Source organism: Nocardiopsis sediminis (assembly GCF_042650565.1).
Taxonomy (GTDB): Bacteria; Actinomycetota; Actinomycetes; order Streptosporangiales; family Streptosporangiaceae; genus Nocardiopsis_B; species Nocardiopsis_B sediminis.
Genome location: NZ_JBHSBH010000005.1, coordinates 95,239 through 152,639 on the forward strand (window position 1 = coordinate 95,239; position 57,401 = coordinate 152,639).

Here is a 57,401-nt window from a genome sequence, read left to right on the forward strand (position 1 = left end):
TGGATCACGCTGCCGGCGGCGGTCAGCCAACTGTTCCCCATGAGGCCGGTCCCCGGGCGGACGCCGTCGGCGTCGGGGCCCTGGCGGCGGAAGGAAGCGTGATCCGCGTACTCGTCGAGCAGCCCCAGCCAGTGCAGGGTCTCGTGGACGCGCGACTCCACCGGGTACCCGCCGTCGTACCACAGCTCGGCGTTCATCGACTGGTCGGTGTACGGCTTCGACCAGTCCCAGGGGTGGATCGCGATGTCCGCGTGGACCTGGTCGGCCGGGGTGTCGTCGTCTGCGAATTCGAGGCGGATGTGGAGCTGGTCTCCGGTCCCGGCCCGCGGATCGGCGGTGGTCCCGCTCACCGGCTTGTCCCCGGGGTCCGGCCGGCTTCCTTCGCCGAAGAGCTTGGTGATCAGGTCGGCGCCGGGCCCCTGCACGCGCACCGTCGTGCCGTCGTCCAGGACCCGGTCGACGCCCCCGTCGCCGCGGACCCGGAACTTGCCGTTGACCATCGTGTCCAGCGTGTCGGCGTAGTCCTGGAGGTACTTGGCGTAGGCCGCGTCGTTCATGCCCGCGTAGGGGGAGATCCGCGGGCGGAAGGTGATCTCCCGGACGTGGGTCGGACCGCCGGGCTTGGGGTTGGCGAGCGGGATCCGCCGCCATTCGAACCTGCGCCAGTTGATGTACTGGGAGTTCATGTCGGCACGGACGAACTTCTGCGGCCCTGCCGGGTCTGCGCCGGGGATGTCGGCGACGACCGAGGGGTCCTTCGGCGCGCCGTTGGCATCGAGGTCGTCGGGGCCCAGAGGCCGGGCCGCCCAGACATCGGTCAGGACATCGGCGTAGTCGGCCTCCAGGTGCGGTCCGCCCACGACGTGGAGGGGGGCGTCGTTGCGGGCGTTCTCCCACTCCGAGGGGGCGGCCAGGCCGGTGTGCTCCTGCGCGGGCAGATCGCGCGCGGGGTCGGACCACCGGCGAGGCGGCCGCGGCCGGACCATGACGTCGATGCGGTCCAGCGTGCGCCGCGCCACATAGGGCTCGGTGGAGGACGTGTCGCCGGAACGGACGGGATCGCCGTCCAGGAGCCCGAGCCGGCGCAGGAACTCGCCGAGCGCCTTGGGATGCGCGTCAGGTGCGGGGGTGCTCGCCGGCGGTTGCGCGGCCGGGGGCGCCGGGCGCCAGGTGACGGTGGCGTGGACGTCCTCCGGCGGGGTGAGGAGGTCGGCTTGGACGACGCGCACGTGCAACTGCTCGCCGCTGCGCGGGAGCAGGTACTGGTCGTTGAACAGCGCCTCGACCTGCCGGGTGAAGTCCGCGCGGGCGTCGCGTGAGGTCGTGGGGAAGACCCCGGGAGCGCGGTCGAATCGCACCCGCAGCGTGACCTCGCGGACGGTGGACGGGCCGTCGGGACCGTCGCCGGTGATCGTCTTCGACTCGAAGAACCGGTTGTGGATCCGCACGTCGCCGTGCATCCGGCCGTTACCGGTATCGACTCCGACGGTCAGCGGCAGGGCATCGGCCGGGAGCGCGTCGAGAGTGGACGCGTACAGGCGGGAGAACGACCGGCGCTCGGTCGGGGACGGGGTGCCCTGCGCGTGCGGTCCGGGCAGCCCCGTATGGCGCGGCGCGGGGTCGCCGGGCCGGTCGTCGACGTGCAGCCCGGCCACGTCCTCGGCGAGGGATTCCGGGGACGTCGTGTGCGTGGCGTCGGCCGGCGGGGTGCCGCCGGAGGGCGGACCGGAGGAGGGCGGCGCGGGGTTCCGGGCCGGGCCGGCACCCGTGGTCTGCGGGGTGGTGGCACGGGGTGCGCCGCCCTGGGATTCCAGTCCATCGGCCGGTTTCAGCGCGGCGGCCCGGACGCCCCGCGGAGCGGCGGTGAGAGGGCTGTCCCCGAGCGGATCGGGCACAACGGAACGCGGGGGGCGCGGCGGAAGGGCGCCGAACCCGAGGGCCTTCAGCGCCTCGGAGGCCGTGCGCCACGCGGTGTCGGGGTCCATGCGGGCCGTGCGCCCGGCGGGCACGGGTCCGGGGGTGGACGTGGGACGGCCCGGGTCGCGCTGCGCGCCGGGCCTCTTGTCCGGGCCGGAGGGTGCATCGGGGGTGGCGGTCACCGGACGGGGATCCGGGGAACCCTCGGGGCGGCTCGGCGGGACGTCCGCCAGGTCGCCGTCAGGTCGGCCGCCGCCCTGGAGCGCGTCGGTGAACGTCCTGATGACCGAGGGGGCCTTCCCCTGGTCGGCCCGCACCTGCGCGGGATCCTGCTCTGGTTGCGGGGCCGGCGCCGGGTCGGAGCGGTCCTGGGTATGCGCACGGTCGGTGCGCTCGCCCCCGGCCTCCATGCCGTTGGTGCGGGCCCGCGCGTCGTCGCGCCCGCGGGAGGCGTCGGACGCATCGGACTCCCGGCCGGTGCGGGAGCCGTTGCGGGCCGGGGGTGCTCCGGTTTCGGGCGGCGGCGTGGCGGCGGCGACCGGAGGCGGCGGGGCCGCACCGCGGCTCTCCATCGCCGAGGGCCGGGGGGCATCGGACCGTTCCGGCGTTTCGGTGTCCCGGTGGGACGCCCCGGTCTCCTGCCCCTGATCGGCACCGGTGATGTCGGCTGACGCCTGAGACTCGTCGCGCGGGCCGGAGGCCGGCGCCTCGACCGCGGTCTCGCTGGGCGGTGCGGGGACATCGGACGGGCGGGCAGGCGCCTCCACGGCGCCGTCACCGCTCTCCGTCACCGGGGGGTTCGGCTGCGGCTGCGGTGTGGCGACGGGTCCGTCCGCCTGCTCCGCGGCACCCGGTTCGGGAACGAACGCCCGCTCCGGCTCGGGCGCCTCGTCCGGCCGGTTCTCTGCGGAGGCATCGGGGTCGTCCTGTGCACCGGACGCGTCGCGCTGCCCGGACGGTGTCCGGGAGGCGTCGGAGGGCCCGGCCCCGTCGCCGCGCGGGGCGGCGGCACCCGGCCGGGGCGCTCCCTGGGCATCGCCGCCCTGCCCGGCCGGGGACGCCCCCGTCGCCGCCGGCGGAGCTCCCGTGAACCCGCCCCCGGCGATCGGAGCGCCGGACGGGTGGTCCCGCACCGCGTCGGGGCCGTTCACGTCCTGCGGTGTCTCGGCGCGGGCAGACGCGTCGACGTCCGCAGGCGTGTCGATGGGCGCGTCATCGCCGAGCGGTGTGTCCGCACGGTCGTCCCGCCGGGACACGGACGGGTCGTCCACGCCGGGGGGCGGGGCGCCGGTGTCGGACGTGTCCGGCAGGTCCCGGCCGTTCCCGGACGGCACGGGCTCGGGCCCGCGGTCGGGCGACACCGGGCCGCGGTCCGTCCCCATGTCCGCCGGGGTCTCGGCCCGCGGCGGCGGAGCGGGGGCGTCGACGGACGTCCGGGGCGGGGTGGCGGCGGCGTCCGCGTCGCGGGGGCCCTCGCCGCCCTGGGCCGCGGCGGGAACCTCGGGGCTCGAAGGCACATTGGCCGGGGGCGCCGGGCGCGCGGGGGCCTCGGTGTCGGGCAGGTCCTTGTTCCCGGGGGAGTCGTCGGTGTCCGGGAGGTCGACGCGCTCGGGGGTTTCCGGGCTTCCGGTGGCGCCCGACGGATCGCCGTCCTCAGACCCTCCGATACGCCCGGGGCCGCCCGAGCCTCCCCCGCCACCGGTGCCGCCGGTCCCACCGGTGCCGCCCGCGTTCCCGCTGCCGACCGGCGCCTTGGAATCGTTGGTGGCGGCCATGGGGTCGGATTCCATGACCGGTGGGGGCGGGACCGCCCCCATGTTGGACTTGAACAGGTTCTCCAGGGCGTCGAGCCCCTTGATGCCGCCCAGGACACCGCCGGTGGTGATCGCGGCGTTCGACGCACCCGCGACGGCCGACATGCCGTTCGCCTTGAACTCGCCTTCGAGGATCAGGTTGCTGAAGCCCTCGCCGAGGACGTTCGACGCAGCCCCCTCGCCCATGTTGGTGCCGAAGTGCACGGCGGTGCGCCGCCAGTCGTTGGCGAACTGCGCCAGGCTGTCGACGGTCGCGTCGGGCAGGTTCCGGGAGAGGAAGTCGGTGGTCTCCGACGGCAGCCGGCCCGCGGGGCCGCTGGGTGCGTTGTCGAACACCCGGGCCAGGGAGTCGCCGATGTTGCGCGTGCCCCAGTTGGCGGCGAAGGTGTCGGCGTAGTCGCGCCCCAGGTTGCGGGCAGCGTCGCGGCCGATCTGGTCACCGAAGTTGTCCGCGAACACCTTGCCCACGTCGTCGCGGAACCGCCCCATGGTGGCGACGTTGTCCCAGGCGGGACGCGGATTGCGCTGGAAGGGCTGGATCAGCTCCTTGACGTTGCGCGAGAGCACGCCGGCCATGTCGTCGGCGACGCGCGGCGGTGGCGGCGATCCCGCGCCGGGAGGGGCCGTCTCCGGGAGGTCGCGCGCGCCGGAGGGGGCCGGCGGCGGGACGGGGGTCTCGGAGCCGCGGCCGGGCGGCGGAACGGGGGTGTCGGCGCCACGGCCGGGCGGCGGAACGGGGGTGTCGGGGCCGGGGGTTCCGTCGCCGTTGCGCCCCGCGCCGGAGGACGGCCCGGTGGTGAGGTCGGGGCCGCCCTCTTTGGGAGCCGGCGTGCCGTCGGGCACGTTGTTGTAGCCGTTGCGCGGGGGCGGCGTCGTGTCCCCGACGACCTCGTCGAGGTTCTTGCTCCCGACGGGCGGAGTCGGGATCTCCGGCCCCCCGTTGCGCATGTTGATCTTGATGAGGTCGTCGAAGTTGTTGGTGACCCAGTCGGCGAACTTGTTGCCGAACGCGCTCAGCCCGGCCGAGAAGACGCCGTCGATGACGCCGCCGACACCCGCCGCCTTGCTGAGATCGTTGTCGTTGCCCTTGCGGTTGCCCTGGGCGATCTGGAGCCGCTGGATGAGCTGGTCCATGATCATCGCGAAGGCGACGCTGACCACCAGGTGCGTCACCAACGTGTTGAAGAGGAAGTTCAGCAGCCGCTGGATGGCCAGGCTGGCGATCCGCTTGAAGATGGGGATCATGGTCAGGCTGGCACCGAACGTCCACTTGGACATGGCAATGGCCCAGGCGATCTCCATGGCGAGCTGGATCAGCTGCCCGATGATCATCCCCTTCGTGTACTCGACCTGGTTGGCCGCTTCCCGCACGAAGTCGGCGAGCTGGTGGGAGGCGTCGGCGGAGGCCTTGACGTAGTTGGTGTTCCCGGACGTGAACCTGTCGATGGACGAGTCGAAGTAGTCGGCGGCCTTGCTCTCGAAGGCGGAGCGCACCCGTCGCTTGGTGGAGGTGATGAGCGGGGGCAGCTCGGATTCGAGCCGCATTCCCGTCCGGTCGAGGACGTCGGCCAGGGCACGCAGCATCGTTTCGTCCGCGGTGAACCACTTCGTGCCCGTAAGCCCGTAGAAGAGGTTGCGCAGACCCTCCGGCAGCTGCATGCCCATGACCGGTACCCGCCGTCTCTTACCGTCGGCCCGAGCCGCCGGGCAGGCCGCCCGAACCGCCGGGCAGGCCGCCGGGGCCGCCGGGCAGGTCCTTGAAGAGGTCCTTTGAGGTATCGATGCCGAACGCCTCGCTCCTGCGGTACTCCTCTACGGTGTCCAAGAAGTTGACGGTGGTCTCCCGGAGCACCTCCGAGAGCACCTCAAGGTAGTCCTGAAGCTGCTGCTCGCCGGGGACGTACTTGTCCTCGAAGAGGTCGGCGATCTCGTCGCCGTGGCCCCAGGGCTTGCCGAAGGCCGAGGTGCCCGAGCGGTGCTCCTTGAGGATCTCGTCGGTCAGGTCCGCCGTCTCGTTCAGCATGGCGCCGTACTTCGTCATGAGGTCGGGGCCGATGAACATGGAATCGTCGGACATGGTGCGGCTCCCTTCGGTGTCGAGAATTCCGGGTGGTCGGTGTCGGCGGCGAGGCCGTGTGGGTCAGCGGCCGGGGCGGCCCTGGTCGGGGAAGTCGAGCTTGTCGAGGCCGAGGTCGGCCAGCATCTGCGCGGGGTCGAACCCGCCCGACCTCGCGGCCTCCATGTCGATCCCTTCAGGGGCGAAGGGGGCATACGCCTTCAGCACCCGGTCCTGCATCCGGTCTCGGGCGCTCTTGATCACGTCCGTGATCGCCGCGGACAGCTCGGCGGGCGCCATGGACTTGTAGGCGTTGGTGCGGAACTTCAGCTCGACCAGGTCCCCCTCAGCGTTGATCTTCGCGCTGATCGCCCGATCCTTGGAGACGGCCTCTTCGGTTGCCGATGCCAGGCTTGCGCTTGCCTGGGCGACCTTCTCCTGGTCCTCCCGTAGACGTGCGAGCGCCTGCTCCATTTGCTCCGGGTACGTACTCATTGGGGCTTCCCTTCGTGGTGTCGCCCGGGCCGTGGCGGCCCAGGACCGAGAGCCGGTCGCCCGCGCTGGTCCCCCAGACGCGTTCGTCCTCCGACAGCCAGGTGGAACGGGTGCGCGTCTGGTCGCCCTGCCCGCCGCCTCCGCCCATGCCACCCATGCCGCCCATGGGAGGCATCATCGGCGGCATACCGCCGGCTCCGCCCATGCCCGCGCCGGCACCGCCGCCCACGCCGCTGAAGTTGCCGCCCCCCTGGCCTTGGCCGTTGCCGCCGACCGCGCCGGAGAAGGGGTCGGCCTCCTCGGCGGGCGGGTTGCTGCGCAGGTCACCGCCGCCGCCCGTGACGCCGTTGGCATCGGGCCGCTCGGCCGAGGCGTTGGGCGCGACGAGGTCCCCGGAGGAGGAACCGGGGTTCTCCCACCCGTTGCCGATGGAGTACGACGGAGGCGGAGCCGTCTCGTTCTCGCCATCGCCGTTGCCGCGGCCCAGCGAGTCGCCCAGACCGCCGCCCCCGGCATCGGGGCCGGCGTTCATCTGCTCTTCGAGCTCGGCCGCCTGCTGGTCGTAGTACTCGTTCAGCCGGTCCTGGTAGTCGTCGGCCGACGAGCCGTCCCCGCCCGTGGCGGGACCGTCGTCGCCCAGACCACCGCCGCTGCCGTCCGGCCCCGACTGCATCTGCTCTTCGAGCTCCGCGGTCTGCTGGTCGTAGTACTCGTTCAGCCGGTCCTGGTACTCATCGGCCGACGAACCGTCCCCCCCGGAACCGTTCCCGTCGCCGAGGTTCCCGCCGCCGGAACCCGGACCGTTCTCGACGAGGTCGTCCAGCTCCTGGCTGCGCTGGTCGTAGTAGTCGCTCAGCTGCTGCCGCTGCTCCTCCAGCTCCGGCGCGGGGTTGCCGTTCTCGTCGGTGATGCCGTTGACATCCTCCCGCAGCCGGTCGAGGTTGCCCCTCTCCTCGTCGGCGTACTCCTGGATGCGCTGCTGGTACTCCTCGGGCGACGACTGGCCGGAACCGTCGCCGTCGCCCAGACCGCCGCCGCTCCCCTCGGGACCCGAGACGAGCTGCTGAAGGTCCTCGTTCTGGCTCTGGTAGTAGTCGTCGAGCGCCTGCTGGTACTCCTGCTGCGCCGGGGTGAGCGCCTCGCCGTCGCCGGTGCGGCCGTCGCCGTCGGGGTCGGGCGACTCGGACATGAGCCGGTCGAGGTCACCGGTCTGCTCGTCGTAGTACTCCTGGAGGCGCTGCTCGTACTCCTCGGCCGAGGGCTGTCCGGTACCGTCGCCGTCGCCCAGGCCCCCGCCGCTGCCGTCCGGGCCGGCGTTCATCTCCCGGTCGAGGTCGCTGGTCGCCTGGTCGTAGTAGTCGTCCAGCTGCTGGTTGTAGCGCTCTTCCGACGGCCGCCGGTTGGGGGTGTTGTTCCCGCCTCCGCCGCCGCCCACCTGCCCGCCGCCGCCGATGGGGCCGGTGTTGCCTTCCGATTCGAGGTCGTTGGCCGCCTGGTTGTAGTAGTCGTCCAGCGCCTCGTTGTACCGGTTCTCCGACGCCGGACCCTGGTTCTCCCCCGAACCGTCCCCGTCGCCCAGGCCGCCGCCACTGCCGTCGGGACCATTGTTCAGCTCATCGGTCGCGTTCCGGTAGTACTCGTCCAGCGCATTGTTGTACTCCTCCTCCGACGCCGGACCCTGGTTCTCCCCGTCGCCGTCGCCGTTGAGATCGCCGCCGCTGCCCTCGGGACCGTTCTTCAGCTCATCGGTCGCGTTCCGGTAGTACTCCTCGAGGGCGTTGTTGTACTCCTCCTCGGCGTCGGACGGGCCGTTCTCCCCGTTGCCCTCGCCCTCACCCCCACCGCCGGGCGGGTTGTTCTCCAGGTACTCGATCTGCTTCCTGTACCATTCTTCGAGCGCGTCGTTGTACTCCTCCTCGTTCGCCGGGCCCTCGTTCTCGCCACCGCCGCCGCCCGGGCCGGGGCCACCAGGGCCACCGCCGCCGCCCACACCGGACCAGTCGAGCGTCAGCGCCTTGGGCGGCTTGATCTCCGCCAAGTCGGACTGGTTGGTGCTGTAGGCCGTGCCGAGGGTCTTCATCGCCTCGGCAGCGTCCGTGATGAAGGTGTTGAGGTTGTTGCGCCAGGACGTCTTGATCCGCTCCTGGATCTCTTTCCAGGTATTGGGGTCGTTGGCCTTGCCGATGTCCCCGATCTGGGAGGTATCGTCGCCCTTGCCGAGAGTGGCGATGGACTTGTTGTCCTCGAACCACTTGTCGATGACCTTGAGCGGGTCCCACAGGCCGGATTCGAGCCACTTGTCATAGGCCCTGCGGATGGTCTCGCCCGCCCCGGTGACCACCGCGTTCCTCGTGTCCCGGAGGGCCTCGGGGTAGCCTCCGGCCTGCTCGCCGAGGGCGTTGAAGCGCAGCTGGAGGTTGCCCAGGTGCTGCACGAAGACGTCGGCCGTCGCGCCCTTCAAATTCTCATCCGCGGTGGTGCGCCACGTGTTCAGCTTCTCAGTGGCGCCGTTCACCATGGTCACCAGGTCGTCGAGGTCCCCTGCCAGGTCGACCATGGTCTTCGGGGTGAACGTCGTGCTGTTCTCCCCCAGCCACGGCCCGTTGATGGCGAGCCACAGGTGGTGGAAGAACGTCCGGCCGTCGGTTTCGTGCATGAAGTTGTTGTTGTAGGCGATCCCGGAGTAGTAGATCTTCTCCTCGCTGGTCGGGGTCGCGCCCAGGCTCGACGCCCGTGGCGTCGGGTAGTTGACCTGTGTGTAGCTCGACATCAGGTAGTGGGTCAGGCCGGCCGGGCTCTTCTGGTCGGACTTGAAGCTGAGGAACCAGTCCGCCTTCTTGACATCATCGGGCGACATCATCGGCGGGTAGGCGGCGTCCATCGCCGTGTCGGTGTAGGTGTTGATGATGTATTCGAGGTCCGTGGGGACCAGTTCGGTCGCGTCGGGGTCAGGGGGCGCTTCTTCTCCCAGCCCCTCGTTCTGCCCAAGAGGGATGTCCTCTTCTTTCCCGTCGGGCATGCCGCCTCCTCACTCGCTCCCCGCCCCGCCACCCCGGCCGGGCCCCGGACGATCGGTCGTCGCGGTTGCTGTCGCCTACTCTTCGGACCCGGACCCGGACCCCGCCGCCGACGCGTTGTCGGGGTCGATGAGGACCGCGAGCTCGTAGGCGGTCAGCACGGAGTCGTCCTCGGTGTCCTTGAACCGGATCTCGGCCTCCTCCAACCTGGTGTCCAGCCCTTCGAAATGGTCGATCAGGATGTTGATCTCGTCGCGCATCTTCGCCACGGAGCCGTTAACGGACTTGGCGAACTTGCCCGCAGCAGGGAAGATGGCCGGGTTCCCGGCGCGGATGCCGTAGATCGTGGTCTCGCTCTCCCCGTCGTCGATGTAGGCCTCCAGGGTGGTCTTCTGCTTCTGGAGGTCCTCCAGCATCGGGAGGACGTTGGTCTTCCGGAACTCGCGCAGGTAGCCGAAGGTGATCTCGGTGCTCTCCGCCATGCTCGCTCTCCTCACTCTCCGGTGCCGGGGTCCGGTTCCGGGGCCGACGGCGGTCGGCCCCGGACCGGTGGTGTGCGCGCCCGCCTTCGGCGGGCGGCGGCTACATGTTCTGCGAGACCCATTCCATCGACAGCTTGTTGTCGGTGTTCTTGTAGTTCTCGCGGATGAAGTTCAGCGCCTGCTCGGCCTGGGTGAGCAGGAACTCCATGTCCTGCACGTTGAGCTGCCACTGCGCCATCTTGGCGTCGTAGTTGTCGGCCGTGGAACCGTCGAGCTCGCTGCGGACCGTGTTCATCTGCGTTTGCAGGTCTTGGAGGGAGTTGCGGATGTCCTGGGTACGTTGGCGCAGGTCCATGGCGGACTCGTCCATGCCCGCATAAATGACGGAGAAATCGCTCATCGTCGGCTGCCTCGTTTCGATTCCGGGGCCGCCCCGACGGGCGGCCGGGTTCAGGAGGAGGGGGTCCGGCCGGTCAGGCGGACTGGTTGGGGTTGAGCTGGTTCATCCAGGAGTTGGAGGTGACGAGGTTCTCGTCCTCCAGGTTCAACATGCCGCGCGTGGTGCCGCCGAAGACGCCGATCATTTCGTTCATGCCGTTGACGATGAGCCGCAGCTCCTCCAGCCACTTGACCAGCGCGGTCTCATAGCCCTGCTCCGCACCGCCCTTCCAGGACGACTTCAGGGTGTCGCGCAGGTGGTCGACCTTGGTGTAGACGGCGTTGCACTCGCTGTACGCCTCCTCCATGGCCAACCGGCCCGTGGTCATCCCGCGTTCGGTACTGGTGGTCAAACTCATGTCCACCGCTCCTTTCTGTTCATGGGGTGCACGACCCCTATCGCTGTGGTGGTGTGGTCAGGTTCCCTCCTGCTCGCCGCATCCGCCCGCGGCGGGCGGAGCGGCCGTCGCCGGGACCGGCTGGGCGGCGGCCTCGGCCGACAGCACCGGCCCGGTGGGCAGCAGGCGCAGCAGGGAGGTGGGCACGGGGGAAGCGTCGCCGACCTGGTAGCCCAGCTGTTCGGCCGCCTCGACCGACGGCACCGGGTACTTCGCGGCGGCGTCGGTCACCAGGTAGTAGGTGCCTTCGGCGGCCGTCCCCCCGGCCGGCTGGGCGCGGGTGAGCGCGCCGGTTCCGGCGGGGATGCCGATGAGGTCGGCGGTGGGGCAGCCGTGGGCGATGTCGGCCCGGTCCTGGACCGGCCAGGCGTTCACGGCCTCCAGCGGTTGCAGGATGAGCTGGGCTCCGCCGTCGCCGGAGACGCGCATGCACGGGGCCTGGCCGCGGGTCGAGACCAGATCGGGCGGGGCCGCGGGCAGCCCTTCGTCGGTCGCCGTGGCGTTCTCGGCCAGGTTGCCCTGGACCTGCCCGGCGCTCAGCTCGGCGGGTTCGGGGTCGGCGTCGCCGTAGGCGTCGTCGGTGATGCGGGCGTCGGCGAGGGCCAGCCGGGCCTGGGTCGCGCTGACCGGGACCAGGCCGCCGCCGCCCAGCAGGTAGTACTGGTCGCCCTCGCCGTCGCCGCGCACCACGAACACCTGGCCGGTGGTGCTCCGCTGACCGCCGATGGCGGGGCCCTGCTCGCCCGCGCCGCCGGGGACCTCGGGGGCGGTGAGGTCGGGGCCGGCGGGGACGGAGTCGAGGAAGGCACGGGTGACGTCCAGCGCGGGGCTGGTGCCGTAGCCGAGCGCCTGGAGGGCGCCGTTCTCCTCGTCGAAGCGCAGCCGGGTGCCGTTCCAGAGCAGGTAGTGGTCGTCGTCGGGGCCTGCGGCCAGCACCGCGGCCTCGGGGGGCAGGGCGCCGGCGTCGGGGGCGGTGTCGACGGACAGGGCGGTGCGCGGCCCGCCGTCCTCCTCGGCCGGAGGTACCGCGCACACCCTCCAGAAGACGGAGGCCATGCCCTCGGGGTCGGGCAGGGAGTCGGGTGCGCCGGGGATGCCCACGGGGCCGCCCTTGGGGACCCCGGCCAGCGATTCGGCGCTGACGGAGCGCACCTGGATCTGGCTGCCCTGGACCAGCCGCGCCGAGGCGTAGTTGGCGACGGGGCGCAGCACACCGCCGGAGTAGAGGTAGGTGGCGCCGCTGTCCTTGTCGAGCACGAGCGTGCCCTCGTTGCGCCAGGAGGTGTTGCCGCCGGGGAAGATCAGCCCCCACACCAGGAACCCCACGCACAGCAGCGCGCCGATGGCCAGCCCGATGAAGGCTCCGCGGCGGGTGCGCTGCATGGGGGCGTCGATGGCGTCGGGGTCCGCCTCCAGCATGGCGGTGCCCAGGCGGCCCACCATGAAGTTGTGGGCGACGACCTGGTCGCGTCGGGTCTGCATCGCTCAGCCCCCGATCCCGCGGAGCAGGCCGAACACGCCGAGGTTGCCGAGGACCAGGCACACCATGGCGATGGCGGCGAGGAGCTGGATGATCTCGGCGGCGCGGCCCCAGTGGGGCAGGAGGCGCTTGCCGGGGACGTTCCACGCCAGCACGGTGAGGGCCGCGGCGACGGAGAGGACGCCGAGCAGGGCCAGCAGCCGCCACAGGGTGCCGGTGTCGGCGACGGCGGCGATGACGATGAGGGCGAGGCCGGCGCAGGCGGGCGCGACGAGGTAGAGCTTCTGCCAGGCGCTGGTGAGTCCGCGGCTCTGGAGCAGCAGGACCAGGGCGACCACCACGCCGAGGGTGGCCGGCAGCCAGCCGGGGCCCAGGGCGAGGATGAGCAGGGCCACCGCCTGGACCGCGCCGGTGGCGGCGAGCACCGCCCCCTGGTAGCTGTCGGCCAGCGCGGTGCGGTCGAGGACGTCGCGGGCGGGGTGGGGATCGATGCCCTCTTGGAGCTGCTGGGGGTTGTTCGGCAGCGGGGGCAGCTTCAGCCCGGAAATGCGGAAGCCGATGGCGGGGGCGAAGGTGCCCAGCAGGATCGCGAGGGCGGAGGCGGCCCCGGCGATGCCGGTCATGGTCAGGCCCGGCGCGAACATCAGCGTCGCCGCCGAGACCACCCCGAAGACCTCGAAGACGATGAGGCCGGCGAAGAACGGGACAGAGCCGGCGACGGCCGCCAGCCCGAGGACGGTCGCCCCGGCGCCTGCCATGCAGGCCGCCAGCGCGCGGGCGCCCAGGAGGGGGATCCCGGGGTCGCCCGAGGGGATGGCGGCCCCGGCCAGGCCCATGTAGAGGACGCCGGCGGCGGCCAGGCCGGTCGCGGCGGTGAGGTCGCCCATGGCGCGGGAGGCGGCCGCGGCGCCCAGGAGCAGGACGACCGCGGCGCCGGCGGCGATCAGGGCGGTGAGCCCGTTCATGCCGCTCATCGCGAGGATGGTGAACCCGGCGAAAAGGGTGAACAGGCCCAGCCCGTGCAGCAGCCGGCGGGTGTAGGTGGGCCGCCAGGCGTCGCTGCGCTCGGCCATGCCCGTGGCCACGCCGTCGATGAGATCGTCGAAGTGGATGGGCGGGAGCTGGTCGCGGCGCGGGCGCAGGTAGAGGGTCTCGCCGTCGAAGAGGCCGAGGGTCTGGACGGTGCCGTCCTCCTCCAGCGCGGGCGAGCCGAGCTGCTGGAGGACCCAGCCGTCGTGTTCGAGTCCGCCTTCGTCTAGGTCTTCGCCGCTGTCGCCCTCGGCGTAGAGGACGATCGTGGGCAGGAGTTCGGCCAGGGGCACGTCGCTGGGGACCGCGATCTCGAAAGTGCGGTCCGGGGCGCGGACGACCAGCCGGCACAGGTCGGGGGCAGTGGAGTCGCTCATCTGGTTCTTACTACTCGGGGAGGAGGCGGAATCACCCGATGGTGCTTGCGCTTGCTACTCGGGGAGGAGGCGGGGGCCTGCCGAGTCGCAATACACTCGGTGACTGGTAGGAAACCTCATGATTCGACGACCAGCGCAACGGTAACACCGGTCGAAGCGAAATTGGTATCACGTGGCAATGAATTTTTGTTCGATTGGCTTTGCGCCCGGTTCAGGGGCATAATCCGGATCCCGCCGGGTACAGCGCCCGCGCGTGGACCCCCTTCTCGCCTGGCCACCCGCACGGCCGGGCCCACCCCCTGCAACCGCCAGGAGGCGATCGCCGCCGTGAGCACCATCCTCGTCCGCCGGCCGCCCCGCCGCCCCGGGCCGGATATGCCCGACGGAGAGCTCCAGCTCCAGGAGCCGCCCGAGATCCCCGAAGAGCAGTCGACCATGTCGGCGGTGTTCAACTACCTGCCGATGGCCATGACCTCGATGGCGATGGTGCTGCTGTTCATCCGGCCCGGAGCCCAGGGCAGCGCGGTCAACACCTTCATGCCCTACGTCGCCGGCGGCATGATGCTGCTCGGCGCCGTCGCCATGCTGGTGGGCCAGTACTGGCGCGCCCGCAGCGAGCGCAAGCGCCAGCTCAACGGCGACCGGCGCGACTACCTGCGCTACCTCACCCAGAGCCGCACCAAGGCGCGCGAGGTCGTCACGGCCCAGCGCGACGCCATGCTGTGGCGGGCTCCCGTCCCCGACGCCCTGTGGTCGCTGGTGCGCACCTCACGGCTGTGGGAGCGCCGCTCCACCCACGACGACTTCGCCGAGGTCCGGCTCGCGGTGGGCGAGCAGTCGATGCGCATGCGCATCGCACCACTGTCCACCAAGCCGGTCGAGGACCTCGAACCGCTCAGCGCACACGCCCTGCGCCGCTTCATCCGCGCCTACGCCACCGTCGAGGACCAGCCCGTCGCCGTCTACCTGCGCGGATACGCCCGCATCTCCCTTGAGGGCGACGCGGAGGCATCCCGCGCCATGGTGCGCGCCATGATCGGCCAGCTCGCCGTCTTCCACGCACACGACGAGCTCCGCATCGCCGTGTGCGTCGCCGACGACCGGCGCGCCGACTGGGACTGGATCAAGTGGCTGCCCCACGCCATGCACCCCACCGAGCGCGACGGCGCCGGCCCGGTCCGGCTCATCGGCGGCGACCCCGAGGAGCTGGAGCGCATCATCGGCCCCGACCTCGCCGACCGGACCCGCTTCGAGCCCGGATCCGCCCCCACGCGCGAAGAGCCCTACACGGTCATCGTCATCGACAGCGGTCAGGGGCAGCAGTCCACCAGGTTCGACTCCGGCGGCTACCGCAACGCCGTCATCGTGCACATCGACGACCCGCTGCCGTGGGACGGCGCGCCCTTCACCCTCGGGCTGAAGGTGGAACCCGACGCCCTGGAGGTCGTCGGCCAGGACCACAGCGGGCGCCGCACCCTCACCCCGCTGGGCCGCCCCGACGCCCTCAGCCCCTCGCGCGCCCAGGCGCTGGCCCGGATGCTGGCCCCCTACCGGATGAGCATGGCCACCGAGGTGGTCGAGCCGCTGGTCACCGACTTCGAGCTGACGGCGCTGCTGGGCATCTCCAACATGCACACCCACGACACCGAGCGGATGTGGGGCGAGCTGCGCCCCGGGTCGAAGCTGAGCGTGCCCATCGGCATCGAGGAGAACGGCGCCCCGCTCGAACTCGACCTCAAGGAATCCGCGCTGGGCGGGATGGGCCCGCACGGCATGCTCATCGGCGCCACCGGGTCGGGCAAGAGCGAGCTGCTGCGCACCCTCGTGCTGTCGCTGGCGCTCACCCACTCCCCCGAGACGCTCAACTTCGTCCTGGTCGACTTCAAGGGCGGCGCGACCTTCATCGGCCTGGACAAGCTGCGCCACACCTCGGCGCTGATCACCAACCTCGCCGACGAGGTCACGCTGGTCGAGCGCATGCAGGACGCCCTGCACGGCGAGCTGATCCGCCGCCAGGAGCAGCTGCGCGCCGCCGGCAACTTCAGCTCCATCCACGAGTACGAGAAGGCCCGCCAGGCCAACCCGGCGATGGAGCCCATGCCCACGCTGTTCGTCGTGGTCGACGAGTTCAGCGAGCTGCTGGCCGCCCACCGCGACTTCATGGAGCTGTTCGTCATGATCGGGCGCCTGGGCCGCAGCCTGGGGGTGCACCTGCTGCTGGCCTCCCAGCGCCTCGATGAAGGCCGGATCCACCAGCTGGAGAGCCACCTGTCCTACCGGATCGCGCTGCGCACGTTCTCCGCGATCGAGAGCCGCAGCGTCCTGGGCGTGCCCGACGCCCACCAGCTCCCCCCGGCCCCCGGCAACGGCTACCTCAAGACCGGCACCGACACGCTGACCCGCTTCAAGGCCGCCTATGTCTCGGGCGCCTACCGGGTGCGCCGGCGCAGCGGCCAGCAGTCCGCCGCGGCCGCCGAGATCGTCCCCTTCCTCTCCGGCTACGTCGCCGGCCGCGCCCCCCTCCCCGAGCCCGAACCCGTCGCCGCCGAGGTGGAGGAAGCGGAGGAAGAGACCGAGAGCCTGCTCAACGTCGCCCTGGAGCGCCTGCACGAGACCGGCCCGCCGGCGCGGCGCGTCTGGCTGCCCCCGCTGGACGTGCCCCCCACCCTCGACGAGCTCTTCGGTATGGTCGGCCGGCCGATCCCCGAGTCCGGCCCCGCGTGGTCTGCGGAGCCGCTGCTGGAGGTCCCGCTGGGCGTCATCGACCGCCCCTTCGAGCAGCTGCGCCTGCCGCTCAAGGCCGAACTGCTCGGCGCGGGCGGCAACGTCGGCATCGCCGGCGGCCCCCAGAGCGGCAAGAGCACCATGCTGGTCACCTTCGTGTGCGCGCTGGCCCTCACCAACACCCCTGACCAGGTGCAGTTCTACGCGCTCGACTTCGGCGGCGGCGCGCTCCAGGCGCTCTCCGGCCTGCCGCACGTGGGCAGCGTCGTCGGGCGGATGGACACCGACCGGATCAACCGGACCGTGTCGGAGATGCTGGAGATCATCACCCACCGCGAGCAGTTCTTCGCCGCCAACGGGGTCGACTCCATGGCCACCTACCGGCGGCGCCGCGGAGCCGGGGAGTTCGCCGACGAAACCTACGGCGACGTGTTCCTGGTGATCGACGGCTGGTCCACGATCCGCCAGGACTTCATGGACCTCGTCACCCCGCTCACCCAGATCGCCCAGCGCGGGCTGAGCTACGGCGTCCACCTCATCGTCGCCTCCCCCCGCTGGGCCGACATCCAGTCCGGCGTGCGCGACCTGCTGGGGACCCGCTTCGAGCTGCGGCTGGGCGACGCGGTCGACTCCACCGTCAACATGCGCAAGGCCCAGACCGTTCCGCGCATCGCGGGCCGCGGCCTCACCCTCGACCAGTACCACTTCCTCACCGGCCTGCCCCGGGCCGACGGCGTCGGCGACCCCGTCTCGCTGTCGGTGGGCGTCAGCGAGCTGGTCGCCCGGTTGACCGACGCGTGGAGCGGCCCCGGAGCCCCGGCCGTGCGCACCCTGCCGCCCCGGCTGCTCGCCGCCGAGCTGCCGGCCGCCGAGCGCACCGAGTTCGGCGCCCTGCGCGTCCCCCTCGGCCTGGAGGGGCGGGGCATGCGCCCGTTCTGGCACGACTTCTCCGCCACCCCGCACCTGCTGGTCGTCGGCGACACCGAGACCGGCAAGACCACGCTGCTGCGGCACATCACCAACGCCATCCGCGACCACTACGACGCCGAGAGCGCGCGGGTGGTACTCGTGGACATGCGCCGCCAGCTCTTCGACGCGGTCCCCAAGGAGCAGCAGCTCGGCTACGCGGTGTCGTCGGAGAGCATGCGGGAGATGATGGGCGCCGCCGCGCACGCCATGAAGGCGCGCATGCCCGGCCCCGACATCACCCCCGACCGGCTGCGCCGCCGCGACTGGTGGACCGGCCCGGAGCTGTTCATCGTCATCGACGACTACGACCTGGTCTCCGGTTCCAGCGGCGGGAGCCTGCTCGCGCCGATCGTGGAGATGCTCCCCCAGGCCGCCGACATCGGCATGCACCTCATCGTCGCGCGGGCCGCGGGCGGGTTCGGCCGGGCCACCTCCGACCCCGCCATCCGGACGCTCATCGACAACAACACCCCCAGCATCATGCTGTCGAGCCCGCCGTCGGAGGGGGTCATGTTCGGCAACGTGCGCGCCCAGCGCATGGCCCCGGGCCGGGCCCTGTGGATCTCCCGCCGCGACCCGATCCCCGTCCAGCTCGCGATCGCCGAGGGCATGGAAGACGAGGACTGACCCGGTGGCGCCCACACCCCCTGCCGCGCGCGGCGCCCGCGCCGCGGGCGCCGGCCAGGGCCCGGCCCTACTCCTGGAGCACCGACAGGACGTTGCCCGCAGGGTCGGTGAACCACGCGATGAGCGGCCCGCCGCCCCGGTACACGCCCGTTTCGTCGATGTCGAAGCCCTCAGGGCGCTCGAACTCGACCCCGCGCTCGGCCAGCTCGGCCACCGCCGCGTCGATGTCGGGCACCGGGAAGTTCAGCACGGTGAAGGTCGCCGGGACGTGGTCCTTCTTGGGGTAGACGAAGACGTTGGCGCCGCCCGCCAGATGCAGCGCCAGGGATTCGTACTCCTCGGACGGGCTCGATACCCGCAGCCCCAGGGTCTCCGAGTAGAACTTGCGCGCGGCGGCGATGTCGTCGACCGAGAAACCACTGAAGGCGTTGCTGTTGGCGAACATGGACGCTCCTCCTCGTCCGGGCGGCGCGCTCGGGCGCGCGCCGCGGTGGCGACCGCGCCGGGTGCGGCGGCCGGCGCAAGAGGCACGGCTACCCGCTCCGGGGACGGTCACGCACACGGCCCCCGGACACCCTCCCGCGCCACCGGCACCCTCCGCGCCCCTATGACGCCGGGGCCCGGCGCCGCCACCCCTCCCGCGGCGGCCGGACCCCGGCCGGGCGCACGACCCGCCCGATCCGCCCCCTCACACCAGGCCCCGCCGGGGCGTAAGGAGCTCCCCCGATGACCGTGCGGAAGTGGACGAGGGCGGCCCTCCTGGCCGCACGGTGCCGGCCGGCCGGCAGGGTCGCCGTCGCGGCCGCATGCGCCGTCCTGGCGGCCGCCCCCGCTACGCCCGCTCTGGCGGAGCCCGCACCGGACACGTCCGCAGGTGCCGAGCCCGCGCCGGGCGCGTCCGCGGACGCCGAAGCCGACGCCGAGCCGCTGCCCGCGATCGGCGTCGCCCCCGACGGCGAGTGCGTGGCCACCTCGTCCACGGTGGTGGAGGAGGAGCCGTGGACCACCCCGCTGCTCGACCTGCCCCGGGCCTGGGAGCTGACCGAAGGGGCCGGAGCCACCGTCGCCATTCTCAGCAGCGGGATCGACGCGGAGACCGCCGCGGTGAGCCGGGCGCTGGCCGGCTCCGGCTCGGCCGACTGCCAGGGGTACGGGACCTTCCTGGCCGGGCTGGTCGCCGCCCGCCCGCAGCGCGGCAGCGGGCTCACCGGGGTGGCCCCGGCCGCACGCGTGATCGATGTCCCGGTGATGAACGACGCGGGACAGGCCACAGCGGGCGCCATCGCCAGCGGCATCGACACCGCCGTCAGCGAAGGCGCCGGGATCGTGCTGGTCGGCGCCGCGGTCGCCGAATCCAGCCGCGGGCTCAACGCGGCGGTGTCCGCCGCGGCCGAGGCCGACGCCCTGGTCGTGGCGCCCGCGACGGTCACCATCGACAACACCTCCGTCCCGGCGGCGCCCGGCAGCCACCCCTCTGCGGTCAGCGTGACCGCCGTGGGGGTCGAGGGCGCCCCGGTCGCGGCGTCCCCGGCGCTGGACGCCGACGGCGAGGCCGCGCGGGTGGACCTGACCGCCCCCGGCGACCTGGTCGTCAGCGTCGGCCCCGGGGGCGACGGCCACTTCGTCGGCTCCGGGGACGTCGTGGCGGCCGGGTTCGTCGCGGGCGCCGCCGCCCTGCTGCGCTCCTACGAACCCGAACTCCCGGCGCCGGCGGTCCGCGAACGGCTGCTCGCCACCGCCTACCCCTCGCCCTACGGTCCCGGCGACTCGATGCGCGGCAGCGGGCGGGTGGACCCGGTCGGCGCCCTCACCGCCGCCCCCGGCGGCGCCGACCGCGACGCAGCTCTGGGTTCGGCGTTCGTGCCCGACCCCGGTCCGGGCGACGTCTTCCTGCCGTCGACGATGGCGGTGGTGGGCGTCGCGACGGCGCTGATCCTCACCACCGTCGCCTTGGGCGTGCTGATCCCCCGGGGCCGCAAGCGCGCCTGGCGCGCCGCCCGCCCCGGGGAGCGCCGCGCGGCCGACCCCGAGCCCCAGCGCCCCTCCTGACCGGCGACCGGCGCGCCTGGAGCACCACCGGGTCCGTTCCGGCCGGCCCCAGGGCCGGCCGGAACGGGCCGGGGCCGTGTCAGGCCGCGGCCCGCATGTGCTCCCGTGCCCACTGCTCGAAGCCGGTGACGGGGATGCCGAGCTCCCGCGCGTACTCGGGACGGGCCGGCTGGCCGTTCACGTTCATCCACTCGTGCGAGGCGCCCATCGCGGGCATCCCCGCGGCGAAGGCCTCCGCCTCGGTCATATCGGGCGCGGACAGCGGCGTGCCCAGCACGCGGGAGAGGACCTCGGCGATCTCGGCCATCGACAGGTGCTCGCCGGCCAGCTCCAGCTCGACCCGGTCGAACCGCTCCGGCGCGGCGATGGCCGCGGCGGCGGCGGCGCCGATGTCGGCCACCGCCACGAGGGACAGCCGGGTCGTCGGCTTCAGGACGCTCACCAGCCCGCCCTCGATCCCGCGCGGGAAGAGGAACGCCATGGAGGGCAGGAAGTTCTCCATGAAGGTGCCCGGCTTGAGCAGCGTCCAGCGGGGGAAGCCGGCCGCGCGGAGCCGGTCCTGGATCGCGGCCTTGGCGCCGAGGGTGGGTTCCATCGAGGCCCAGCGGCCTTCGGCCCAGCCGGGGGCCTCGGTGTGCTGACCGGCACCGGCGACGGACGTGTGCACGAACTGCGGTACGCCAGCGGCCCTGGCGCCCTCGATGAGGTTGATGCCCTGGGCCACCTCTCCGTCGAAATCGAAGCCGTCGGGGGTCGGCTCGGGCATCTGCACGGAGAACACGGAGCGGGCGCCCTCGGCGGCCCGGACCACGGATTCGCGGTCGTGGAGATCGCCCGTGACCAGCTCGGCGCCGAGCGCCTCGACGGCCCTGGCGCGGGCGGTGGCGGGGTCGCGGACCAGGGCGCGGACGGGAACGCCCGCCGCGAGCAGGGCGCGGGCGGTGGCGCCGCCCTGCCGGCCGGTGGCGCCGGTGACCAGGACGGGGGCGGAACCGGTGGAGGGGTCAGTGGGCATGGTTCTCCTCGGGCAGTCTCAGCACAAACGGCGGGGCCCGCCGTTTATGCCACGATACGATATGGCGGGGCCCACCACTTAACCGGACCGGAGGTAACGCCATGCCCGCCCGTCAGCGCGCGGACGCCCGGCGCAACTACGCCCGCATCCTCGCCGTGGCCGAGGAGGAGGTCGCCACGCGCGGCGCCGACGCCTCCCTGGAACAGATCGCCCGCACCGCGGGCGTCGGCTCGGCGACCGTGCGCCGGCACTTCCCCACCCGCCGCGCACTGCTGGAGGCGGTGTCCCAGACGCAGATCGAGGCCCTGTGCGCCCGCGCCCGCGACCTGGCGGCGGGCGACGGCGACAGCCGGACCGCTCTGCTGGACTGGCTGGGCGACGTCGTCGCCTACTCCGCCTCCATCCGGGGGCTGGCGGCGGCGCTGGCCCACGACGGCGCCGGCCCGGACTCCCTGCACGAGAACTCCTGCACCGCGGCCCTGGAAGAGGCGGGGAATCCGCTGCTGCACCGCGCGATAGGGGACGGCGCGGTGCAGGCGGACGTCACCTTCGCCGAGCTGATCACCCTCGTCGTCGGTATCGCCCTTGCCACCGAGAGCCATCCCGATCCCGCCGCCCAGGCGGACCGGCTGTTCCGGTTGGCCGTAGCCGGGCTGAGCCCCGGGTGAGGCCGTTCTCGTAGGCGTAGGCGACCACCTGGAGCCGGTCGCGCAGGCCCAGCCTGCGCAGGATGGCCCCGACGTGGGTCTTCACCGTCGACTCGCTCAGGTGCAGCTCCCCGCCGATCTCGGCGTTGGACGCGCCCGTGACCACCGCCGCGAACACCTTGCGCTCGCGCTCGGTCAGCGCCGCGTACTCCGCCGGCACCGGCCGCAGGGCCTCACGCGGGGCGTCGAACAGCGCGGCCAGGTCGTGGGAGGCCAGCACCGTGTTGCCCGCGTACACGGTCCGCACCGCCTCACAGACGAACTCCGGGGTGCTGTCCTTGAGCAGCAGCCCGCTCGCCCCGAACCGGATCGCCTCCAGCGAATGCCGGTCCGGCTCCGGCCCGGTCAGCATGATGACCCGCGGCGCGGGCCCATCCACGTCGACGGCGTCCGCCAGCCGCCGCATGGCGTCCAGCCCATTGGCCGGGGGCAGCCACACGTCCATCAGCACGATGTCGGGCCGGGTCGCGCCGACGACGGCCAGCGCCTCATCGCCGTCGCCGGCCTCGCCGACCACGGTCATATCGTCTTGAGAGTCGACGATCAGGTGCAGGCCCGATCGGAACAGTCGCTGGCCGTCCGCGAGCACGACCCGGATAGGTGCATCACTCACGCACTACAGTCCAACCCATGCCGCTGCGGCACGGTCAAGCCCTGCCGCGGTGTCGCCCGCCACATCCGGGGGGCGTGGCCATCCGGGCGACGGGCCACGCGGGCCGGGGCCCGGCGCCGACGGCGGGTCAGCGCTCCAGTGCGCGGACGGCCTCCAGGTAGGCGGCGATGGCGTCGCGGTTGCGGGTCAGGAACCGGACGCGCTCGGTCATCTTGTCGCGCTCCTGCTCCAGGAGGGCGAGCATCTCCGGCGTGGCGTCGGTGAAGTGGATGGTCCGGGGCTTGTCCAGGCAGGGGAGGATCTGCTTGATGATCCGGGTGGGCAGGCCGGCGTCGAGCAGGCCGCGGATCTGTACGACCCGGTCCACGTTGTCGCCGCTGTAGTCGCGGTAGCCGTTGGGGAGCCGGGCGGCGACGATCAGCCCCTGCTCCTCGTAGTAGCGCAGGAGCCGCCGGGGCGTGCCCGTGCGCTCCGACAGCTCGCCGATCCGCATATGTGACCGCCCTCTCACCCCGCGGCTTTGACCTTCACATCTGTGTGATGGTTCGAGCATATGCGGCATGCGCAACGAAACCACATCCCGGGCCGCCCGCGAGGCGGCGCCCCAGGGAGGCGGGCTGCCGCTGCCCGCACTCCTGGCGCTGGCCACGGCCGTCTTCATCACCAGCCTGACCGAGACGCTGCCCGCGGGCGTGCTGCCCGCGATGAGCGCCGACATCGGCGTCGGCGAATCCGCGATGGGGCAGGCGGTGACGGTCTACGCCGTGGGGACCGCGTTCACCGCCATCCCGCTGTCCGCCGCCACGTCCGGGTGGCGGCGCAAGCGGCTGCTGCTGACGGCGATGGCCGCCTTCGCCGCCGCCAACACGGTCACCGCGTTCTCCTCGGACTACCTGCTGACCATGGGGGCCCGGTTCGCCGCCGGGGTGGCGGCCGGGCTGGCCTGGGCGCTGCTGGCGGGCTATGCGCGCCGCATGGTCCCCGCCCGCCTGCACGGGCGCGGTGGCGATCGTCATGGCCGGCGTCCCGGTCGCCCTGTCGCTGGGGGTGCCCGCGGGGACGTTCCTCGGCGCGGCGCTGGGCTGGCGGACCACGTTCTCGGTCATGACGGTCCTCGCCGTCGTGCTCATCGCCTGGATCACCGCAACGGTGCCGGACTTCCCGGGGCAGCGGCAGGGCGGGCGCATCCCGGTCCCGCGGACGCTGGCCGTCCCCGGCGTGGCACCGGTCCTGCTCGTCACCCTGGTCTTCGTGCTGGCCCACACCGTCCTCTACACCTACATCGCCGCGTTCCTGGGCGGGGTCGGCATGGGCGGCTCCGTCGACCTCGTGCTGCTGGCCTTCGGCGTCGCCTCCCTGGCGAGCATCTTGTTCACCGGCGCCCACATCGACCGCCGGCTGCGAGCGCTCACCATCGCGGGCACCGTCCTGGTCGCCGCGGCGGCCACCCTGCTGGCGGTGGCGGCCGGCACCCCGTCCCTGGTCTATGCGGCGGCGGTGCTGTGGGGCCTCGGCTGGGGCGGAGCCCCCACCCTCCTCCAGACCGCGGCGGCCGACGCAGGGGGCGAGGCGGCCGACACCGCACAGGCCATGCTCGTCACACTCTGGAACGCGGCAATGGCCGGCGGCGGTGTCGCCGGCGGACTACTGCTGGGACTCCTCGGCCCCGCCGCCCTCCCGTGGAGCGTGCTCACCCTGCTCGCCCCGGTCCTGGCCGTCGTACTCGCCGCCCGGACCCACGGCTTCCCCACTCGCCGCCCGGACGCGTCCGGCTGACCTGCCGCGACGCCCGGTGCGGGTGAGGGGTCAAGGGTTCGCGGTGGAATCCCGGTGCGGGTGCGGGCACCAGTCCCGGCCTCCCGCGCAGTAGCCGGGTGGGAGGGGGCGGGGTTCGGGGACGTCGAAGGCCGTCCGGAAGGGGGCGCGGGCGGTGTCGTCGTCGCCCAGGACGGCGAAGACCACGTGTTCGAAGACGCCCGCGAAGGCGCCGTGCAGGTGGTGGGCGAAGGCGCCGGCGACCTCGGAGGGGTGGTTGCCGAAGACGCCGCAGCCCCATGCGCCCAGGACCAGCCGGGTGTGCCCGTGGTGCGCGGCCACGGCGAGCACGCCGCCGGCGCGTGAACGCAGCGCCGCGGGGATCCGGTGCGCCTCCTCGGGGGTGTTGCGCTCGATCATGCGCCGGTTGGGTGCGGCCGAGGTCAGGAACGCCACCGGGAAGGGATCGGCCAGCCAGCGACCGGTGTCGGTGCGGAAGACCGGCACCCGCGGGGCGTAGATGACCTGGTCGGTGTAGAGCAGGCTGCGCTCTCGGCGGTGGGTGTCGTAGAACTCCGGGCAGCGCACCAGGGCGTCGTAGAGGGCGCTGGAGCGGGCCAGGCTCTCCTCTTGGGCGCGTGCGCCGTTGACGACGCCGCCCCCGGGGTTGCGTGCGGAGGCGAAGTTCAGCGCCGCGACGTCGGCGGCGGCCCCGCCGTCGCCGTCCCTTCGCGCGCCCGGACCGCCGTCGCCATCGCGGTCCGTTCCCGCGGGCTTCCCGGTATCGGCGCCGGTGCCGTCGTCCGCGTGGCCCGTAGCCGCGGCGGCGAGCCGGGCCGCCGCTTGGAGGGTGCTCTCGCCGGTCACCTCGAACCGGGTGGTGTGCGCGGCCGCGGGGACCGACAGGCGGTGGACCTCCGCGGCCGGGTACAGCCGCGTTCCCGCGCGCATGGCGGCGAGGTGGCCGGAGATGTCGGCCTCCACCCCCTCGGCCGCATACCACCCGCGGGTGAACGCTTCGCGGGTCTGCTGCCACCTGGCTCGCATCATCTTGGACACGGCCCACCCCCTCTCGCCGTCGCGGCCTTCTGCGTCGTCGACGAACGCTAGCGGCGGGCCCGGCGCGGCGACAACGGTTTTTCGACGTTCCACCCTCCCCCGCGGCTCGCCGCCGGTCCACGGTGCGGACCAGCGGGCGGGCTCCCCAAGGGCGAGGAGAGTGATCTTGATCATCCTGGAGCGCGCCGCGGACCCGCCCGAGGCGGGCGGAGGGGCGGCCCGCGAGCCGAAACCGCGGGGAGTGACCGGCCGTCCGCCGGGTGGACGGCCGGGGCGGGGTTGCCAAACGCGCGCCGTCATTGGTAGGGCTGAGTTCACAGATTCACTTAGTTACGCTAACGAACTCTCTCGCGGCGGCCGCGCCGCATCCGAGGTTTGAAAGGTCGGTTCACCCGGTGAATTGGTTCGTCCGTGTCCTGATACACGGGACCCTGTTCCACGGATCGCTCGCCACCATCCGTCCCGTCATCTCCTACCGGGCGCTGGACATCGGGCTCGGGCCGGTGTGGCTCGGCGTCTTCAGCGCCGCGTTCTCGCTCCTCCCCCTGTTCGTCGCGATCCCCATCGGGCGCTGGGTGGACCTGCACGACGAACGCCCCGCCTACCTCACCGGCAGCGCGCTGGTCACCGCATCGGCGGTCGGCCTCGCCTTCGCCTACACCCCCTGGGCCATCATGCTCTGCGCGGCGGCCGCCGGTGTAGGGCTGATCCTGGCGATGGTGGCGGCGCAGGCCATGATCGCCAACCGCTCCCCCCGTTCGACCTTCGACTCGCGCTTCGGCCTGTTCGCCCTCGCCGGGTCAATGGGCCAGCTCCTCGGCCCGCTCTTACTCTCGGGGCTCGCCGCCACCGAGCCCGCGTCGCTCACCCTCACCGCCTTCCTCGGCACCGCGGTCGCCGCGGGCGCCTCCCTCATCTCCCTCATCGGCATGCCCGCCCCGGAACGGCAACGCCGCACCGGCGCGGAGGGCGGCCCGCCCCGCCGCCACGGCGTCCTGGAGGTCCTGCGCGAACCCGGCGTCACCCCCGCGATCTTCGCGAGCCTCATGGTGCTCGCCGCCATCGACGTCACCATCGTCTACCTGCCCGCCTTCGGCGAGGAGCACGGCATCTCGGCCGCGACCGTCAGCCTGCTGCTGGCCATACGCGCCGGCGCCTCGGTCGTGTCGCGGGCGTTCCTGGGCTTCGCGGTCGCGCGCGCCGGGCGGCATGCGGTCCTCTTCGCCAGCCTCATCCTGTCGGCCGTCTGCGTCGCCTCCCTGTCCGTGCCGATGCCGGTGTGGGGGCTGGCGGTCGCCCTGGCCGTCGCGGGGCTGGGGCTGGGCATCGGCCAGCCGCTGACCATGGCCTGGGTCGCCGACGCCGCCGCACCCGAGGCCCGCGGCACGGCCATGGCGCTGCGGATGTCCGGCAACCACCTGGGGCAGACCGTGCTCCCGCTGGCCGCGGGCGCAGTGGCCGGCGGGCTGGGGGTGACCGCGATCTTCGCGTCCTTCGGCGCGGGACTGGCGGCCACCGCGGCGGCGATGCGGCGGCCCCGTCCCCGGTCCTGACGACGGCGGGGGGCGTAGGGTGGCCCCGGCGATGGACCACACCGCGGCGCCCGGCCGGACCCCCTGCGCGCCCCGGTCGCGCGGCCGCGCGCCGCAGCCGCCCCTCGCCCCCTGGAACTCCGCACGACCCGATGGGGAACCCGTGTCTCAGCCTCCGTACCCGCAGCAGCCCCATGGCCCGCACCGGCAGCCGCCCCCCGGCCCCGGCCAGGCGGCGCAGGCGGCGCCGTGGGGCGCACCCCCGCGCCCCTATGCCGGCCGCCACTCGGCCCCCGCCCCCGCTCCCGCGCCGGCACCTGCCCCACAGGCGTGGCAGCAGCCGCAGGCCGCACCGCAGCACCCCGGCCAGTGGCAGCAGGGCCCCGCTCCCCGGCCCCAGCAGCACCCCGGCGGCCAGTGGCCGGCGCCAATGCCGCAGCCGCAGCCGCACGGGGTCGCGCCGGTCCCGGGCGGCGGGCAGGCCCACGGCGGCGCGCAGCCCCCGGCAGCGGTCGCGCCCGTGGCGGCGCAGTACGGGCTCGGCGGGTTCGTCCGCACCTTCGAGACGCCCGGGCCGCTGATGGGGGTCCTCACGGCCTTCGGCACGCTGGCCGCCGTGATCCTGATCGAGGTGCTGCTGATCGTCTTCACCGACCACTACGTCATCGGCGGCTTCCTCTTCTTCGCGGTCATCTACGCCTTCATCTACATGTTCAAGACGTTCTTCGCCTCGGGCCAGGAGGTGCACCTGTTCACCGACGGCCTGGTGGCCGTCCGCGGCGGCGCACCCACACCCCTCCACTTCGGCCGGGTGGCATCGGTCCGCCTGGTCAAGGAGAGCCGGGTCCTGACCGGGCACGACGGGACCTCGGTCACGCTGCCGGCAATGCTCAAGGACAAGGAGGAGCTGTTCCGGGCGGTCGACGGACTCGGCCGGCGCTGACCGGCCACCGCGCCCCCGGCGGGCGAGGCGGAGATCCGCGCCGCCGAGGAGCGGCTCGGGGTGCGGCTGCCGCCGACCTACCGGAACTTCCTGCTGGCCAGCAATGGCTGGAGCACCCTCTCCTACGCGGTCGACCTGTACCCGGTCGCCGACATCGGGTGGTTCCCCGACGTGGCCCCCCAGGTCTTCGACGCGTGGTCGGACCCCGGTGAGGACCCCGACGGCCTGATCCCGCTGCTGGAGCGGTCGCTGCTGATCGCCGACGACGACGGCGGCAGCGGCCACCACCTCATGCTGCACGCCGACAGCGTCGCGGACAATGGCGAGTGGACCGCCTACGAGTGGTGGCCCGGCGACGGGATCGAGCCCGAGCCCTACGACGACTTCGCCACACTGGTGACCGCCCTGTGGAATCACCACACCCGGCGCGAGCAGTAGCCCCGCCGCCCGTCGACGGCCCGGGCCGCTCCGCAGTGAGATCCCCGAGAGGCACAGGGGCGGCGCCCACGTGCGGACGCCGCCCCACCGCCTCAGAGGCGGCCGTTGACCAGCACGGGGACGGTGTCGCGCGCGGCCAGTGCCGCGGCCGGGTCGATGTCGGCCACCAGCAGGCCTGGCGCCGCGCCCAGCTCCTCGGCGGTGCGGCCCATCGGGGTGATCACGGCGCTGTGCCCGATGCCGCGCGGTGCGGGGCCGGTGACCTCCTCGCCCACGGCGGCGGGGTCGGCCTGGCCGCAGGCCAGGATCCAGGAGGTGGAGTCCAGCGCCCGGGCGCGGGTCAGCAGCCGCCACTGCTCGGCCTTGCCCTCGCCCGCGCCCCACGACGCGCACACCACGGTGGCGACGGCCCCTTCCGCCCCCAGGCGGCGGAACAGCTCGGGGAACCGGACGTCGTAGCAGGTCGCCAGGCCGATGCGGACGCCGTCGACCTCGATGGACACCGGCGCCTCCCCCGGTTCGACGGAGTCGGACTCGCGGTAGCCGAAGGCGTCGAACACGTGGATCTTGCGGTACTCGGCCTCGACGCCCTCCCCCGTCGCCAGCAGCACGTTGCGGACCCGGCCGTCGGGGGCGGGGGTGAACATCCCCGCCACCACGACGACGCCGGCCTCGGCGGCGATCGCCCGCACCGCGGTGGCCCAGGGCCCGTCCAGCGGTTCGGCGACGGGCGCCAGCGGCACTCCGAAGCGGACCATGGCCGCCTCAGGGAAGACCGCCACGCGCGCGCCCACCTCGGCTGCCTCGCGCACCCCCGCCCGGATCAGCTCCAGGTTGGCGGCGGGGTCGTCGGTGGAGCACATCTGGCTCAGTGCGATCCGCATGGGCGCGTCCTTCCGTCCGTGTCGTCCCGGGGTCCGGGCTGGAATACTAGAGTGCTGCATACAGATTGTGTACAAGAGGAGGGCCAGTGGTGCCTGTGCCGGCGTCCGGGAGGGACCGCGCCTACGCGTATCTCAAGGACACCTACCTGGCGGACCCGGAGTGCCAGGGGCGGTTCATCAACGAGCAGGAGATCGCCGACCGCATCGGGGTGTCGCGCACGCCCATCCGCGAGGCGCTGTTCCAGCTCTCCGCCGAGGACCTGGTGCAGCTGATCCCCAAGCGCGGCGCCTATGTGGCCCCCCTGACCGGGCGCGAGATCCGCGAGCTGATGGAGCTGCGCGGCATGGTCGAGCGCCACGCCGCCGGCTCGGTGCTGGCCGCCGGAGCGGCCCCGCTCGACGCCATGCGCGCGGCGCTGGCCGAGCAGCACGCGCTGTGCTCCGGCGACCGCGGGCGCGAGTTCATCGACTGGGACCAGCGCTTCCACTTCGCCCTGGTCGAGGCGGCCGGCAACGACATGCTCTCCAAGCTCTACAGCGGGCTGCGCGCCCGCCAGGTGCGGGCCGGGGTCGTGGCGCTGTTCTCCACCCCCGACCGGCACCGGGCGGTCCTGCGCGAGCACGAGGAGATCGTGCGGGCGCTGGCCGACGGCGACACCGGCGCCGCGCACCGCGCGATCACCGGCCACCTCGACTCCACGCTCCGGGTCCTGCTGGACTCCTGAACCGCCCGCCGTCGGCGTGATCACGCCGACGGCGACGGCCCCGGCGCGGCGGCGGCCTCCAGCACCTCGTCGTCCTCCTCGGGCACCGGGTTGCGGCCCAGCAGCAGCCCGATCACCGTCAGCACGACGGTGACGGTGATGTAGACCGACAGCGGGACCCAGGTGCCGAAGCGGGCGAGCAGGAAGGTGAACAGCAGCGGGGCGATGGCGCCGCCGATGACGCCGGCCAGCGTGTAGGCCATCGAGCTGCCGCTGCTGCGCAGCCGCGGGTGGAACTGCTCGGCGACGAACGCGGCCTGCGGGCCGTACATCAGCGAGTGCAGGATGAGCCCGACCACGATGCCGCCCGCCAGCACCGCGAACGAGCCGCCCGAGATCAGCGGGAAGAACACGAACGCCCACACCGCCGCGCCGACCGCGGCGGCGCCGTAGAGCAGCCGCCGGTTGACGATGTCGGAGAGCCACCCGGCGAACGGGATCACGAACACCTGCACCGAGGAGCCGATGAGCACGGCGGCCAGCGCGGTCCCCGACTCCAGCCCGAGCTCCTGGGTGGCGTAGGTGAGCACGAACACCGTGAACAGCGCGTAGACGACGTCGGGGGCGACGCGGCTGAGGATGGCGGCGATCAGCTGGCGGGGCTGCTCGCGGAACACGTCGCGGATCGGCGCGGCCGAGCGCTCGCCCTCCTGCTCCATCGCCTGGAAGACCGGGGTCTCCTCCAGCTTGGCGCGGATCCACAGTCCGAAGACCACCAGCACGCCTGACAGCAGGAACGCCACGCGCCAGCCCCAGGAGAGGAACTGGTCCTCGGTCAGCACCAGGCCGAGCAGGGCGAGCACGCCGTTGGCCATGAGGTTGCCTGCGGGCGGGCCGACCTGGGCGGCGGAGGCGAAGAAGCCGCGTTTGCGCGGGTCGCCGAACTCGCTGGACAGCAGCACCGCGCCGCCCCATTCGCCGCCGACGCCCACGCCCTGGGCGAAGCGCAGCAGCACGAGCAGGACCGCCGCGGTCGGCCCGATGTTGTCGTAGGTGGGCAGCAGGCCGATGAGGAACGTGGCGACGCCGATGAGCATGAGGGTGCTGATCAGCACCTTCTTGCGGCCGATCACGTCGCCGAGCCGGCCGAACACGAACCCGCCCAGCGGGCGGGCGATGTAGCCGATGGCGTAGGTGGAGAACGCCAGCAGCGTGGCGGCCAGCGGGTCGTGGCTGGGGAAGAAGAGCTGCCCCAGGACCAGGGCCGATGCGGCGGAGTAGACCGCGAAGTCGTACCACTCCAGCGCGGTGCCGGAGAGGCTGGCGACGAAGGCGCGGACCACGTCCCCCCGTGCCGGACGCAGCGGCGTGGGCGCCGGTCCCCCTGTGTGTGCCATATGTGTCACCTGCTGTCTTCCGTGATTGCGACCTCGTCGGTATATTGCTCGTATACAAGACGTATGCGCAAGTACGGGGAGTGGATTTGACCATCCTGAAACTAGAACTCAACGATGGGACCGCGGTCGAGGTCGCGGTCGAGGCCCTGCTGAACGGCGGCTACGCCGGGCGCAGCCAGGAGGATGTGCGCGCGCACGTCGCCGAGCTCGCCGAGCTGGGGGTCCCCGCTCCCACCGTCACCCCCGCCCTGTACCCGGTCTCGCCCTACCTCGCCCAGCAGACCGATGAGGTCGCCGTCCAGCACGGGCGGACCTCCGGTGAAGCCGAATGGGCGCTGGTCGTGGCCGGACCCGAGCCCGAGGACCTGCTGCTCACCGTCGCCTGCGACCACACCGACCGCGCCCTTGAGGTGCACGGCGTCGCCTGGAGCAAGAACGCGAGCCCCGACGTGATCGGCGCGCGCGCCTGGCGCCTCACCGACGTCGCCGACCGTATCGACGAGCTGACCCTCACCGCCTGGGTCGGCGACACCGAGGCCGGCACCGAGATCCAGCGCGGCACCCTCGCCGAGCTCCTGACCCCCGACGCCTGGGCGGAGATCCTGCGCGAACGCGGCCTCCTTCAGCCCGGCACGGTCCTGCTCTCGGGCACGATCCCCATGCACGAGGGCGTCGACCAGTTCGCAGGCGCCTGGCGCGTCGAGCTGGGCGACCCCCGCACCGGCGACACCATCGGCGTCGGCTACACCGTCCGGCAGATGCCCGACCCCATCGGCTGACGTCCGCCGGTCCGCCCGCACGCCGGCCCGCGGTGGCCAGGTACGCCCGTGTCCCGCGCCCCCTTGGGGTGCGGGACACGGGCGTTCAGGGCGGGTCAGCCCGCGTTCTTGAGGCGGCGGATCAGTTCCTCGGTGAACGCGCCGGTGGAGGTGGTGCCGCCCAGGTCGGGGGTGCGCACGTCGGAGTTCGCCAGCACGTCGGCGATGGCGGCCACCACCTGGCGGCCGGCCTCCGGGTGGCCCAGGTGGTCGAGCATCATCGCGGCCGACCAGATCGCGCCGATGGGGTTGGCGATCCCGCGCCCGACGATGTCGGGGGCCGAGCCGTGCACCGGTTCGAACATCGAGGGGAACTCGCGCTCGGGGTTGAGGTTGGCCGAGGGGGCGATGCCGATGCTGCCGCCCACCGCCGCCGCGAGGTCGCTGAGGATGTCGCCGAACAGGTTGGACCCCACGATGACGTCGAAGTGCCCCGGGCGCAGCACCAGCTTGGCGGCGAGCGCGTCGATGTGCTCCTGCTCCCATTCGACACCGGGGAAGGACGCCGCGCGCTCGGCGACCAGCTCGTCCCAGAACGGCAGCGTGTGCACGATCCCGTTGGACTTGGTGGCCGACGTGACCCGGCCGCGCCGCTGCCCGGCCAGGGTGAAGGCGTAGTCCACGACGCGGGTGACCCCGGTGCGGGTGAACACCGCCTGCTGCACGGCCATCTCATCGGGGAAGCCCCGGTTCATCCGGCCGCCGATCTCGCTGTACTCGCCCTCGCTGTTCTCGCGGACGACGACCATGTCGATGCCGCGGGCGTCGCGCAGCGGGCTGTCGATCCCGTCGAAGACCCGGACCGGCCGCAGGTTCACGTACTGGCGGAAGGCCCGCCGGATGGGGATGAGCAGGCCCCACAGCGACACGTGGTCGGGGACCCCCGGGAAGCCGACCGCTCCCAGCAGCACGGCGTCGTGGCCGCGCAGCCGCTCCAGCCCGTCGTCGGGCATCATCGCGCCTTCGCGCAGGTAGGTCTCGCACGACCAGTCCAGCGGGGTGCGGGAGAACTCGATGCCGTGGGCCGCGCCCACGGCATCGAGCACCTCCAGCGCGGCGGGGGTGACCTCGTGCCCGATCCCGTCTCCCGGGATCACGGCGATGGAATGCTTCGTCATGGTCCCGATTACAGCAACACCGCACGTGCGGCGTCCAAGACGGCGCCGCGATCCGCCTTATAGGTAGCACCTATCAGGGGCATCGGCGGCCAGCGCGAGGGAGAGGAACGCCGCCGTGGCGGGCGTGAGCGGGCCCGACCGGCTGACCAGGGCCAGGTGCAGGAACGCGGGCGGGTCCAGGTCGAGCACCACCGCGCCCGCCCGCGCCGCGAGCGGGCGCCAGGCCTCGGCGACCACGGCGATCCCCACCCCCTTGAGCACGAGCGGGAGCACCGCTTCGCGGTGCCCGGACTCCACCGCGATGGTCAGGTCCACGCCGGACGCCCGGATCTCCTCGGTCAGCCGGTGGATCCCCGTCCCCGGCTCGCCCACGATCAGCCGCTGCCCGGCCAGGCGCTCCCTTGGCAGCGCCGTCCCCGGTTCGAACGGGCCGCCGGGCGGTGCGAGGACCACGAACCGCTGCCGTTCGACCGGGTGCAGCCGCACGCCCGCGGCCACCGGCAGCTCCCGGGCCGACAGCAGGCCCAGCTCGGAGGCGCCGGTGCGCACGGCGTCGACCACCGCCTGCGGGACGGCCGCCGCGCGCACCGTCAGGCCCACCCCCGGGTGGCGGGCGGCGAACGTCTCGGCCATGCTGCTCAGCGGCTCCACCGCGGGCGACGGCATGGAGGTGATGACGACCCGGCCGGTGCGCAGCCCGCGGACGGCCTCGACGCTGGCGCGGGCGGCATCCAGGCTGCGCACCGCCTCGCGTGCGGGCTCGATCAGCGCGTGGCCCTCCTCGGTGAGGACCGCGCGCCGCCCGATCCGGTGGAACAGCGGGCCGCCGAGGTCCTTCTCCAGGGAGCGGATCGCCTGCGACAGCGACGGCTGGGCGATGAACAGCGCCCGGGAGGCGCGGTTGAACCCCCCGTGGTCGACCACGGCGAGGAAGTACTCCAGCTGTCGCACGTCCACCCCTGGGCCCCCGTCCCGCACGAGCCCGGCGGCCCATCGTGTTCACCGGTCCCAGCGTCGCACGCGGCCCCGGCCGGGGCCCGGCCGGGGCCGCGTTGCCGCACGTCGGAAGGCGGCGCCTCCGGCGTCAGCCGGACGGCAGGGCCGCATCCGCGGCGGCCTCCGCGCGGCGCCCGCCCCGGGCCAGGGCGATGGCCACCGCCGTTGCGGCGACGAACGCGCCGAGCGCGATCGCGATGTAGCCGTGCACGCCCGCGGCCGAGTTCACCGCCGCCCCGCCGGCCACCACGGCGGTGGAGGCGAGCACGGCCGAGCCCACGACGTTCATGGCCACCGAGCCGATCGCCAGCATGACCTGGACCAGGCCGGACACGACGCCCTGTCCACCGGCGGGCGCCACGCTCGTCGCCATGTTGAAGCCGGACGCGACGATCGCTCCCGCCGCGAAGCCCAGCAGGGCCGCGATGAGGACCGCGGCCGGGAACCGGGCGACCGCCCCGAACATGCCGAGCGTCGCCACCGTCCCGATCGCGACCCCGCCGGCCAGTGTCCGTGCCGGCCCGATCCGCGTCGCGAGCCATCCGGCCAGGGTGCCCCCGACCATCACGCCGGCCGCCGGCGCGGCGAACAGCAGGCCCAGCGACCCGCCGCCGAGCCCGTATCCCCGTCCCTGGTCCGGCGCGACCTGGGCGATGAGGCCGAAGAGCTGGAGCAGGCTCTGGTAGGCGCCGGCGCCCAGGACGACCACGAGGAGTGTGAGCACCAACGGCCGGCCGAGCCTGCGGATGTCGACCACGGGCTCGGGGCGTCTGCTCTCGACGAGGACCCACCTGGTGAAGGCGGCGGCGCCGCAGGCCAGGAGGGCGAGGAGGCCGAGGGAGAGCCAGCCGTACTCCGGGCCGAGGCTGACGTAGCCGAGCACCGCCGCGAGGCTCCCGCCGAGGAGAACGGCCCCGGCGACGTCGATCCTGCCGCCCGCCGTGACCGGGGTCTCGGGCAGCAGGGTGCGCACGCCGGCCGCCGCGACCGCCGCGAGCAGCGCCGATACGACGAACACGCTCTTGAAGCCGAACTCCGCGACCACGGCCTCGAAGAAGAAGGAGTCGACAAGGCCGACGATGGCCGATCCGGAGGTCACGACCCCCACCGCGGTCATCGCGACCCGGGGCGCGCAGACCTGGCGGATGAGCGCGACCGACAGGAAGACGGCCGCGACGGCCGCCCCCTGCAACAGGCGTCCCAGGAGGAACACCCAGATGCTGGGGGCGACCAGGCAGACGAGCGCGCCCGCACCGCCCATGAGGAGCGTCGCCACGAGCACCCTGCGCTTGCCGTGGATGTCGGCGCTCCTGCCGAGCAGCGGCGCCCACATCGCCCCCGCCAGCATCGCGCTGGCGTTGAGCCAGGCGGCCTGATCGGTGCCGAAGTGGTCGAGCATCTGCGGGAGCACGAGGAGCGGCGCCCCGATGACCGTGTCCGCCATGACGTTGGCGAGGATCAGCACGGCCGCCCAGCGGACGAGCCGTCCGCTCCATCCCGTGTGCGGCTCACCGCCGGGCGATCCGGTGGTACTGCTGTGCATGAGGTGCCCTCCGTTGCTTCCGGACGGGTGTGCGGGCGCGATCGCCCCGGCGGTCGCTAGGCGCCGCGGACAGGGTCGCCGTGCGACCGGAACGGGGCCAGGTGGTCGATGACGTCGGATGCGCGCCCGGCCGGGACGCGGGCGGCGAGGTGGCCGTCGGGCCGGATGAGGATGAGCTCTCCCGGATAGGGCCGGTAGAGGCGCTGGAACTCGCCCTGGGTGTCGGCGATGGCGCCGCCCGGATCCGCGCCGATGCGGTGCAGGTGCAGCCCGGCCGGATCGGCGCCGCCGAAGCCGACCGGTCCGGTGGGCTCGAAGGCGATCAGGGACCAGTGCGGCCCCCGCAGGAGGTCGAAGAGGTCGCCGCTGAACCCCGCGCCCGCCAGCCCGCCGGCGTTGGGCGCCCGGTCGCCGGCCACGGGTCCGGGCCCGTCCCCGCCGGGGTAGGTGAGGGGGCCCGTGCGGTAGTGGATCCCCAGCCCCGTGGTCATCGACCCGTCGCTGATGCCGGCGAGCGCCGCGCCCAGCCCGTCGTCGCTGCCGCGGCCCGCGTTCTCCATGGTCCGGCCCATCTTTTCCGTGCTCATCGCCAGGACGGTGCGGGCGACCGGGATGCGTTCGGCGCCGTAGGTGTCCAGCAGGTCCGGGTGGGCGCCCTTGAGAACGCTCATGAGTTTCCATCCCAGGTTGTAGGCGTCCTGGATGCCGGTGTTCATGCCCTGGCCCCCGGCCGGGGAGTGGACGTGGGCGGCGTCCCCGGCGAGCAGGACGCGGCCTGTGCGGTAGTCCGCCGCCATGCGGGCGTTGACCTGGTACACCGAGAGCCAGGTCGCGCTCTTCAGCACGACGGCCCCCGCGCCGGCGCGGTCGTCGAACAGCCGCTGGTAGAACTCCAGCGACGGGGTGCCGGGCTCGTCGCCGGGCAGGATCGGGCTCTGGAACTGCCACAGGTCGCTGCCCGGGAGCGGGGTGAGGCCGAGTATGCCGTGCTCGGAGGGCCAGATGTGCATGCGGCCGCGGTCGAGGTCGGGACCGGTGACGTCCCCGAGGTACCAGCGCTGCCGTTCGAAGGTCTCTCCTGCCAAGGAAAGCCCGGCGAGCTTGCGGGTACCGCTCCTGCCCCCGTCCGCCGCCACGACGTAGCGGGCGCGGACGGCCTGCTCGCCGCCCAGCCCCCGCAGGGCGACGGTGACACCGGCATCGTCCTGGTCGAGGCCGGCCGCCGCCGCGCCGAACTCCACGCGCCCACCCAGCTCCCCGAGCCGCCGCCGCAGGGCGTGCTCGACGTCGAACTGGCCGATCCACAGCGGATCGGGGTAGGGCGTGGCGAACGACCCCAGCGCCCGAGCCGAAATCGGGGGCCCGTCCGCGGTCGCGCCGGAGGGCTCGTGGAACCGCACGGGGAGCCCGGCGACACCGCGCCGCAGGACGTCGCCGACGGCGCCCAGGTCGTCGAGCACTTCGAGGGAGCGGGGCTGGACGGTCTTGGCCTTGGAGAAGCGGTTCGGCTCCGGGTCCCGCTCGACGATGCGGTGGGCGACCCCGCGGCGGGCGAGGTCGCACGCCAGCGTCAGGCCGGTGGGCCCGGCTCCGATGATCAGGACGTCGGTGTGGGACGCGTCGGTCATGGGGTCCTTCCAGGGAGAGGGCACCGCACTGCACGGTGCGGAGCGGGTTCACGGCGACGACGGCCCGGCGGGACCGTGTCCGTGCAGTGAGGTCCCGGCGCCGGTCCCCGGGGAGGTGTCCCCCGCCCCCGAGGCGATGTCCACCGCCTGCTCCCCGCTCCGCGGCCGTCCCGTTGCGGCCGCTGTCAACGTACGGCCGCCCCGCGGATAGGCTCGGCGATTGCAACGCATCCGCCGAAACCACGTCCTCGCTGCACGAAAGGCGCCTCACACCCCATGCCGGCCGCCGGATTCGACGAACTCGACGTCGCCCTCGCCGACGCCGTGCGGTCGGCCCCGCGCGTGAGCTGGCGGGAGCTGGCGCCGGTCCTGGGGGTCGACCCCGCGACCGTCAGCCGGCGCTGGTCGCGCATGCACTCCGCGGGGGTCGCCTGGGTGACCGCCCACCCGGCCGGGAGCGCGACCCCGTCGTGCGCGCTGGTGGAGATCGACTGCGTGGCCGGGCGGTCGGGCGAGGTGGCGCGCGTCATCGCCGGCGACACCGAGGCCGCCACCGTCAACGTGGTGTCGGGCGCGCGGGACCTCCTCGTGCTGGCACAGGCGCCGGACCTCGATGCCCTGTCGGGCTACCTCCTCGACCGCCTGGAGCACGTCCCCGGCGTCACGAACGTGCGCGGCCACATCGTGACGCGGCCGATCGTCGAGGGCAGCCGGTGGCGCGAAGGTGCGCTCGCGCCCGAGCAGCGCCGCCGCCTGCACCCCCGCGGCGGCACCCGCCCGGACCGCGGCACCGCCCTCCAGGCCCCCGACCACCGCATCGTCCGCGCGCTCAACATCGACGGGCGGATGTCGTTCGCGCAGCTCGCCGAACGCACCGGCCTGGGCCCCGTAGCGGTACGCCGCCGCCTGGCGCGCCTGGAGGCGGCGGGGCTCATCACCTTCCGGTGCGACACCTCACGCGACCTCTCCGGGCGCGCCGTCACCGTGTACTTCGGCTCGCTGCCCGTCCTCGACCTCGAAGACGCCGAAGGCCGGATCCGCGCGCTGCCGGGCGTCCGGGCCTGCAACCTCGTGGCGGGCCCCCACAACATCATCGTCGACGCCTGGCTGCGGACCGCCGCGGAGGCACACGACCTCGAACGGCGGATGAGCGGCGAACTGCCCACCCTGCGGATCCACGACCGGTCGGTGGTCCTGCGCACCGTCAAGCTCGTCGGCCGGATCCTGGACGCGGAGGGCCGGGCGGTGCGCTCCGTTCCGCTCCTGGCCGAGGACCCGGCGCTGCGAGCCGATGCCACCGGTGCGTGACGCCGGCGCGGACGGGCGCGCCGGTCAGGGCCCCGCGGCGCCGGTGGTGTGGCGGGTGCCGCCGCCGGAGCGGGGGAGTTCCTGGGCGTGTTCGTGGGGGTCGACGACCTTTCCGTGCGGGCCGTTGCCGGCGCGCAGCAGGAGCAGCGCGACGTCGTCGGCGCGCTGGCGCGCCTCCTGCGCCTCGCGGGTGAGCACGTCGGCCGCCTCGCCGAGGTAGCGGCCGCCCACCTCTCCCAGCCGGCCGGCGAGGCCGGAGATCGCCTCGTCCAGGTCCACGCCGGGCGACTCCACGAGGCCGTCGGTGTAGAGGGCCAGTACCGAGCCGACCGGCATCGCCAGCTGGATCTGCGGGTACTGGGCGTCGGGGACGATGCCCAGGAGCACCCCGCCCGGCACGTCCAGCACCTGGGTCTTGCCCTCGGGCGCGCGCATCAGCGGCTGCGGGTGCCCGGCCCGGGCGAACTCGACGATCTCCTTCTTCAGGTCCATCCGCAGGTAGGTGCAGCTCGCGAACAGGCCCGGGTCGAGGTCGACGAGCATGCTGTTGGTGTGGGCCAGGACGCGGCCGGGCTCGCCGTCGGAGGTGTCGGTGTAGGCGCGCACGGCGGTGCGGACCTGGCCCATCAGCGCGGCCGCGCCCACATTGTGGCCCTGGATGTCGCCGATGACCGCGGCGACCCGGTCCTCGTCGATGCGGATGATGTCGTAGAAGTCCCCGCCGATGGCCATGCCCTCGGTGCCGGGCAGGTAGCGCGCCGCTGCCGTGAGCCCGGGGATGCTGGGCAGCTCGCGCGGCAGCAGGCCCACCTGGAGGCCGTGGGCCAGCGCCTGCTTGGTGTCGTAGAGGCGGGCTCGCTCGAGCGCCTGGGCGATGAGCCCGCCCAGCGAGTTGAGCACGGAGCGCTCTTCGACGGTGAACCGGCGCGGCTGGGAGTAGGCGAGCACGCAGGCGCCCACCGAGCGCCCCGAGGAGATGAGCGGCAGGAACGCCCAGGCGCCCATGCCGTCGTGGGCGCTGGCGCGCGACCGGTAGGCGCGCTCCAGCTCGCGGCGCGACTCGACGAAGGCGGGGACCCCGGTGAGCAGGGTGCGCGCGCCCGGTGTGCGCGGGGTCACCGGAGTGCGGTCGAAGCGCTCGATGTCCTCGGGCCCGTATCCGCTGGAGCCGATGACGCGCAGGGTCCCGCCCTGCTCGGCGAGCAGGGCGAGGGCCTGCCCGCCGAAGGCGGGCATGACCTGGTCGACGACAAGGTCGATCACGTCCTGCTCGCCGACCGCCTCGGTCATCGCGCTGGCGAGGTTGAGGATGTGGTAGATCGCCCCGGCCCGGGAGGGCACGGTCAGGCCGCCCTCGGGGTCGGGCGCCAGCGGCGGCGCCGGCACGTCCTCGGCCGGGCGCTCGGCGTGGGTGGGGACGATGCGCACGCTGATGCCCGTGGGATCGGGGAACAGGTGGAAGGACAGCCACTGGTCGGGCGGGCGCAGCGCGACGAAGGAGGTGGACTCCTGGCTCATCACGGCCGACCGGTAGCGGTCCTCGAACATCGGGTTGTTCAGCCACGGCAGCACCGTCCAGGGCTGCACGCCCAGCAGCCGGCCGACGTGCTCGCCCAGCAGCGAGGCGGCGGCCGGGCTGACGACGGTCAGCCGGCCCTGGACGTCCATCGAGCACAACCCCTCGGGGATGCGCGACACGAGCGCGGCCATCGGGTCGCCGGAGGAGCCGTCGCCGCGCGCGGGCGCGGGCGCGGGGATGTAGGGGCGGGGGCCGGGCTCGATGGGCCGGCCGTCGCGCTCGGCGCGCTCCAGGATGCGGGCCAGGCGGGTGGCGCCCGCGATGATCCGGTCGCGCTCGCGGCGGCGCAGCTGGGCCCCGTGCGCGGCGGGCCAGACCAGGAACAGCGAACCGTACTCGCGCGCGTTGATGCGCAGCGGGCAGCCGGCCATCCGGAAGTCGTAGGGCAGGGTGAGGGCGGTGCGGGGGTAGCGGCGGGCCATCTCCTCGGGCCCGCCGACCCAGACCACGCCCTCCTCCTGTAAGGCGTCGGCGGCGGGCATGGGCGAGGGCAGCCGCACCCGTTCCCAGGGGCGCATGATGTCGCGCGGCATCCCGGCCAGCACCGCGAGCTCCATGGTGGACTCGCCGGTCAGCAGGAAGACACCGCCGGCGTGCGCGCCGAGTTCGCCCAGCAGGCCCACGAGGCCATCGGCCACGCGATCCAACCCGTTTCGCACCCATTGACGCTGGTCAAGGGGCGTCGTCCGCTCCCGCACAGCTCCCCCGCTCCAGGGCGCCGCCCTTCACGCTGGCGCCCGACCCGCCGATCGCCGGACATGTCCGTGGACACGATCACCGCCCGCCCCGGTGCCCCGGTGCCGGCCGGACCGGCGCGCGAACGCGGCCCCATGACCAGAGGATACGCGCAACACCCGGGAGATCGGTGATTCTGCGTCACCACGTCGTTCTGTACGGTAGCGGACATGCGGACGGCGGAGGGGTCGTTCGCGGCACCGGCTCGCCCCCCGAAAAGGACCGGCCCGCGGCACGGCGCCGCCCACCCGCACCGCCGATCGGGCGCCGGACCCCCCGGCCGGGCCACGCGATCGCGCTCACGCTACCACCGCGACCTGCAACGACACCCGGATGGCGCGCCGATGGGGCCCACCGTGGCGCCGCACCGGAACCGGCCCCGACGGGGCCCAAGGAGGTCACCCCCAGTCCTCGACGAAGAGGTTGTATCCGGGAAGCTGATTCGCCCGCTGACAGAACGCCGGGTAGCCCTCCTGCCCCGCCTGAGCCGCGGCGTTGAGGCAGTCCGCTTCCGTCGCGAAGTTCGCCTCGAAGCGCACCACGGCCGCCGCGGGCGCCGCCGCGGCGAGCGACACCCCGCCCGCCACCAGCGCGGAGACCACCACTGCAAGAGAACGCTTCATCACCGTTTCCACCTTTCCCACCCCCGCGCCCCGGCAGACCCACGGCCGGACGACTACCCGGACACGCCCAGGACACTCACCCACGGTGAACGACGCGACGCGGGCGGGTAACTTGGCAGGCCGCGGGTCCGGGAACGCCGGGCGGCCCGCGGGGCCGCCGAACGGCCCGATACGGGGGCGCGCGACCGGGGGGACCGCAGCGATGGGACAGTATGCCGACGTCAACGGCGTGCACACCTGGTACGACGAACGCGGCGACGGTGATCCGCTGGTGCTCCTGCACGGCTCGCCGGGCGATTCCCGCGTATTCGACGCCGGCCTCGCCCCCCTCGCCGACCGCTTCCGGGTGCTCACCCCCGAGCGCCGGGGCCACGGGCACACCGCCGATGTCGAAGGGCCCATCGGCCTCGGCGTCATGACCGACGACACCGTCGCCTTCCTGGAGCAGGTGGTCGCCGACCCGGCCCGCCTGGCCGGACACGGCACCGGCGCGACGGTGGCGCTCATGACCGCGATCCGCCGCCCCGATCTCGTCGAACGCCTCGTCCTGATCAGCGGGGCCTTCCAGCGCGAGGGCATGGTCCTGCGCCCCGGCCCCTCCGGCGAGGTCCCCCCGGAGGTCGCCGACGCCTACGCCGAGGTGTCGCCCGACGGCCGCGACCACCTGCCCGTCGTCCTGGAGAAGACCGCCGCCTCCGCCGCGACCGAGCCGGACCTGACCGAGCACGAGCTGTCGGCCGTCACCGCGCGCACGCTGGTCGTCAGCGGCGACGACGACCTGGTCACCCTGGAGCACACGGTGGCCCTCTACCGCGCCCTGCCCGCCGCCGAGCTGGCCGTCGTTCCCGGTACCTCCCACGCACTCCTGCTCGAGAAACCCGGCACCCTCCGCCATCTGGTCGGCGACTTCCTCACCGGCGAGCCCCCGGCCACCCGGCTACCGATCCGCCGCACCCGCTGAGGGGGCCGCCCACCCGCCGATCCACCGCACCCGTCGACCGGCCCACGGGACGGCCGACCTCCACTCAACCGACCCCGACCACCCCATATGTCTGATTTGCCACGTTTTGGAACTCCGGTACTGCGGTAGGCGGCCGTCCATGCGAGAGCCCGCACGGCCGCGTTCCGGGTACCCCAGCGTCCCGGTCCCCAGCGAGCCACCGCATTTCCCGCGCCCGCTCCGGCGCCGGCCCGGAGACGACGGCCCGGACCTGCTCGTCCTGCGCTCCCGCGGGCTCGGCGACTTCCTCACCGCCCTGCCCGCCCTGCGGGCACTGGAGCGCGCCCACCCCGGGCACCGCATCCACCTCGCCGCACCCCCCGGGCACGCCGACCTCCTCGCACTGGCCGGGCTGGACTGGCCGCTCATCCCCAGCGTCGCCCTGACCGCGCCCCCCTGGCCACGCCGCACGCCCCTCGACCTCGCCGTCAACCTGCACGACGGCGACCCGCAGAGCGTCCGCGCCCTCCGCGCCCTGCGCCCCGCCCTCCTGTGGACCTACGCCCACCCCGAGACCCCCGCCTCCCCCGGCCCGCACCCGATCCCCGGCCTCCACGAGACCGAGAACTGCTGCCGGCTCCTGCGCCACTACGGGGTCCCCACCGAGGCCACCGACCTGCGGATGGCCCCGCCGGCCCTCCCGGCCCCCCGCCCCGGAGCCGCCGTCCTGCACCCCGGCGCCGGCTCCCCCGCCCGGCGCTGGCCCGAGCCGCGGTTCGCCGCGGTCGCCCGCCACCTCGCCGACCGCGGCCACCGCGTCGTCATCACCGGATCCGCCGCCGGACGCGGCCCGGCCGAACGCGTCGGCCGCGCCGCGGGCATCGACCCCGCGGACGTCCTCGCCGGACGCACCACGCTGCCCGAGGCCGCGGCGCTCATCGCCGGTGCCGCCGTCGTCGTCTGCGGCGACTCCGGGGTGGCCCACCTGGCCACCGCCTACGCGACCCCCTCGGTGCGCATCCTCGGCCGCGTCTCGCCGGCCCGGACGGGGCCGCGCATCGACGACGCGCTGCACGCCTGCCTCTGGGCCGGCGAGCCCGGTGACGGCCCACCCGGTCCCGGCCTGCTGCGCATCACCGCCGCACAGGTCATCGACGCCCTCGGCACCGTGCCGATCCGCGCCCCCGGCACCGCCGCCCCGGCACCGGCCGAGCCCGCCCCCTGACCTCCGGGGTGTTTGGGCCGCCGCGGATTCGGTAGTCCCCACTACAGAGCCATCGTGCCCTCCGGGGCACCTTCGGAGCCGGGCAGCGCCCCCTCCTGTACCGGGGGGATCGGGAGGGGGCCACCCGGTGGACCCGGTCCACCCCGTCCGCGGCGCACACCGCGGGCCCGCTGGACGCACAGAGGGGGCTTCCCTACGGGAAGCCCCCTTTGCTGTGCGCGGCGCCGCCGGGGTCACGACGCCCGGGGCCGGCGCATCCGCGACCGGCTCTCCTTCTTCACCGCCTCCACCAGCTGCGGCTTTGTCATCGTCGACCGCCCCTGCACGCCCAGCTCCCTGGCGCGCGCGTACAGCTCCTGCTTGCCGGCGTCGGCGTCCACGCCGCCCCCGGCCCGGGGTGCTCGTGCTCCGGGGGCCCGGCGCGACTCCTTGGGTTTCCAGCGGTCGCCCACCTGCTCGAAGCCGCGCCTGAGCGCCGTGTAGGCGACCCGGTCCGCGCGCTCGCCCTCGCCGTAGGTGTCCACGGCCGAGTCGTGCGCACAGGCCCAGGTGTCCTGGGCCTTCCGCGACGAGCGCCGGACCGTGTCCGGCAGGTTCTTGCGTCCCGGCATGGCCGGTCCCCCTTCGATCGATCCGGCGGCGCGACACGCCCGGACGTGCACGTGATGATCCGCACGGTCGCGTCCGTACCGCTTCAGACCCCGCCACAGCGGGCGATCCGTCCACACCGCTACCGATATCGCCCCCTGGATAAACCCACGCGGCTTTCGTGGAGGTTTGACGGCGACGCGGACCGGTAGTGGCGCGATACCGGACAGAGGAGGACGAACCAATGGATGTGCGATCCGTGACGGTGGACACGGGCGATGCCGTCCTGCCCGGCGACCTGGCCATCGGTCCCGAGGCGAGCGGCGTCGTGCTGTTCGCCCACGGCAGTGGCAGCTCCCGCCACAGCCCGCGCAACAGGGCCGTCGCCGACGCCCTCAACACCACCGGGTTCGGCACCCTCCTCATCGACCTGCTCACCGAGGAGGAGGGCCGCGACCAGACGCCCGCGGGCGGGCCGCGGTTCGACATCCCGATGCTCACCGACCGGCTGACGGCCACGGTCGACTGGCTCGGCAAGGACTCCGACACCTCCGGGACCCCGATCGGCCTCTTCGGCTCCAGCACCGGCGCCGCCGCGGCCATCGGCACCGCCGCCGACCGGCCCCGCGAGGTCGGCGCGGTGGTCTGCCGCGGCGGGCGGGTCGACCTCGCCGCCGACCGCCTTCCGCAGGTGGACGCGCCCGTCCTCATGATCGCCGGCAGCGCCGACCCGCCGATCGTGCGGATCAGCTTCGAGGCCGTCGACCGGCTGCACGTCGCCGGGCACGTCCACCTGGTGCCCGATGCGACCCACCTGTTCGAGGAACCGGGGGCCCTGGAACAGGTCACCGGCGCCGCGATGACCTGGTTCCGCGATCACCTGGCGGCGCCGTCGGGCGGCTGACCCGCCCCTCACACCTCTCCCTCCCCCTCCCGCGACCCACCGCCCCCGCCCCTCGGTGCGCCCCTTGACGGATGCGCCGAAGCGGAACCGTGCCCGCTGCGCGGAGGCACCGCCTCCGTGTGCCGGGCGCCTCCACGGGGACGGTGCCCGGCCCGCAGGCATACGCGGGCGCCCCGGTCGGCAACGGCGCCGCACCGGGGTGTGCCGGGTCACCCCGCCCGCGCGCCGCCGCACAGCGGCGGCCGGGCGGCGGTGGCCCACATCACCACGGATGAGAAGGGATTTCGGGATGTCGCCACGAGGAGTGCGTGTTGTCGCCCCAGTGCCCCGTCCACGGGGCCGCTCCGGTGCCTCCGCCGCTCGGCGGCCCCTGTGCCGGTCCGTGCTCTCACGGTTTCCCGTGCTCCCTGCGTTTCCCCGGCTGTCCCGCCTCCCGCGGCCCCCGTGGATCCGCCCCACTGTTTTCCCAGGAGTCCCCGTGACCCCCACTGCTGTTCGCGTGCGCCGCCCGGCCGCCGCGCCGCGCCCCGCCGCCCCGGCACCGGCCCCTGCAACGGCCCGCCGCCCGCGCCCGGCGATGGCCCTGCTGGTCTTCGTCCTCGGCATGCTCTCGGCGACGACCTCGCTGGCCACCGACCTCTACCTGCCGGCGTTCCCGCAGATCGCCGCCGACCTCGGCGCCACAGAGCCGCAGATCCAGCTCACACTGACGGCCACCATGGTCGGCCTGGCGGTGGGTCAGCTGATCATCGGGCCCCTCAGCGACCGCTGGGGGCGGCGGACGCCGCTGCTCATCGGCATCGCGGTGTTCGCGGCGACGTCCTTCCTGTGCATGGCGGTCACCACCGCCGAGCAGCTCACGGCCCTGCGGTTCCTCCAGGGGCTGGCCGCCGCCACAGCGGCCGTGATCTCGCGGGCCGTGGTCCGCGACACCTTCGACGGCGACTCCGCCGTGCGCCTGTACTCCCGCCTGGCGCTGCTGGTGGGGCTGGCCCCGATGCTGGGGCCCGTCCTGGGCGGCCAGCTGATGCTGTTCGGCCCCTGGGAGCTGCTGTTCGGCGCCCTCGGCGTGGCCGGGCTGGGCGGGGTGGCGCTGGTCTTCGTCGGCCTGCCCGAGAGCCTGCCCGCCGAGCGGCGCACCCGGCAGGACTGGGCCGCCACCCTGCGGCTGTTCGGGGTCCTGCTGCGCGACCCGCGGTTCATCGTGCCCACGCTGACGATGGCGCTCAGCTTCGCGATGACGTTCACCTACGTCTCCGCGTTCTCCTTCGTGTCGCAGGCCCACCTCGGGGCGACGGCGCAGCAGTTCAGCCTCGTGTTCGGCGTCAACACGCTCGGCATGATCCTGGGCAACCAGCTCAACGCGGCCCTGATCGGCCGGATGGACACGCCGCACCGGCTCGTCGCCGGGCTGGCCGGCGCCACGGTGTCGGTGTTCGCGCTGGCGGCGCTGCACCTGTCGGGCGGGGCGACGCTGGTGACCGTGACGGCGGTGCTGTTCATGATGATGTTCTGCACCGGGCTGATCTCGCCCAACGCAACGACGCTGGCCATCGTCAGCCGTCCGGCGGCGGAGGCCGGCAGCGCTTCGGCGCTCCTGGGCACGTTGCAGTTCGCCCTGGGCGGCGTGCTGGCCGCCGCCGCCGGCCTGACGGGGACCGGGCACGCCACGCTGGGCAGCATGACCCTGGTCATGGTGGTGACGGCGCTGGCGGCGGCGGGGCTGTTCGTCGCCGCCGCGGTGCGGCGCGGGTCCCTCGCGGCGGTCTGAGGCCGCCGCCGGCCCCGCCGGGCGGCCCGCCGGGTCAGCGGGCCACCGAGATCCCCAGACCCGCGAGCAGCTCCCCCGCCTGGTCGGGCGAGATGGTGGCCCCGCGCAGCACCGGCGCGCCGGCGAGGTCGATCGTCCCGATGTCGGCCCCCCGCAGGTCGGCACCGCCCAGATCCGCGCCGGTCAGGAGGGCGCCGCGCAGCCGGCTGTCGGACCACACGGTGTCGCGAAGGTCGGCGCGGGTGAGGTCGGCGTCGTCGAGCCGCAGGCCGCGCAGCTCCTGGCCGCGCAGCTTCACGCCCTTGAGCCGGGCGAGCATGAGGTTGCACTGCGCCAGCGTGTAGCCGATCCCGCGGCACCCCGACAGGCTCGCGCCGGTCATCCGGCAGCCGGTGAAGGCGGTTCCGGTGAGCAGCGCCCGGTGCCACGTGGTGTTGGCGAGGTCGACCCGGGTGAAGGACGCGTCGGGGCACTCGGCGCCAGCGAAGGACGCGCCGGGAGCTCCCCCGCCCTCCCACTGCGAACCTTCGAGATCGGCGCCGTCGAAGCGCACGCTGTCGAGATTGCAGCCGGTGAACACGGCCTCGGCGAGCGAGGCGCCGCGCAGGTCGGCGCCGTAGAAGTCGCAGTCGGTGAACGCCCGCGGCCGCAGAAGAGCGGGCTCGGCGAGCGCATCGCGCAGGTCGCGCCCTGACAGGTCGGCGCCGCGCACCTCGCAGCCGACGGGTGGGATCTGGTATGGCATGCGGCGAGGCTAGCGCCGGACTGCGACATGCCCCGCCGCGGCCTGCCGCGGGAGCGGCCTCATGCCCGCAGCTTGAGGGCGAGGAGGAGGTCCACCCGGTGGTCGAGGCGGCTGAGGTCGCGGCCGGTCAGCTCCTCGACCCGCCCGATGCGGTAGCGCAGGGTGTTGACGTGCACGTGCATCGCCTGGGCGCAGCGCTGCCACGACCCCGAGTACCGCAGGAAGCGCTCCAGGGTCTCGACCAGGTCGGAGCGGTGGGCGCGGTCGTAGTCGACCAGCGGGCCCAGGAGCCGGTCGCGGTAGGCGGAGCGCACGTCATCGGGGACCGAGGCCAGGAGGAGGTCGTGGGTGTCGATCTCGGCGCCGGTGACGATGGCCGTCGGCCCGCCGCGCAGCTCGGCCAGCCGCCGGGCGTGGCCGGCCTCCACGGCCGCCCCCCGCAGGCCGGCGACGTCGCGGACGGCGGAGCTGACCCCGACCACCAGCCGGTGGCCCCCCAGCCCGGCGCGCAGCACCCGGGCGGCCCGGGCGAGGTCGCCGTGCAGCCCGGCCGGCCCGGGGTGGCCGTCGCCGGGGGCGGCGGCCACGGCCAGCGCCTCGGCGCCGCCGGTGACGACGGCGCCGGGCGCCGCCGCGACGAGTTCGGCGGTGATCCGCCGCGCGAGGTCGGGCGGGTGCGCCTGGGGCAGCAGGGCGGCGCTGACCACGACCAGCCCGGGGTCGTCCGGACCGTCGCCCGCGTCCTCGGTATCGGGCCTGGTCAGCCGCAACAGAGAAACAACCTCGTCGAAACGCCGCTCGGCCAGCAGCCGGGGTAGACCTTCGGCATGCCGCGCATCGCTCAGCGCCAGTTCCTCCTCGCGGCTGCGCGCCAGGACCGTCAAGGAGAGCAGCTCGGCGACCGCCTCGTGGGTCTCCTCCGACCAGGCCGTGTGGTCGCCGTCGCACACCAGCGACCACCCCGCCAGGGGGTGGAATGACCGTGTGCGCACCTGGAGGGCGGTGACCGTGCGGGGCGCCGCCTCGCGCACGCCGATCTGCACGGTGCAGCGCGTGAGCGGTGCGGCGGCCAGGGCATGGGCGGCCACCTGTTCACGGTCGGGCGCCACGGGTTCCAGGCCGCCGGCGGCGACGGTACGGCCGGTGCTGGAGAGCACGCACGCGCGGATCCCGGCCGCCGCCGCGGCCGCAACGAACACACCGGGGAAGTCGGCCCCCGCGGCGACCTCGGCCATCAGCCGCCGCTGGCGGTGGCGGTCCTCGGCGAGCGCGGCGTAGCGCCGCCGGTCGAGCAGGCGCAGCACCTCCTCGGTCACCGCGCCGAACGACGTCTCCGCGGGCACCTCCAGCAACGGCAGGCCGTGCTTCTCGCACGCGGTGACGAGATCGGCGGGGACCTCGCCCAGCGCCGTGCCGGCCGCCAGGCAGGCCGCGCCGGCCTCGGCGAGCGCGCCGACGAAGGTCTCGGAGTCCTCGGGCCCCGTGTGCCACATCATGCCGGTCAGGACGAGTTCGCCGCCGCTCAGGTAGCGCCCGGGGCGCAGCAGGTCGGTGGTGTAGACGCGGCGGATGGCCCGATGCGCATGGCCGGCGCCGCCGAGGAGGCGCAGGCGCAGCCGTGGAATGGCGACCAGCTCGCTGATCTGCATGGACGTCCTCTCGCTGTGCGGGGTCCGCGGCCGGCGGCTGCGTGCCCCCCTCCGCGTGGCGGAAACGTTAGCCCACGCCGCCGACTTGTAGGAATGAACAAAAACCCAGGGCCGGCGGGGTGGCCGCTTCAGGCCATCGGCGTCTGGCCCGGTGCCGGGCCCCGGTGGTCTACTGCACCTGAGGGCCGGACGCCGGTGCGCCCCCTGTGCCCGCAGGCGCGCCGGGGACGTCGGGGACGCAGCGACGAACGAGGGGACGCATGGACTTCCTGAGGCCATCCACCTGGGACGACGCTCTCGCCGCCAAGAGTACGGCGCCCGATGCGGTGCCGATCATGGGGGGCACCGACGTCATGGTGGAGCTGAACTTCGACCGGCGCCGCCCGCCCGCGCTGCTCGACCTCTCCCGCATCCCCGAACTCGCCGAGTGGGGGCCCGACGGCCCGTTCCTGCGCCTGGGCGCCGGGGTCAGCTACACCACCATCGTCGAGCAGCTGGGCGGGCGCTCCCCGGCGCTGGCCCGGGCGGCGCGCTCGGTCGCCTCGCCGCAGATCCGCAACCGCGGGTCGGTGGGCGGCAACCTCGGCGAGGCCTCCCCCGCGGGCGACGCCCACCCGCCGCTGCTGGCCATAGGCGCCGTCGTCGAGCTCGCCTCGGTCCGCGGCGTGCGGCGGGTCCCGGCCCGCGAGTTCTACCTCGGACCGCGGCGCACGGCCCGCCGCGACGACGAGCTGATCGCCGCCGTGCTGCTGCCCCACCCCGCCGGGCCGCAGCAGTTCAGCAAGATCGGCACCCGCAACGCCATGGTCATCGCGGTCGCCTCCTTCGCCCTGGCGCTGGACGCCTCCGCGCGCACCGTCGGCACCGGCATCGGGTCGGCCGGGCCCACCCCGCTGCGCGCCCCGGAGGCCGAACGCTTCCTGGCCGAGCGCTTCGACTGGGACCGCGGCACCCCGCCCGCGGAGGCCGACGTCCGCGAGTTCGGCGACCTCGTCGCATCGGCCGCGCGCCCCATCGACGACGTACGCGGGAGCGCCGCCTACCGCAGGCGCGCACTGGCGGTCATGGCCCGCCGCGCGCTCGCCTGGAGCGCCACCGACTACCGGGAGGGGACGGCACGATGCGCGTGACATTCGAGGTCAACGGCGAGCAGGTCACCGCCGACGACGTCTGGGCCGGGGAGAGCCTGCTGTACGTACTGCGCGAACGGCTGGGCCTGCCGGGCAGCAAGAACGCCTGCGAGCAGGGCGAGTGCGGGTCGTGCACGGTCTACCTGGACGGCGTGACCGCGTGCGCGTGCATGGTCGCCGCCGGCCAGTGCGAGGGGCGGTCGGTCCGCACCGTCGAAGGCCTGGCGCGGCCGGGCGGACCCGGCGAGGGGCCCGCGCACGAGGGCGGACGCATGCGGCTCAGCGCGGTCCAGGAGGCGTTCGTCGAGGCCGGCGCCGTGCAGTGCGGCTTCTGCACACCGGGCCTGGTGGTGCAGGCCGACGACCTGATCACCCGCACGGTGGGAACCAGAGGCCCCGTGCCCGCCGACCCGGAGATCCGCGAGGCCCTGGCCGGAAACCTGTGCCGGTGCACCGGCTACGAGAAGATCATCGACGCGGTCCGCCTGGCGGCAGCACGCACGGCCGCGGCGGAGCGCGATGGAGCGGGGGAGGCGCCGTGAAATCGTCGACGCCCTCCCCGGCGCGCACCCAAGGAGCCGCCGGACGGCGCCCCGGCCCGCGGGACCGCCTCCGCCGGGCGGCGGCCACCGTCCACCCCCACCGGGACCCCCGGCCCCGCACGCGAGGAGCCGTCACGTGAACGCCATCGTCATCGAGGGAGCCCACGTCGTCACGGTCTCCGGGGACGAATACCCCGACGGCTATATCGTCACCGACGGCGGCCGCATCACCGCCGTCGGGCCGGGGGCGGCGCCGGCCGTTCCCGGGGCGCGGCGGGTCGACGGGCGGGGGTGCCTGGCCACGCCGGGACTGGTGAACACCCACAACCACCTCTACCAGTGGGCGACACAGGGCCTGTTCACCGACGGCACCCTGTTCGAGTGGCTGGTGGGCTCCTACGACATCTGGCACCGGCTCGACGCCGAGGTCGTCGCGGGTACCACGCTGGCGGGGCTGGGCTGGCTCGCCCTGTCGGGCTGCACCACGGCCTCCGACCACCACTACATCTTCCCCTCGGGGCGCGGCGACATCGCCGCCGCCGAGGTCGAGGCGGCCCGCCGGGTCGGCGTCCGGCTGGACCTGGCCCGCGGTTCGATGGACCGCGGCCACTCCGCCGAAGGGCTGCCGCCCGACAGCGTCGTGGAGACGACAGACGACGCCCTCGCCGCCACCCAGGAGGCCATCGACGCCCACCACGACCCCGCACCGGAGTCGATGACGCGCGTCGCGGTCGCCCCGTGCTCCCCGTTCTCCGTCACCCGCGAGCTGATGACCGGCGCCGCCGAGCTCGCCCGCGCCGCGGGCGTGCGCCTGCACACCCACCTCGCCGAGACCCTGGACGAGGAGGACCGGTGCCGGGCGGAGTTCGGCTGCACCCCGGTGGAGTACGCCGAGAAGCTGGGCTGGCTGGGCCCCGACGTGTGGTTCGCCCACGCCGTGCACCTGTCCGACGCCGCCATCGCCCGCATCGCCGCCACCGGGACCGGCGTCGCCCACTGCCCCTCCTCCAACGCCCGCCTGGGCGCGGGCATCTGCCGCACCACCGAGCTGCTGGCGGCCGGGGCCACCGTCGGGCTGGGCGTGGACGGGCCGGCCTCCAGCGAGCTGACCGGCCTGGCCGGCGAGATCCGCCAGGCCCTGCTGATGGCCCGCGCCCGCTCGGGCCCGCAGGCCATGAGCGCCCGGCAGGCCCTGCACATGGCGACCCTGGGCGGCGCCGCCTGCCTGGGGCGCGCCGCCGAGATCGGCTCGCTGGAGCCCGGCAAGCTCGCCGACATCGCCCTGTGGCGGGTCGACGGCTACGGCCGCGACGTGATCGCCGACCCGGTGGTGGCGCTCGCCTTCGGCCCCCAGCCCCCGCTGGACCTGCTGCTCGTCGGCGGCGCACCCGTCGTCGAGAACGGCGAGCTGCGCACCGTCCCCGCCGACGAGGCCGCCCGCGCGGGCCGCACCGCCCGCGCCCGACTGCTCCAGGAGGCGAACCGCTGATGCCCGGCACCACCGCCACCCCCCGCACCGGCCCGCCCGGACTGTCCGGTACCACCCGCGACGGCGTGGGCTCCAGCCCCCGCCGCCCCGACGGGACACTGAAGGTCACCGGCGCCTTCGCCTACTCCTCCGACATGTGGACCGAGGACATGCTGTGGGGGATGACACTGCGCAGCCCGCACCCCCACGCGCGCATCCGCGGCATCGACACCACGCCGGCGCTGAAGCTGCCCGGCGTGTACGCGGTCCTCACCCACGAGGACGTGCCCGGGGACAAGCGTTACGGGCTGGAGCACCGCGACCAGCCGGTGCTGGCCTTCGGCAAGGTCCGCTACAAGGGCGAGCCGGTGGCCATCGTCGCCGCCGACCACCCCGAGACCGCGCGCCGGGCGCTGGAGCGGATCGCCGTCGACTACGAGGTGCTGGAGCCGGTCTCCGACCCGCGGCGGGCCGCCCTCGACCCCGAATGCCCGCTGGTGCACGGGCCCGGGGAATCGCCCGAGCACCCGATGGGGGCCGGCAACGTCGTCCGCCACCAGCCCATCCGCACCGGGGACTTCGCCGCGGGCGCCGCAGTGGCCGACCTGCGGGCACGCGCCGACGCGGTGGTCACCGGGGAGTACGAGGTCGGCATGCAGGACCAGGCCTTCCTGGGCCCGGAGTCCGGGCTGGCGGTCCCCGACGATGACGGCGGCGTCGACCTGCACATCGCCACCCAGTGGCTCCACGTGGACCAGAGCCAGATCGCGCCGTGCCTGGGCCTGCCCCAGGACAAGGTGCGGCTGACCCTGGCCGGGGTGGGGGGCGCGTTCGGCGCCCGCGAGGACCTGTCCATGCAGATCCACGCCTGCATGCTCGCGCTGCGCACGGGCCGGCCGGTGAAGTTCGTGTACAACCGCGAGGAGTCGTTCTTCGGCCACGTCCACCGGCACCCGGCCAGGATGCGCTTCGAGCACGGCGCGACGAAGGACGGCAGGCTGCTCTACGCCACCGCGGAGATCATCCTGGACGGCGGGGCCTACGCCTCGACCACCGCGGCTGTGGTGGGCGTGGCGTCCTCGCTGGGGCTGGGCCCCTACGAGATCCCGCACGCGTCGGTGGACGCCTACGGCGTCTACACCACCAACCCGCCGTGCGGGGCGATGCGCGGGTTCGGCGCGGTGCAGGCGTGCTTCGGCTACGAGTCGCAGATGGACCGGCTCGCCGCCGAACTGGGGCTGCACCCGGTGGAGCTGCGGGTCCGCAACGCGGTGACGCAGGGGTCGCGGACCATCACCGGTCAGGTCATCGACGCGCCGATGCCCATGGCCGACATGCTCCGGCGCGCCCGCGACCTGCCGATGCCCCCGGACCGCGACGCGCTCTCGGACCCCGCCGACCTGCGCACCCTGCCCGGGGGGCTGGCCGGCACCAGCCGCGGCGAGGGCGTGGTGCGCGGTGTCGGCTACGGGGTCGGGCTGAAGAACCTGTGCTTCTCCGAGGGCTTCGACGACTACTCCACCGCGCGCGTGCGCCTGGAGGTCATCGGCGGCGAGCCGGTGGTGCTCGTGCACACGGCCGCCGCCGAGGTCGGCCAGGGGCTGGTGACGATCAAGGGCCAGATCGCCCGCACGGAGCTGGGGGTGGAGCGGGTGGTGATCCACCCGTCCGACACCCGGGTGGGGTCGGCGGGCTCGTCCTCGGCGTCGCGCCAGTCCTACATGACGGGCGGCGCGGTCAAGGCCGCCTGCGAGGCCGTGCGGGAGCGCGTCTTCGCCCTGGCGCGCGACCGCGGCCTGGCGGCGGGCGCGGACCGGGACGATGCGGACCTGTCGCTGACCGGGGGCAAGGTGGTGTCCGGGCGCGACGGCGTGCTGGTGTCGCTGGCCGACCTGGTCGGTGACGCGGTGATCGAGGAGACCCGCGAGTTCCACCACCGCCCCACCGAGATGCTCGACCCGACTCTTGGGCAGGGCGCTTCGCACACCCAGTTCGGGATGTGCGTCCACCGGGCGGTCGTGGACGTCGACGTGGAACTGGGCCTGGTCAAGGTGGTCGCCCTGGACGCCGTGCAGGACGTCGGCAAGGCCCTGCACCCCCAGCAGCTCGCCGGGCAGATCCACGGCGGATCCGCGCAGGGCCTGGGGCTGGCGCTGATGGAGGAGATCCAGGTGGCCGACGGCGTGATCCGCAACCCGTCCTTCACCGACTACCTGATCCCGACCATCCTCGACACCCCGCCGATGCAAGTGGAGGTCCTGGAACACCCCGACCCCAACGCCCCGTACGGCCTCCGCGGCGCCGGGGAGCCGCCCACCCTGTCGTCCACCCCCGCGATCGTGGCGGCCGTCCGGGCGGCCACGGGCCGCCCCCTCGCCCACGCCCCGGTCCGCCCGGAGGACATCGTGGGAATCGGACGGTAGGAACGGCGCCCGAAACCGGCGTTCGGGCGCCGCTTTTCGCGCCTCAATGTGGTCGGGCCACGGGATTGCCGTGTTCGCCCTCTCGGTGGGCACGTGTGTGCGAATACTGGTCCGCATGCACGTAAGGAGGCATGATGAAAGTCATGAGCATCGGCAGGACGACACCGCACCAGCGCCTACTGACCGTCGACGACCTAGAGCGGATGCCCGACGACGGGAACCGCTACGAGCTGGTCGACGGGCGGCTTGATGTGTCCCCGTCTCCCGCAACTCGGCACACGCTCATCCAGAATCTGCTCGTCACACACATCGGCCTTACCGCCATACGACAGGGCTACGTGGCGCTGACCGACCCTGGCATCACATTCAACGCCGACCGGACCCACCACCGCCGTCCGGATGTCGCCGTTGTCCGAACCCAGGACATCGAGCACCCCAATCTCACCCGGCCTCCGGTCTTGGCGGTCGAAGTCGTGTCGCCGTCGAGCACACACCGTGACTACTGGATCAAGCGGAGGGAGTACGCCGATTTCGGCATCGAGTCGTACTGGATCATCAGCCCATCGCCGGACAAGACAGGGCTGCTCGAACTGCGCCTCGAAGACGGGGAGTACCACGAGGTCACCCAGGTCTACGGCGAAGAGGTCTTCGAGACCGACACTCCCTTCCCGATCAAACTCGTGCCCCAGTGGCTCGTCGCCGACGGCGCGTGGACGGAGCACATCGGTGGCGAGTGAATGATCATCGACGGAATGGAATCGCAACAAGGGCCACTCACCGTGGACACTGTGGAGGACATAGAGTGCTTCTACGAACTCGTCAACGGTCGTGCCGAGATCCACGCCACACCGGAATCCTCCCACGCCCGGACCGTCCATCGGCTGGCGTTCCACCTGACGAACGGTGAACCGGAGGGCCGGGAAACCTTCACGCGCCCGGTCATCGTCCTCAATCGGGAGAGAACGCACTTTCGCCGACCCGACGTCGTGGTCATTGACCATTACCCACCCTTGGACGACTACATCACCACACCACCACTGCTGGCGGTGGAGGTCGTCTCATCGGACAGCGTCCTGCGCGACCATCACACGAAGCGGGGAGAGTACGCTGCGTTCGGCATCCCTTCATACTGGATCGTCACGGTCGGCCCATTCGCTCCGAGCATCCTCGAATTCCGCCTGGGCGGAACGGAGTACCGCTGTGTCGGCGAGGTCGTCGGCTCCGATGTCTTCGAAACCGATGCGCCCTTCCCGGTGAAATTGGTTCCCCATTGGCTCACCGCCGGCGGTCCCTGGATGGAGCACATCGGCGGCGAGTGACATCCGCCCCCCCATCACCGCCCCGGCGCTCTCTGCCGGGGCGGCCCCGCTGCCCGGGGATCAGGGCGGCCAGCGGTAAGGTCGGTGCCGTTGAGGGGGTTGCGGGTACGCCGGATCCGGTGTAGCGCCGGGCGCGTGGCGCCGCCCCCGTGCGATGTACCGCGGGTGCCGGCGGGTAGCCGCCCCGTGACCGATCGGAGAAGGGCCGCTTGATGCCAGCGATGACCGTGTTCGTGACCGGAGCCACCACCGGGTTCGGGGCCGCCATTGCGCGGCGGTTCGCCGCGGACGGCCACCGGGTGGTGGCGACCGGGCGCCGCGACGAACTGCTCGCCGGGCTCGCCGAGGAGCTGGGCCCCAACGTGCTGCCGCTGCACCTGGACGTGCGCGACCGCGCGGCGGTGGCGGAGGCCGTGGGGTCGCTGCCCGGCGCGTTCGCCGAGGTCGACGTCCTGGTCAACAACGCGGGCCTGGCCGCGGGCCTGTCGCCGGCGCACGAGGCCGACCTGGACGACTGGGAGCGGATGATCGACACCAACTGCACCGGTCTCGTCTACTGCACCCGCGCGGTGCTCCCGGGCATGGTCGAACGCGGCCGCGGGCACGTGGTCAACATCGGGTCCATCGCCGGCACCTACCCCTACCCCGGCGGCAACGTCTACGGCGCGACGAAGGCGTTCGTGCAGCAGTTCAGCCTCAACCTGCGCTCCGACCTGCACGGCACCGGGGTGCGGGTGACCAACGTCGAACCAGGGCTGGCCGGGGGCACGGAGTTCTCCGCGGTGCGGTTCCACGGCGACCAGGACAAGGCCGACGCGGTCTACGCCGACACCGACCCGCTGCGCCCGGAGGACGTCGCCGACGCCGTGCACTGGGCGGTCGGGCAGCCGGCCCGGGTCAACGTCAACCGCATCGAGCTGATGCCGGTGGTGCAGTCGTCCGCCGCGCTGAACGTGTACCGGGGCTGACGGACCGGGAACGCACCACGGCCGAATCCCGGCCGCACGGCGGCCGCACCCGAGGCACTCCGCGCCCGCACCCGCGGACACCGCCCGCACTCACGGACACCGCGCGCGACCGTGGCGGCGCTCCGCCGGTGTCAGGCGCCGTCGAGTGAAGTGAGGAAGCGGGTGGCCTCGGTCTCGCTCATGCCGGTCTCGGTCACGACCAGACGGATCGCGTCGACCTGGCGCCCCTGGGAGCGCAGGGCGCGGGCGCGCGCGGCCAGGTCGGCGCCGACGGGGGCAACGGTGCCGGGGCCCGCCACCTGGACCGGGAGCGGGCGTCCGTCCCGCAGGGCGTCGGCGAGGTCCTTGGCCTCCTTCAAGCCGAGGCCGGTCTCCTCGCGGATGCCTTTGATCGCGAGGATCTGCTTGCCCTGGCCGATCAGCGCCCGTGCGCGGACGATCGTGCCCTCGGTCACCGGCCGG

46 protein-coding genes and 2 pseudogenes (1 of these 48 running past the window's edge) are annotated in these 57,401 nt (G+C 73.6%); 22 read left to right on the forward strand and 26 right to left on the reverse strand.

Translation table 11 applies throughout. From position 1 onward, the window contains the following. From ACFOVU_RS07810 to eccD, 9 genes are all read right to left on the reverse strand, one after another. Positions 1–5,390, reverse strand: a 5,390-nt coding sequence (locus tag ACFOVU_RS07810) for a WXG100-like domain-containing protein (RefSeq protein WP_449289731.1), incomplete at its 3' end; no start/stop codon positions are given. A 25-nt stretch (positions 5,391–5,415) separates the two neighbouring features. Next, complete coding sequence (locus tag ACFOVU_RS07815) at positions 5,416–5,808, reverse strand: hypothetical protein (protein ID WP_378531321.1); 393 nt, start codon at positions 5,806–5,808, stop codon at positions 5,416–5,418. A 63-nt stretch (positions 5,809–5,871) separates the two neighbouring features. Next, positions 5,872–6,198, reverse strand: coding sequence for a YbaB/EbfC family DNA-binding protein (locus ACFOVU_RS07820; protein ID WP_378531602.1), 327 nt, complete (start codon positions 6,196–6,198; stop codon positions 5,872–5,874). Further along, complete coding sequence (locus tag ACFOVU_RS07825) at positions 6,134–9,301, reverse strand: hypothetical protein (RefSeq protein ID WP_378531323.1); 3,168 nt, start codon at positions 9,299–9,301, stop codon at positions 6,134–6,136. Before ACFOVU_RS07825 ends, ACFOVU_RS07820 begins: the two co-directional genes overlap by 65 nt. Positions 9,302–9,376: 75 nt before the next feature. Beyond that, a complete protein-coding gene (locus ACFOVU_RS07830; RefSeq protein ID WP_378531325.1) occupies positions 9,377–9,781 on the reverse strand; it encodes a hypothetical protein in 405 nt (134 codons plus the stop codon). A gap of 100 nt (positions 9,782–9,881) precedes the next feature. Continuing rightward, positions 9,882–10,181 carry a WXG100 family type VII secretion target gene (locus tag ACFOVU_RS07835; RefSeq protein WP_378531327.1) on the reverse strand — a complete coding sequence of 100 codons (300 nt, stop codon included), beginning with the start codon at positions 10,179–10,181 and terminating at the stop codon, positions 9,882–9,884. 73 nt (positions 10,182–10,254) lie between these two features. Further along, a complete protein-coding gene (locus tag ACFOVU_RS07840) occupies positions 10,255–10,578 on the reverse strand; it encodes a hypothetical protein (protein WP_378531329.1) in 324 nt (107 codons plus the stop codon). 57 nt (positions 10,579–10,635) lie between these two features. After that, complete coding sequence (gene eccB, locus ACFOVU_RS07845) at positions 10,636–12,099, reverse strand: type VII secretion protein EccB (protein ID WP_378531331.1); 1,464 nt, start codon at positions 12,097–12,099, stop codon at positions 10,636–10,638. 3 nt (positions 12,100–12,102) lie between these two features. Continuing rightward, a complete protein-coding gene (gene eccD, locus ACFOVU_RS07850) occupies positions 12,103–13,503 on the reverse strand; it encodes a type VII secretion integral membrane protein EccD (protein ID WP_378531333.1) in 1,401 nt (466 codons plus the stop codon). 327 nt (positions 13,504–13,830) lie between these two features. On the opposite strand from eccD, the gene eccCa reads away from it, so the two are divergent. Beyond that, a complete protein-coding gene (gene eccCa, locus ACFOVU_RS07855; RefSeq protein WP_378531335.1) occupies positions 13,831–17,823 on the forward strand; it encodes a type VII secretion protein EccCa in 3,993 nt (1,330 codons plus the stop codon). Positions 17,824–17,890: 67 nt separating this feature from the next. Here the strand turns inward: eccCa and ACFOVU_RS07860 are convergent, their stop codons facing one another. Continuing rightward, positions 17,891–18,268, reverse strand: coding sequence for a VOC family protein (locus ACFOVU_RS07860; RefSeq protein WP_378531337.1), 378 nt, complete (start codon positions 18,266–18,268; stop codon positions 17,891–17,893). Between the two features lie 281 nt (positions 18,269–18,549). On the opposite strand from ACFOVU_RS07860, the gene ACFOVU_RS07865 reads away from it, so the two are divergent. Beyond that, positions 18,550–19,872 (forward strand): S8 family serine peptidase, encoded by a 1,323-nt coding sequence (locus tag ACFOVU_RS07865; RefSeq protein WP_378531339.1) that lies wholly within the window; start codon positions 18,550–18,552, stop codon positions 19,870–19,872. Between the two features lie 79 nt (positions 19,873–19,951). Here ACFOVU_RS07865 and ACFOVU_RS07870 read toward each other — a convergent pair whose 3' ends face one another. After that, entirely contained in the window at positions 19,952–20,887 is a 936-nt protein-coding gene (locus ACFOVU_RS07870; protein ID WP_378531341.1) for an NmrA family NAD(P)-binding protein, read from the reverse strand. Between the two features lie 101 nt (positions 20,888–20,988). Between ACFOVU_RS07870 and ACFOVU_RS07875 the strand changes: the two genes are divergently transcribed. After that, positions 20,989–21,555 (forward strand): TetR/AcrR family transcriptional regulator, encoded by a 567-nt coding sequence (locus tag ACFOVU_RS07875; RefSeq protein WP_378531343.1) that lies wholly within the window; start codon positions 20,989–20,991, stop codon positions 21,553–21,555. Here the strand turns inward: ACFOVU_RS07875 and ACFOVU_RS07880 are convergent. Both ACFOVU_RS07880 and ACFOVU_RS07885 read right to left on the reverse strand, forming a co-directional pair. Next, the gene (locus tag ACFOVU_RS07880; RefSeq protein ID WP_378531345.1) at positions 21,449–22,207 is read right to left on the reverse strand and encodes a response regulator; all 759 of its coding nucleotides are present in this window, start codon (positions 22,205–22,207) and stop codon (positions 21,449–21,451) included. The two genes, ACFOVU_RS07875 and ACFOVU_RS07880, sit on opposite strands and share 107 nt — an antisense overlap. A 127-nt stretch (positions 22,208–22,334) precedes the next feature. Next, entirely contained in the window at positions 22,335–22,700 is a 366-nt protein-coding gene (locus ACFOVU_RS07885; RefSeq protein ID WP_378531347.1) for a MerR family transcriptional regulator, read from the reverse strand. A gap of 67 nt (positions 22,701–22,767) precedes the next feature. Here ACFOVU_RS07885 and ACFOVU_RS07890 point away from each other — a divergent pair. After that, positions 22,768–23,103: pseudogene (locus ACFOVU_RS07890) on the forward strand (MFS transporter); the annotation flags it as partial. Positions 23,104–23,170: 67 nt separating this feature from the next. Continuing rightward, complete coding sequence (locus tag ACFOVU_RS07895) at positions 23,171–23,983, forward strand: MFS transporter (RefSeq protein ID WP_378531349.1); 813 nt, start codon at positions 23,171–23,173, stop codon at positions 23,981–23,983. A 30-nt stretch (positions 23,984–24,013) separates the two neighbouring features. Here the strand turns inward: ACFOVU_RS07895 and ACFOVU_RS07900 are convergent, their stop codons facing one another. Further along, positions 24,014–25,012: a TIGR02452 family protein gene (locus ACFOVU_RS07900; RefSeq protein ID WP_378531604.1), complete on the reverse strand. Its 999-nt coding sequence runs from the start codon at positions 25,010–25,012 to the stop codon at positions 24,014–24,016. A 404-nt stretch (positions 25,013–25,416) separates the two neighbouring features. Between ACFOVU_RS07900 and ACFOVU_RS07905 the strand changes: the two genes are divergently transcribed. The 3 genes and pseudogenes from ACFOVU_RS07905 to ACFOVU_RS07915 all read left to right on the forward strand — a co-directional run. Next, positions 25,417–26,574, forward strand: a complete 1,158-nt coding sequence (locus tag ACFOVU_RS07905; protein WP_378531350.1) for an MFS transporter — start codon at positions 25,417–25,419, stop codon at positions 26,572–26,574. Positions 26,575–26,716: 142 nt separating this feature from the next. Next, positions 26,717–27,496, forward strand: a complete 780-nt coding sequence (locus ACFOVU_RS07910) for a hypothetical protein (RefSeq protein WP_378531352.1) — start codon at positions 26,717–26,719, stop codon at positions 27,494–27,496. Between the two features lie 27 nt (positions 27,497–27,523). After that, positions 27,524–27,934 (forward strand): annotated as a pseudogene (locus ACFOVU_RS07915) (SMI1/KNR4 family protein); the annotation flags it as partial. Positions 27,935–28,026: 92 nt separating this feature from the next. On the opposite strand, the gene ACFOVU_RS07920 reads toward ACFOVU_RS07915, so the two are convergent. After that, a complete protein-coding gene (locus tag ACFOVU_RS07920) occupies positions 28,027–28,818 on the reverse strand; it encodes a carbon-nitrogen hydrolase family protein (RefSeq protein WP_378531353.1) in 792 nt (263 codons plus the stop codon). An 89-nt stretch (positions 28,819–28,907) separates the two neighbouring features. On the opposite strand from ACFOVU_RS07920, the gene ACFOVU_RS07925 reads away from it, so the two are divergent. Next, positions 28,908–29,543 (forward strand): GntR family transcriptional regulator, encoded by a 636-nt coding sequence (locus ACFOVU_RS07925; RefSeq protein ID WP_378531355.1) that lies wholly within the window; start codon positions 28,908–28,910, stop codon positions 29,541–29,543. 20 nt (positions 29,544–29,563) lie between these two features. Here the strand turns inward: ACFOVU_RS07925 and ACFOVU_RS07930 are convergent, their stop codons facing one another. Further along, entirely contained in the window at positions 29,564–30,919 is a 1,356-nt protein-coding gene (locus ACFOVU_RS07930) for an MFS transporter (RefSeq protein WP_378531357.1), read from the reverse strand. Between the two features lie 80 nt (positions 30,920–30,999). Here ACFOVU_RS07930 and ACFOVU_RS07935 point away from each other — a divergent pair, with 80 nt between their 5' ends. Beyond that, complete coding sequence (locus ACFOVU_RS07935) at positions 31,000–31,698, forward strand: DUF2848 domain-containing protein (protein ID WP_378531359.1); 699 nt, start codon at positions 31,000–31,002, stop codon at positions 31,696–31,698. Positions 31,699–31,793: 95 nt separating this feature from the next. Here the strand turns inward: ACFOVU_RS07935 and ACFOVU_RS07940 are convergent, their stop codons facing one another. From ACFOVU_RS07940 to ACFOVU_RS07955, 4 genes are all read right to left on the reverse strand, one after another. Beyond that, positions 31,794–32,855 (reverse strand): tartrate dehydrogenase, encoded by a 1,062-nt coding sequence (locus ACFOVU_RS07940; RefSeq protein ID WP_378531361.1) that lies wholly within the window; start codon positions 32,853–32,855, stop codon positions 31,794–31,796. Positions 32,856–32,912: 57 nt separating this feature from the next. After that, positions 32,913–33,812, reverse strand: coding sequence for a LysR family transcriptional regulator (locus ACFOVU_RS07945; protein ID WP_378531363.1), 900 nt, complete (start codon positions 33,810–33,812; stop codon positions 32,913–32,915). 127 nt (positions 33,813–33,939) lie between these two features. Next, positions 33,940–35,394 carry an MFS transporter gene (locus tag ACFOVU_RS07950; protein ID WP_378531365.1) on the reverse strand — a complete coding sequence of 485 codons (1,455 nt, stop codon included), beginning with the start codon at positions 35,392–35,394 and terminating at the stop codon, positions 33,940–33,942. Between the two features lie 56 nt (positions 35,395–35,450). Next, positions 35,451–37,022, reverse strand: a complete 1,572-nt coding sequence (locus tag ACFOVU_RS07955; protein ID WP_378531367.1) for an FAD-dependent monooxygenase — start codon at positions 37,020–37,022, stop codon at positions 35,451–35,453. Between the two features lie 276 nt (positions 37,023–37,298). Between ACFOVU_RS07955 and ACFOVU_RS07960 the strand changes: the two genes are divergently transcribed. Then, positions 37,299–38,330 (forward strand): Lrp/AsnC family transcriptional regulator, encoded by a 1,032-nt coding sequence (locus ACFOVU_RS07960; protein WP_378531368.1) that lies wholly within the window; start codon positions 37,299–37,301, stop codon positions 38,328–38,330. A 24-nt stretch (positions 38,331–38,354) separates the two neighbouring features. Here the strand turns inward: ACFOVU_RS07960 and ACFOVU_RS07965 are convergent, their stop codons facing one another. Together ACFOVU_RS07965 and ACFOVU_RS07970 are read right to left on the reverse strand one after the other, a co-directional pair. Further along, complete coding sequence (locus tag ACFOVU_RS07965; protein ID WP_378531370.1) at positions 38,355–40,547, reverse strand: SpoIIE family protein phosphatase; 2,193 nt, start codon at positions 40,545–40,547, stop codon at positions 38,355–38,357. A 495-nt stretch (positions 40,548–41,042) separates the two neighbouring features. After that, positions 41,043–41,267, reverse strand: a complete 225-nt coding sequence (locus ACFOVU_RS07970; RefSeq protein ID WP_378531372.1) for a hypothetical protein — start codon at positions 41,265–41,267, stop codon at positions 41,043–41,045. 202 nt (positions 41,268–41,469) lie between these two features. Between ACFOVU_RS07970 and ACFOVU_RS07975 the strand changes: the two genes are divergently transcribed. Together ACFOVU_RS07975 and ACFOVU_RS07980 are read left to right on the forward strand one after the other, a co-directional pair. Continuing rightward, complete coding sequence (locus ACFOVU_RS07975) at positions 41,470–42,228, forward strand: alpha/beta fold hydrolase (RefSeq protein ID WP_378531374.1); 759 nt, start codon at positions 41,470–41,472, stop codon at positions 42,226–42,228. A gap of 139 nt (positions 42,229–42,367) precedes the next feature. Beyond that, positions 42,368–43,432, forward strand: coding sequence for a glycosyltransferase family 9 protein (locus ACFOVU_RS07980; protein ID WP_378531375.1), 1,065 nt, complete (start codon positions 42,368–42,370; stop codon positions 43,430–43,432). Positions 43,433–43,665: 233 nt separating this feature from the next. Here ACFOVU_RS07980 and ACFOVU_RS07985 read toward each other — a convergent pair whose 3' ends face one another. After that, positions 43,666–44,043 carry a ChaB family protein gene (locus tag ACFOVU_RS07985; RefSeq protein ID WP_378531377.1) on the reverse strand — a complete coding sequence of 126 codons (378 nt, stop codon included), beginning with the start codon at positions 44,041–44,043 and terminating at the stop codon, positions 43,666–43,668. A gap of 236 nt (positions 44,044–44,279) precedes the next feature. Between ACFOVU_RS07985 and ACFOVU_RS07990 the strand changes: the two genes are divergently transcribed. Continuing rightward, positions 44,280–44,924 carry a dienelactone hydrolase family protein gene (locus ACFOVU_RS07990; RefSeq protein WP_378531379.1) on the forward strand — a complete coding sequence of 215 codons (645 nt, stop codon included), beginning with the start codon at positions 44,280–44,282 and terminating at the stop codon, positions 44,922–44,924. A 478-nt stretch (positions 44,925–45,402) separates the two neighbouring features. Continuing rightward, positions 45,403–46,695, forward strand: coding sequence for a multidrug effflux MFS transporter (locus tag ACFOVU_RS07995; RefSeq protein ID WP_378531381.1), 1,293 nt, complete (start codon positions 45,403–45,405; stop codon positions 46,693–46,695). A 34-nt stretch (positions 46,696–46,729) separates the two neighbouring features. Here the strand turns inward: ACFOVU_RS07995 and ACFOVU_RS08000 are convergent, their stop codons facing one another. Together ACFOVU_RS08000 and ACFOVU_RS08005 are read right to left on the reverse strand one after the other, a co-directional pair. Further along, positions 46,730–47,440, reverse strand: a complete 711-nt coding sequence (locus ACFOVU_RS08000) for a pentapeptide repeat-containing protein (protein ID WP_378531383.1) — start codon at positions 47,438–47,440, stop codon at positions 46,730–46,732. A 59-nt stretch (positions 47,441–47,499) separates the two neighbouring features. After that, on the reverse strand, positions 47,500–49,089 hold the full coding sequence (locus tag ACFOVU_RS08005; RefSeq protein ID WP_378531385.1) for a PucR family transcriptional regulator: 1,590 nt from the start codon (positions 49,087–49,089) through the stop codon (positions 47,500–47,502). A 260-nt stretch (positions 49,090–49,349) separates the two neighbouring features. On the opposite strand from ACFOVU_RS08005, the gene ACFOVU_RS08010 reads away from it, so the two are divergent. The 7 genes from ACFOVU_RS08010 (at position 49,350) to ACFOVU_RS08040 (ending at position 56,939) form a co-directional block, all read left to right on the forward strand. Then, positions 49,350–50,219 carry an FAD binding domain-containing protein gene (locus ACFOVU_RS08010; protein WP_378531387.1) on the forward strand — a complete coding sequence of 290 codons (870 nt, stop codon included), beginning with the start codon at positions 49,350–49,352 and terminating at the stop codon, positions 50,217–50,219. Beyond that, complete coding sequence (locus ACFOVU_RS08015; RefSeq protein WP_378531389.1) at positions 50,210–50,761, forward strand: (2Fe-2S)-binding protein; 552 nt, start codon at positions 50,210–50,212, stop codon at positions 50,759–50,761. Before ACFOVU_RS08010 ends, ACFOVU_RS08015 begins: the two co-directional genes overlap by 10 nt. 136 nt (positions 50,762–50,897) lie before the next feature. Next, positions 50,898–52,250, forward strand: coding sequence for an 8-oxoguanine deaminase (locus tag ACFOVU_RS08020; protein WP_378531391.1), 1,353 nt, complete (start codon positions 50,898–50,900; stop codon positions 52,248–52,250). Further along, positions 52,250–54,652, forward strand: a complete 2,403-nt coding sequence (gene pucD / locus ACFOVU_RS08025) for a xanthine dehydrogenase subunit D (RefSeq protein ID WP_378531393.1) — start codon at positions 52,250–52,252, stop codon at positions 54,650–54,652. Before ACFOVU_RS08020 ends, pucD begins: the two co-directional genes overlap by 1 nt. 143 nt (positions 54,653–54,795) lie before the next feature. Continuing rightward, positions 54,796–55,389: a Uma2 family endonuclease gene (locus ACFOVU_RS08030; protein WP_378531395.1), complete on the forward strand. Its 594-nt coding sequence runs from the start codon at positions 54,796–54,798 to the stop codon at positions 55,387–55,389. Next, on the forward strand, positions 55,390–55,971 hold the full coding sequence (locus ACFOVU_RS08035; RefSeq protein ID WP_378531396.1) for a Uma2 family endonuclease: 582 nt from the start codon (positions 55,390–55,392) through the stop codon (positions 55,969–55,971). 212 nt (positions 55,972–56,183) lie between these two features. Further along, positions 56,184–56,939, forward strand: coding sequence for an SDR family oxidoreductase (locus ACFOVU_RS08040; RefSeq protein WP_378531398.1), 756 nt, complete (start codon positions 56,184–56,186; stop codon positions 56,937–56,939). Positions 56,940–57,070: 131 nt separating this feature from the next. Here the strand turns inward: ACFOVU_RS08040 and ACFOVU_RS08045 are convergent, their stop codons facing one another. After that, positions 57,071–57,401, reverse strand: partial view of a 50S ribosomal protein L7/L12 gene (locus tag ACFOVU_RS08045; RefSeq protein ID WP_378531400.1) — the 3' portion only. It continues 110 nt past the right edge of the window; the window shows 331 of its 441 coding nt (coding positions 111–441); its start codon lies beyond the right edge, outside the window; the stop codon is at positions 57,071–57,073.

What these genes read in the sequence shown, in the direction of transcription:
- ACFOVU_RS07815 (WP_378531321.1), bottom strand. Translation starts at nt 5,808, where the DNA reads ATGTCCGACGATTCCATGTTCATCGGCCCCGACCTCATGACGAAGTAC.
- ACFOVU_RS07825 (WP_378531323.1), bottom strand. Translation starts at nt 9,301, where the DNA reads ATGCCCGACGGGAAAGAAGAGGACATCCCTCTTGGGCAGAACGAGGGG.
- ACFOVU_RS07830 (WP_378531325.1), bottom strand. Translation starts at nt 9,781, where the DNA reads ATGGCGGAGAGCACCGAGATCACCTTCGGCTACCTGCGCGAGTTCCGG.
- ACFOVU_RS07835 (WP_378531327.1), bottom strand. Translation starts at nt 10,181, where the DNA reads ATGAGCGATTTCTCCGTCATTTATGCGGGCATGGACGAGTCCGCCATG.
- ACFOVU_RS07840 (WP_378531329.1), bottom strand. Translation starts at nt 10,578, where the DNA reads ATGAGTTTGACCACCAGTACCGAACGCGGGATGACCACGGGCCGGTTG.
- eccB (WP_378531331.1), bottom strand. Translation starts at nt 12,099, where the DNA reads ATGCAGACCCGACGCGACCAGGTCGTCGCCCACAACTTCATGGTGGGC.
- eccD (WP_378531333.1), bottom strand. Translation starts at nt 13,503, where the DNA reads ATGAGCGACTCCACTGCCCCCGACCTGTGCCGGCTGGTCGTCCGCGCC.
- ACFOVU_RS07860 (WP_378531337.1), bottom strand. Translation starts at nt 18,268, where the DNA reads ATGTTCGCCAACAGCAACGCCTTCAGTGGTTTCTCGGTCGACGACATC.
- ACFOVU_RS07865 (WP_378531339.1), top strand. Translation starts at nt 18,550, where the DNA reads ATGACCGTGCGGAAGTGGACGAGGGCGGCCCTCCTGGCCGCACGGTGC.
- ACFOVU_RS07870 (WP_378531341.1), bottom strand. Translation starts at nt 20,887, where the DNA reads ATGCCCACTGACCCCTCCACCGGTTCCGCCCCCGTCCTGGTCACCGGC.
- ACFOVU_RS07875 (WP_378531343.1), top strand. Translation starts at nt 20,989, where the DNA reads ATGCCCGCCCGTCAGCGCGCGGACGCCCGGCGCAACTACGCCCGCATC.
- ACFOVU_RS07885 (WP_378531347.1), bottom strand. Translation starts at nt 22,700, where the DNA reads ATGCGGATCGGCGAGCTGTCGGAGCGCACGGGCACGCCCCGGCGGCTC.
- ACFOVU_RS07895 (WP_378531349.1), top strand. Translation starts at nt 23,171, where the DNA reads ATGCGCGCCGCATGGTCCCCGCCCGCCTGCACGGGCGCGGTGGCGATC.
- ACFOVU_RS07900 (WP_378531604.1), bottom strand. Translation starts at nt 25,012, where the DNA reads ATGATGCGAGCCAGGTGGCAGCAGACCCGCGAAGCGTTCACCCGCGGG.
- ACFOVU_RS07920 (WP_378531353.1), bottom strand. Translation starts at nt 28,818, where the DNA reads ATGCGGATCGCACTGAGCCAGATGTGCTCCACCGACGACCCCGCCGCC.
- ACFOVU_RS07930 (WP_378531357.1), bottom strand. Translation starts at nt 30,919, where the DNA reads ATGGCACACACAGGGGGACCGGCGCCCACGCCGCTGCGTCCGGCACGG.
- ACFOVU_RS07940 (WP_378531361.1), bottom strand. Translation starts at nt 32,855, where the DNA reads ATGACGAAGCATTCCATCGCCGTGATCCCGGGAGACGGGATCGGGCAC.
- ACFOVU_RS07950 (WP_378531365.1), bottom strand. Translation starts at nt 35,394, where the DNA reads ATGCACAGCAGTACCACCGGATCGCCCGGCGGTGAGCCGCACACGGGA.
- ACFOVU_RS07955 (WP_378531367.1), bottom strand. Translation starts at nt 37,022, where the DNA reads ATGACCGACGCGTCCCACACCGACGTCCTGATCATCGGAGCCGGGCCC.
- ACFOVU_RS07960 (WP_378531368.1), top strand. Translation starts at nt 37,299, where the DNA reads ATGCCGGCCGCCGGATTCGACGAACTCGACGTCGCCCTCGCCGACGCC.
- ACFOVU_RS07970 (WP_378531372.1), bottom strand. Translation starts at nt 41,267, where the DNA reads ATGAAGCGTTCTCTTGCAGTGGTGGTCTCCGCGCTGGTGGCGGGCGGG.
- ACFOVU_RS07975 (WP_378531374.1), top strand. Translation starts at nt 41,470, where the DNA reads ATGGGACAGTATGCCGACGTCAACGGCGTGCACACCTGGTACGACGAA.
- ACFOVU_RS07980 (WP_378531375.1), top strand. Translation starts at nt 42,368, where the DNA reads ATGCGAGAGCCCGCACGGCCGCGTTCCGGGTACCCCAGCGTCCCGGTC.
- ACFOVU_RS07985 (WP_378531377.1), bottom strand. Translation starts at nt 44,043, where the DNA reads ATGCCGGGACGCAAGAACCTGCCGGACACGGTCCGGCGCTCGTCGCGG.
- ACFOVU_RS08000 (WP_378531383.1), bottom strand. Translation starts at nt 47,440, where the DNA reads ATGCCATACCAGATCCCACCCGTCGGCTGCGAGGTGCGCGGCGCCGAC.
- ACFOVU_RS08005 (WP_378531385.1), bottom strand. Translation starts at nt 49,089, where the DNA reads ATGCAGATCAGCGAGCTGGTCGCCATTCCACGGCTGCGCCTGCGCCTC.
- ACFOVU_RS08010 (WP_378531387.1), top strand. Translation starts at nt 49,350, where the DNA reads ATGGACTTCCTGAGGCCATCCACCTGGGACGACGCTCTCGCCGCCAAG.
- ACFOVU_RS08015 (WP_378531389.1), top strand. Translation starts at nt 50,210, where the DNA reads ATGCGCGTGACATTCGAGGTCAACGGCGAGCAGGTCACCGCCGACGAC.
- pucD (WP_378531393.1), top strand. Translation starts at nt 52,250, where the DNA reads ATGCCCGGCACCACCGCCACCCCCCGCACCGGCCCGCCCGGACTGTCC.
- ACFOVU_RS08030 (WP_378531395.1), top strand. Translation starts at nt 54,796, where the DNA reads ATGAGCATCGGCAGGACGACACCGCACCAGCGCCTACTGACCGTCGAC.
- ACFOVU_RS08035 (WP_378531396.1), top strand. Translation starts at nt 55,390, where the DNA reads ATGATCATCGACGGAATGGAATCGCAACAAGGGCCACTCACCGTGGAC.
- ACFOVU_RS08040 (WP_378531398.1), top strand. Translation starts at nt 56,184, where the DNA reads ATGCCAGCGATGACCGTGTTCGTGACCGGAGCCACCACCGGGTTCGGG.